Annotated in this window: 57 protein-coding genes, 1 tRNA gene and 1 other annotated feature (1 of these 59 only partly in view); of the genes, 47 read left to right on the top strand and 11 right to left on the bottom strand. The window is 34.7% G+C overall.

What is annotated here, in order from left to right:
- The 4 genes from BCR26_RS11800 to recN all read left to right on the top strand — a co-directional run.
- Positions 1 to 712: the 3' portion of a polyprenyl synthetase family protein gene (locus BCR26_RS11800; RefSeq protein WP_069699192.1), read on the top strand. It extends 179 nt beyond the left edge of the window; the window shows 712 of its 891 coding nt (coding positions 180-891); its start codon lies beyond the left edge, outside the window; its stop codon occupies positions 710 to 712.
- A gap of 13 nt (positions 713 to 725) precedes the next feature.
- Positions 726 to 1547: a TlyA family RNA methyltransferase gene (locus BCR26_RS11795; RefSeq protein WP_069699191.1), complete on the top strand. Its 822-nt coding sequence runs from the start codon at positions 726 to 728 to the stop codon at positions 1545 to 1547.
- Positions 1548 to 1751: 204 nt separating this feature from the next.
- The gene (gene argR, locus BCR26_RS11790; RefSeq protein WP_069699190.1) at positions 1752 to 2201 is read left to right on the top strand and encodes an arginine repressor; all 450 of its coding nucleotides are present in this window, start codon (positions 1752 to 1754) and stop codon (positions 2199 to 2201) included.
- Positions 2202 to 2220: 19 nt separating this feature from the next.
- A complete protein-coding gene (gene recN, locus BCR26_RS11785) occupies positions 2221 to 3912 on the top strand; it encodes a DNA repair protein RecN (RefSeq protein ID WP_069699189.1) in 1692 nt (563 codons plus the stop codon).
- Positions 3913 to 4017: 105 nt separating this feature from the next.
- On the opposite strand, the gene BCR26_RS18075 is transcribed toward recN, so the two are convergent.
- The gene (locus BCR26_RS18075) at positions 4018 to 4131 is read right to left on the bottom strand and encodes a DUF4044 domain-containing protein (protein ID WP_084387118.1); all 114 of its coding nucleotides are present in this window, start codon (positions 4129 to 4131) and stop codon (positions 4018 to 4020) included.
- A 75-nt stretch (positions 4132 to 4206) separates the two neighbouring features.
- A complete protein-coding gene (locus BCR26_RS11780) occupies positions 4207 to 5163 on the bottom strand; it encodes a magnesium transporter CorA family protein (protein WP_069699188.1) in 957 nt (318 codons plus the stop codon).
- Between the two features lie 149 nt (positions 5164 to 5312).
- Here BCR26_RS11780 and BCR26_RS11775 point away from each other — a divergent pair, with 149 nt between their 5' ends.
- The 17 genes from BCR26_RS11775 (at position 5313) to ileS (ending at position 23666) form a co-directional block, all read left to right on the top strand.
- Complete coding sequence (locus tag BCR26_RS11775; protein ID WP_209591804.1) at positions 5313 to 5702, top strand: DUF3397 domain-containing protein; 390 nt, start codon at positions 5313 to 5315, stop codon at positions 5700 to 5702.
- 281 nt (positions 5703 to 5983) lie between these two features.
- A complete protein-coding gene (gene mraZ / locus BCR26_RS11770; protein ID WP_069699186.1) occupies positions 5984 to 6415 on the top strand; it encodes a division/cell wall cluster transcriptional repressor MraZ in 432 nt (143 codons plus the stop codon).
- A gap of 14 nt (positions 6416 to 6429) precedes the next feature.
- The gene (rsmH, locus tag BCR26_RS11765; RefSeq protein WP_069699185.1) at positions 6430 to 7386 is read left to right on the top strand and encodes a 16S rRNA (cytosine(1402)-N(4))-methyltransferase RsmH; all 957 of its coding nucleotides are present in this window, start codon (positions 6430 to 6432) and stop codon (positions 7384 to 7386) included.
- 18 nt (positions 7387 to 7404) lie between these two features.
- The gene (ftsL, locus tag BCR26_RS11760; RefSeq protein ID WP_069699184.1) at positions 7405 to 7815 is read left to right on the top strand and encodes a cell division protein FtsL; all 411 of its coding nucleotides are present in this window, start codon (positions 7405 to 7407) and stop codon (positions 7813 to 7815) included.
- Positions 7815 to 10058, top strand: coding sequence for a penicillin-binding protein (locus tag BCR26_RS11755; protein ID WP_069699183.1), 2244 nt, complete (start codon positions 7815 to 7817; stop codon positions 10056 to 10058). Before ftsL ends, BCR26_RS11755 begins: the two co-directional genes overlap by 1 nt.
- A 24-nt stretch (positions 10059 to 10082) precedes the next feature.
- Positions 10083 to 11048, top strand: coding sequence for a phospho-N-acetylmuramoyl-pentapeptide-transferase (gene mraY / locus BCR26_RS11750; RefSeq protein ID WP_069699182.1), 966 nt, complete (start codon positions 10083 to 10085; stop codon positions 11046 to 11048).
- A gap of 20 nt (positions 11049 to 11068) precedes the next feature.
- Positions 11069 to 12439, top strand: coding sequence for a UDP-N-acetylmuramoyl-L-alanine--D-glutamate ligase (gene murD, locus BCR26_RS11745; RefSeq protein ID WP_069699181.1), 1371 nt, complete (start codon positions 11069 to 11071; stop codon positions 12437 to 12439).
- An 8-nt stretch (positions 12440 to 12447) separates the two neighbouring features.
- Entirely contained in the window at positions 12448 to 13545 is a 1098-nt protein-coding gene (murG, locus tag BCR26_RS11740; protein ID WP_069699180.1) for an undecaprenyldiphospho-muramoylpentapeptide beta-N-acetylglucosaminyltransferase, read from the top strand.
- A 3-nt stretch (positions 13546 to 13548) separates the two neighbouring features.
- Complete coding sequence (locus BCR26_RS11735) at positions 13549 to 14613, top strand: cell division protein FtsQ/DivIB (RefSeq protein ID WP_245676970.1); 1065 nt, start codon at positions 13549 to 13551, stop codon at positions 14611 to 14613.
- Positions 14614 to 14763: 150 nt separating this feature from the next.
- Positions 14764 to 16086: a cell division protein FtsA gene (gene ftsA, locus BCR26_RS11730; RefSeq protein WP_069699179.1), complete on the top strand. Its 1323-nt coding sequence runs from the start codon at positions 14764 to 14766 to the stop codon at positions 16084 to 16086.
- Between the two features lie 27 nt (positions 16087 to 16113).
- Positions 16114 to 17361: a cell division protein FtsZ gene (ftsZ, locus tag BCR26_RS11725; protein WP_069699178.1), complete on the top strand. Its 1248-nt coding sequence runs from the start codon at positions 16114 to 16116 to the stop codon at positions 17359 to 17361.
- 17 nt (positions 17362 to 17378) lie between these two features.
- Positions 17379 to 18056 (top strand): YggS family pyridoxal phosphate-dependent enzyme, encoded by a 678-nt coding sequence (locus tag BCR26_RS11720; RefSeq protein WP_069699177.1) that lies wholly within the window; start codon positions 17379 to 17381, stop codon positions 18054 to 18056.
- 13 nt (positions 18057 to 18069) lie between these two features.
- Entirely contained in the window at positions 18070 to 18675 is a 606-nt protein-coding gene (locus tag BCR26_RS11715) for a cell division protein SepF (protein ID WP_069699176.1), read from the top strand.
- Between the two features lie 36 nt (positions 18676 to 18711).
- Positions 18712 to 18978, top strand: a complete 267-nt coding sequence (locus BCR26_RS18070) for a YggT family protein (protein ID WP_084387124.1) — start codon at positions 18712 to 18714, stop codon at positions 18976 to 18978.
- Between the two features lie 23 nt (positions 18979 to 19001).
- The gene (locus BCR26_RS11710) at positions 19002 to 19784 is read left to right on the top strand and encodes a YlmH family RNA-binding protein (RefSeq protein ID WP_069699175.1); all 783 of its coding nucleotides are present in this window, start codon (positions 19002 to 19004) and stop codon (positions 19782 to 19784) included.
- A 19-nt stretch (positions 19785 to 19803) separates the two neighbouring features.
- Positions 19804 to 20511, top strand: coding sequence for a DivIVA domain-containing protein (locus BCR26_RS11705; RefSeq protein ID WP_069699174.1), 708 nt, complete (start codon positions 19804 to 19806; stop codon positions 20509 to 20511).
- 365 nt (positions 20512 to 20876) lie between these two features.
- A complete protein-coding gene (ileS, locus tag BCR26_RS11700; protein WP_069699173.1) occupies positions 20877 to 23666 on the top strand; it encodes an isoleucine--tRNA ligase in 2790 nt (929 codons plus the stop codon).
- A 250-nt stretch (positions 23667 to 23916) separates the two neighbouring features.
- Here the strand turns inward: ileS and zwf are convergent, their stop codons facing one another.
- Together zwf and efaR are read right to left on the bottom strand one after the other, a co-directional pair.
- The gene (gene zwf, locus BCR26_RS11695; protein WP_069699172.1) at positions 23917 to 25437 is read right to left on the bottom strand and encodes a glucose-6-phosphate dehydrogenase; all 1521 of its coding nucleotides are present in this window, start codon (positions 25435 to 25437) and stop codon (positions 23917 to 23919) included.
- A 1-nt stretch (position 25438) separates the two neighbouring features.
- Entirely contained in the window at positions 25439 to 26101 is a 663-nt protein-coding gene (gene efaR, locus BCR26_RS11690; protein WP_069699171.1) for a transcriptional regulator EfaR, read from the bottom strand.
- 398 nt (positions 26102 to 26499) lie between these two features.
- Here efaR and glpK point away from each other — a divergent pair, with 398 nt between their 5' ends.
- Positions 26500 to 28005 (top strand): glycerol kinase GlpK, encoded by a 1506-nt coding sequence (gene glpK / locus BCR26_RS11685; protein WP_069699170.1) that lies wholly within the window; start codon positions 26500 to 26502, stop codon positions 28003 to 28005.
- A 555-nt stretch (positions 28006 to 28560) separates the two neighbouring features.
- On the opposite strand, the gene BCR26_RS11680 is transcribed toward glpK, so the two are convergent.
- Positions 28561 to 29871: a helix-turn-helix domain-containing protein gene (locus BCR26_RS11680; RefSeq protein WP_069699169.1), complete on the bottom strand. Its 1311-nt coding sequence runs from the start codon at positions 29869 to 29871 to the stop codon at positions 28561 to 28563.
- Between the two features lie 183 nt (positions 29872 to 30054).
- Positions 30055 to 30326: a binding site (T-box leader), on the top strand.
- A 55-nt stretch (positions 30327 to 30381) separates the two neighbouring features.
- Here BCR26_RS11680 and hisZ point away from each other — a divergent pair.
- From hisZ to hisE, 9 genes are read left to right on the top strand one after another with little or no spacing between them, the layout of a single operon-like run.
- Positions 30382 to 31581 carry an ATP phosphoribosyltransferase regulatory subunit gene (gene hisZ, locus BCR26_RS11675; RefSeq protein WP_069699168.1) on the top strand — a complete coding sequence of 400 codons (1200 nt, stop codon included), beginning with the start codon at positions 30382 to 30384 and terminating at the stop codon, positions 31579 to 31581.
- The gene (gene hisG / locus BCR26_RS11670; protein ID WP_069699167.1) at positions 31569 to 32210 is read left to right on the top strand and encodes an ATP phosphoribosyltransferase; all 642 of its coding nucleotides are present in this window, start codon (positions 31569 to 31571) and stop codon (positions 32208 to 32210) included. Before hisZ ends, hisG begins: the two co-directional genes overlap by 13 nt.
- Positions 32207 to 33499, top strand: coding sequence for a histidinol dehydrogenase (gene hisD, locus BCR26_RS11665; protein ID WP_069699166.1), 1293 nt, complete (start codon positions 32207 to 32209; stop codon positions 33497 to 33499). Before hisG ends, hisD begins: the two co-directional genes overlap by 4 nt.
- Positions 33496 to 34080: an imidazoleglycerol-phosphate dehydratase HisB gene (gene hisB / locus BCR26_RS11660; RefSeq protein ID WP_069699165.1), complete on the top strand. Its 585-nt coding sequence runs from the start codon at positions 33496 to 33498 to the stop codon at positions 34078 to 34080. The genes hisD and hisB overlap by 4 nt, the downstream gene beginning before the upstream one ends.
- The gene (gene hisH, locus BCR26_RS11655) at positions 34081 to 34707 is read left to right on the top strand and encodes an imidazole glycerol phosphate synthase subunit HisH (protein ID WP_069699164.1); all 627 of its coding nucleotides are present in this window, start codon (positions 34081 to 34083) and stop codon (positions 34705 to 34707) included.
- On the top strand, positions 34685 to 35410 hold the full coding sequence (gene hisA / locus BCR26_RS11650; RefSeq protein WP_069699163.1) for a 1-(5-phosphoribosyl)-5-[(5-phosphoribosylamino)methylideneamino]imidazole-4-carboxamide isomerase: 726 nt from the start codon (positions 34685 to 34687) through the stop codon (positions 35408 to 35410). Before hisH ends, hisA begins: the two co-directional genes overlap by 23 nt.
- Positions 35400 to 36155 (top strand): imidazole glycerol phosphate synthase subunit HisF, encoded by a 756-nt coding sequence (gene hisF / locus BCR26_RS11645; protein ID WP_069699162.1) that lies wholly within the window; start codon positions 35400 to 35402, stop codon positions 36153 to 36155. The genes hisA and hisF overlap by 11 nt, the downstream gene beginning before the upstream one ends.
- Positions 36152 to 36475, top strand: coding sequence for a phosphoribosyl-AMP cyclohydrolase (hisI, locus tag BCR26_RS11640; protein WP_069699161.1), 324 nt, complete (start codon positions 36152 to 36154; stop codon positions 36473 to 36475). Before hisF ends, hisI begins: the two co-directional genes overlap by 4 nt.
- Positions 36468 to 36782, top strand: coding sequence for a phosphoribosyl-ATP diphosphatase (gene hisE / locus BCR26_RS11635; RefSeq protein WP_069699160.1), 315 nt, complete (start codon positions 36468 to 36470; stop codon positions 36780 to 36782). The genes hisI and hisE overlap by 8 nt, the downstream gene beginning before the upstream one ends.
- Before the next feature lie 50 nt (positions 36783 to 36832).
- On the opposite strand, the gene BCR26_RS11630 is transcribed toward hisE, so the two are convergent.
- Positions 36833 to 37231: a DUF4828 domain-containing protein gene (locus BCR26_RS11630; protein ID WP_069699159.1), complete on the bottom strand. Its 399-nt coding sequence runs from the start codon at positions 37229 to 37231 to the stop codon at positions 36833 to 36835.
- Between the two features lie 278 nt (positions 37232 to 37509).
- On the opposite strand from BCR26_RS11630, the gene sfsA reads away from it, so the two are divergent.
- The 11 genes from sfsA (at position 37510) to BCR26_RS11575 (ending at position 48615) form a co-directional block, all read left to right on the top strand.
- Positions 37510 to 38241 (top strand): DNA/RNA nuclease SfsA, encoded by a 732-nt coding sequence (sfsA, locus tag BCR26_RS11625; protein WP_209591807.1) that lies wholly within the window; start codon positions 37510 to 37512, stop codon positions 38239 to 38241.
- A gap of 69 nt (positions 38242 to 38310) precedes the next feature.
- A complete protein-coding gene (locus BCR26_RS11620) occupies positions 38311 to 39309 on the top strand; it encodes a Gfo/Idh/MocA family protein (protein ID WP_069699157.1) in 999 nt (332 codons plus the stop codon).
- A gap of 353 nt (positions 39310 to 39662) precedes the next feature.
- Positions 39663 to 40964, top strand: coding sequence for a DEAD/DEAH box helicase (locus tag BCR26_RS11615; RefSeq protein WP_069699156.1), 1302 nt, complete (start codon positions 39663 to 39665; stop codon positions 40962 to 40964).
- A gap of 38 nt (positions 40965 to 41002) precedes the next feature.
- Positions 41003 to 43714, top strand: coding sequence for a sigma-54-dependent transcriptional regulator (locus BCR26_RS11610; RefSeq protein ID WP_069699155.1), 2712 nt, complete (start codon positions 41003 to 41005; stop codon positions 43712 to 43714).
- Positions 43715 to 43864: 150 nt separating this feature from the next.
- Positions 43865 to 44185, top strand: a complete 321-nt coding sequence (locus BCR26_RS11605; RefSeq protein ID WP_069699154.1) for a PTS sugar transporter subunit IIB — start codon at positions 43865 to 43867, stop codon at positions 44183 to 44185.
- A 36-nt stretch (positions 44186 to 44221) separates the two neighbouring features.
- Positions 44222 to 44542 (top strand): PTS lactose/cellobiose transporter subunit IIA, encoded by a 321-nt coding sequence (locus tag BCR26_RS11600; protein ID WP_275950757.1) that lies wholly within the window; start codon positions 44222 to 44224, stop codon positions 44540 to 44542.
- A gap of 125 nt (positions 44543 to 44667) precedes the next feature.
- On the top strand, positions 44668 to 46131 hold the full coding sequence (locus tag BCR26_RS11595) for a PTS sugar transporter subunit IIC (protein ID WP_069699153.1): 1464 nt from the start codon (positions 44668 to 44670) through the stop codon (positions 46129 to 46131).
- Positions 46132 to 46218: 87 nt separating this feature from the next.
- Positions 46219 to 46437 carry a hypothetical protein gene (locus BCR26_RS11590; protein WP_069699152.1) on the top strand — a complete coding sequence of 73 codons (219 nt, stop codon included), beginning with the start codon at positions 46219 to 46221 and terminating at the stop codon, positions 46435 to 46437.
- Between the two features lie 24 nt (positions 46438 to 46461).
- The gene (locus BCR26_RS11585) at positions 46462 to 46656 is read left to right on the top strand and encodes a DUF3188 domain-containing protein (RefSeq protein ID WP_069699151.1); all 195 of its coding nucleotides are present in this window, start codon (positions 46462 to 46464) and stop codon (positions 46654 to 46656) included.
- Positions 46656 to 47069 carry a DUF3284 domain-containing protein gene (locus BCR26_RS11580; RefSeq protein WP_069699150.1) on the top strand — a complete coding sequence of 138 codons (414 nt, stop codon included), beginning with the start codon at positions 46656 to 46658 and terminating at the stop codon, positions 47067 to 47069. Before BCR26_RS11585 ends, BCR26_RS11580 begins: the two co-directional genes overlap by 1 nt.
- A gap of 343 nt (positions 47070 to 47412) precedes the next feature.
- Complete coding sequence (locus BCR26_RS11575; RefSeq protein WP_069699149.1) at positions 47413 to 48615, top strand: GNAT family N-acetyltransferase; 1203 nt, start codon at positions 47413 to 47415, stop codon at positions 48613 to 48615.
- Between the two features lie 68 nt (positions 48616 to 48683).
- Here the strand turns inward: BCR26_RS11575 and BCR26_RS18555 are convergent, their stop codons facing one another.
- Positions 48684 to 48824 carry a hypothetical protein gene (locus BCR26_RS18555; RefSeq protein ID WP_169818887.1) on the bottom strand — a complete coding sequence of 47 codons (141 nt, stop codon included), beginning with the start codon at positions 48822 to 48824 and terminating at the stop codon, positions 48684 to 48686.
- A 254-nt stretch (positions 48825 to 49078) separates the two neighbouring features.
- Here BCR26_RS18555 and BCR26_RS11570 point away from each other — a divergent pair.
- A tRNA-Arg gene (locus BCR26_RS11570) sits at positions 49079 to 49153 on the top strand.
- Between the two features lie 93 nt (positions 49154 to 49246).
- On the opposite strand, the gene BCR26_RS11565 is transcribed toward BCR26_RS11570, so the two are convergent.
- On the bottom strand, positions 49247 to 50188 hold the full coding sequence (locus BCR26_RS11565) for an alpha/beta fold hydrolase (protein WP_245341836.1): 942 nt from the start codon (positions 50186 to 50188) through the stop codon (positions 49247 to 49249).
- 136 nt (positions 50189 to 50324) lie between these two features.
- Here BCR26_RS11565 and BCR26_RS11560 point away from each other — a divergent pair, with 136 nt between their 5' ends.
- Positions 50325 to 50852 (top strand): TetR/AcrR family transcriptional regulator, encoded by a 528-nt coding sequence (locus BCR26_RS11560; RefSeq protein ID WP_069699148.1) that lies wholly within the window; start codon positions 50325 to 50327, stop codon positions 50850 to 50852.
- A 192-nt stretch (positions 50853 to 51044) separates the two neighbouring features.
- Here BCR26_RS11560 and BCR26_RS11555 read toward each other — a convergent pair whose 3' ends face one another.
- On the bottom strand, positions 51045 to 52277 hold the full coding sequence (locus BCR26_RS11555; protein WP_245676968.1) for an aminopeptidase: 1233 nt from the start codon (positions 52275 to 52277) through the stop codon (positions 51045 to 51047).
- A 230-nt stretch (positions 52278 to 52507) separates the two neighbouring features.
- Between BCR26_RS11555 and BCR26_RS11550 the strand changes: the two genes are divergently transcribed.
- Positions 52508 to 53086: a TetR/AcrR family transcriptional regulator gene (locus BCR26_RS11550; RefSeq protein WP_069699146.1), complete on the top strand. Its 579-nt coding sequence runs from the start codon at positions 52508 to 52510 to the stop codon at positions 53084 to 53086.
- A gap of 41 nt (positions 53087 to 53127) precedes the next feature.
- Here the strand turns inward: BCR26_RS11550 and BCR26_RS11545 are convergent, their stop codons facing one another.
- Both BCR26_RS11545 and BCR26_RS11540 read right to left on the bottom strand, forming a co-directional pair.
- Positions 53128 to 53571: a flavodoxin gene (locus tag BCR26_RS11545; protein ID WP_069699145.1), complete on the bottom strand. Its 444-nt coding sequence runs from the start codon at positions 53569 to 53571 to the stop codon at positions 53128 to 53130.
- A gap of 79 nt (positions 53572 to 53650) precedes the next feature.
- Positions 53651 to 55624 (bottom strand): LTA synthase family protein, encoded by a 1974-nt coding sequence (locus BCR26_RS11540; protein ID WP_139124938.1) that lies wholly within the window; start codon positions 55622 to 55624, stop codon positions 53651 to 53653.
- Positions 55625 to 55838: 214 nt separating this feature from the next.
- On the opposite strand from BCR26_RS11540, the gene map reads away from it, so the two are divergent.
- Positions 55839 to 56603, top strand: coding sequence for a type I methionyl aminopeptidase (map, locus tag BCR26_RS11535; RefSeq protein WP_069699143.1), 765 nt, complete (start codon positions 55839 to 55841; stop codon positions 56601 to 56603).
- A 25-nt stretch (positions 56604 to 56628) separates the two neighbouring features.
- The gene (locus BCR26_RS11530) at positions 56629 to 57525 is read left to right on the top strand and encodes a YihY/virulence factor BrkB family protein (protein ID WP_069699142.1); all 897 of its coding nucleotides are present in this window, start codon (positions 56629 to 56631) and stop codon (positions 57523 to 57525) included.
- Positions 57526 to 57671: the final 146 nt, after the last annotated feature.

The raw sequence follows: 57671 nt of genomic DNA, 5'->3' as shown, positions 1-57671 counted from the left end.
TAAGGCTCTTGAAATTGGCTGTTACCAGATTGCTTCAGCTTTAGAGATGATCCATACGTATTCTTTGATTCACGATGATTTACCTGCAATGGACGATGATGATTTACGTCGAGGCAAGCCAACAAATCATAAAGTTTATGGTGAAGCACACGCTATCTTAGCGGGAGACGGTCTTTTGACAGCTGCTTTTCAACAAGTTGCACTAAGTAGAATCGATTCAAACGAAAAAATTCTTTTAATGCAGTTGCTAAGTAAAGCTTCTGGAACAGAAGGAATGGTTTCCGGACAAGCAGGAGATTTACAAGGCGAAGAAAAGAAACTTTCTTTAGAGGAATTAGCAAGTGTTCATGAACAAAAAACAGGTGCTTTAATTGAGTTTGCATTGTTAGCAGGAGGGATTTTAGCTAATCAACCTTCAGAAGTAATCACTTTGTTAGGGAATTATGCTTATCATTTAGGTCTTGCTTTTCAGATTCGTGATGATTTACTGGATGTAACTAGCTCGCAAGCAGAACTAGGCAAAAATGTGGGAAGAGATGAGGCTCTGAATAAAAGCACTTATCCAGGCATTTTAGGAGTTGAGGGAGCAAAAGAAGCGCTCGCTAAACAACTGACTTTAGGGAATAAAGTATTGGAAGAAATTGTTGAGAATACGACTGATTTTCAACCGCATTTATTAAATGATATATTAGCGCAGCTGCGCTTATCATAGAAAGAAGGCACTTATGAAAAAAGAGCGCGTGGATGTAATTGCGTTTAATCAAGGACTATTTGAAACAAGAGAAAAAGCGAAAAGAGCTGTCATGGCTGGTTTAGTTTATGATGATAAAAATGAACGTTTTGACAAGCCAGGTGAAAAAATTCCTTTAGAAACAGTATTACAGGTGAAAGGACAGTCGTTAGCCTACGTTTCCAGAGGTGGACTAAAGTTGGAAAAAGCTTTAAGCGTTTTTTCGGTAAACGTCGAAGGGAAAACAATGCTAGATATTGGCGCATCAACTGGGGGATTTACAGATGTAGCATTGCAAAATGGGGCTCGTTTAAGCTATGCACTAGATGTTGGTTACAATCAACTCGCTTGGAAAATTCGCCAAGATGAGCGAGTGGTTGTGATGGAACGGGAGAATTTTCGCTATAGTAAACCAGAAGACTTTAAAGAAGGAATACCTGATATTGCAACGATTGATGTCTCTTTCATTTCGTTGAAACTAATCTTACCGACGCTGCATACTATCCTGAAATCTTCTGGTGAGGTGGTTGCGTTAATCAAGCCACAATTTGAAGCGGGAAAAGAATTTGTTGGAAAGAAAGGAATTATTCGTGATCCTGAAATCCACAAAATGGTTTTAGACGATGTTTTAGCTTTTGCTACTGCTCAAGGTTATGATGTTAAAGGATTAGATTATTCACCGATTACTGGTGGTGAAGGAAACATTGAATTTTTAGCTTATTTGGTTTCTACAGATGGATTAGGAAAGATCAAATCAACGATAGACACAAGTCAAGTGGTGGGAAGTGCTCATCAAAAATTAATTTCTCAAAAATAATCCATGTTTAAAACAAAAGATAGAGATAACGACTATGCACTTTAATGTAAGATAAGTGCATGTCGTCTTTACTCTATAAAAAAAGGCTTCTATACTTAAAAGGCTGACAAAGACGTTTTGTCTCAGCCTTATTTTTTGCTTTAAAAATGTATAAAAATACGCTATGATGAATTGAAGATGAATTCTATGAAGGAGAAGAGAAATATGCGAAAAAAAGATCGCCATCGATTAATTACTCGATTGCTTGCAGATAAAAATATTCAAAAGCAAGAAGATTTTGTCCTTTTTTTAGAGGAGAAAGGTGTAACTGTGACTCAGGCTACGATTTCTCGTGATATTAAAGAAATGAAGTTGATAAAAGTACCTTCTACTGATGGGGGATATCGGTACAGTGTTCCAGCAGAAACTAAAGAAAATACTAACGCAAAGTTAGAGAAATTATTAAAAGATGCTTTTGTTTCCGTAGACCAAATGGAAAAGTATGTTATTTTGCGTACTATACCAGGGAATGCTGCTGCTTCAGCAAACTTAATAGAGAAGAAATATAAAGATGCTTTATTTGCGACCATTAATGATGATGATAGTATTTTAATGATTGCACGCACTGAAAAAGATGCAGAGCTGTTGGAAAAAGAGTTCTATAAATACCTATAGAGATTGAGGTGAATAAAACATGCTGCAAGAACTTTCAGTAGAAAATTTTGCGATTATATCCTCTTTACATTTAGAATTCCATTTAGGAATGACCGTATTAACAGGTGAAACAGGTGCAGGTAAGTCCATTATAATTGATGCGATGGGATTGTTGACAGGTGGAAGAGGATCCAGTGATTATATTCGACAAGGTGCTTCAAAATGTACACTTGAGGGACTTTTTACAATGCCGAAAAATAAAGAGTTAAGCACACTTCTAGCAGAACTCGGTATTGAACTAGATGATGAATCACTAATTATTCAAAGAGATATTTCAGTTTCTGGAAAAAATGTTTGTCGAGTAAATGGGCGAATTGTTAATATAGCCAATTTGAGGAAAATCGGAGAGTATTTAGTAGATATTCATGGACAAAATGAACATCAAGAACTAATGCAGAGTGAAAAACATTTAGGAATGTTAGATGATTTTGGCGGAAAAGAATTGTCTAGAGTAAAAAAGCAATATGAGGTTTTGTATAAAGAGTATCGCTTGTTAGAAAAAAAAGTTAGGGATCGACAAAAAAATGAAAAAGAATTTGCTCAGCGAATGGATATGTTACAATTTCAACAAGATGAGATTTCCTCGGCGAAATTAGTGCCGAATGAAGAAAAAATATTACTAGAAGAACGTAATAAACTTAGTAATTACCAGAAAATAGCTGATGCACTGACAACAAGTTATGAGGCCATAAATGGCGAATCAGATAATAGTTTAGACAAAATCGGTTATGCAATGAATGAATTGTTATCAATAGAGTCTTTAGATGCTGAATACAAAGCAATCTCTGAAACTGTTCAAAACAGTTATTATCTTTTGCAAGAAGCAAGTGGGGACTTGTCAAGACACATTGATAGTTTGGAATTGGATGAAAATCGTTTAAATGAAGTGGAAAGTCGCCTAGAAATAATTCGTCAAATGAAGCGTAAATACGGGGAATCTATCGAAAGTATTCTTGAATATTATGAAGAAATAACCCGTGAACTGGCAGATGCAGACTTTTTAGAAGGAAAATCAGGGAAGCTAGAGTTTTTATTAAAAGAAAAAAAAGCCCAGCTGATTCAGCAAGGATTGAAATTAAGAAATAGTAGAAAAGCTGTCGCCAAAAAGCTTGAAAAAAATATTTTGAAAGAACTCAAAGAGCTATACATGGAACGGACTGAGTTCGAAGTTCATTTTACTGAAAATTTAGAAGAACAAATGACTGAATTTGGTTTAGACCAAGTAGAGTTTTACATCACAACGAATCCTGGTGAACCATTGAAGCCGTTAGTTAAAGTTGCTTCTGGTGGGGAGCTATCTCGAGTTATGTTAGCTTTAAAAACAATTTTTTCAAAATCACAAGGGATTACCAGTATTGTTTTTGATGAAGTAGACACGGGTGTGAGTGGGCGTGTAGCACAAGCCATCGCAGACAAGATTTATCAAATTTCTGAAGACTCTCAAGTATTGTGTATCACTCATTTACCTCAGGTTGCAGCTGTTGCGGATTATCAATATTTTATTGAAAAGGAAGTAGTGGGGAATAGAACCGAAACCTCTGTAAGAATTCTTGATCGGAAAGAAAGAGTGAATGAAATTGCACGGATGCTAGCTGGAAGTGAAATTACTAAATTAACAATCCAGCATGCTGAGGAATTATTAAATATGGCAATCGGAAATGAGGATAAATGACATTTGTATTGCTGCTATTTTTGATAAAACTATAAGCTAAAAAGGCAAATTAATAGAGTGAAGCAGAATCCTGGGTTAGGTGCTTCACTCTTTATTTGTCTAGGTTTATCTGAAAACACTTAGAACTGTCAGTAATGCCGAACCTACGATGGCAACTAGCATGATCCAGATAACAACTTTTGTAACTTTTGAAAAAGTACTTTTTTTCTTTTTTTCCATAGTGTTCCACGTCCTCTTTTTTTACTATCTAATAGTTTACCTCCTTTTGCAAAATTCATCAACCTAAAAATAAGTTTAAAGTAGATTTCGTTTTTTTAATCTGCGTATCACAAAAATACAAAGAGACGTTGTCAAAATGAAAATCCAAAAAAAGGCGTCCTCTCGGTTAGCAAAGGGAAGTTTTACGTTCATTCCAAAGATTCCTCCCATAATAGTTGGAATAGTTAAGACTATCGTTAAAGAGGTTAAAATTTTCATAACATTATTTAAGTTGTTAGATACAATTGCTGAAAAAGTATCACTAATTTTATCCACTAGTTTTAGTTGGATTTCTGTAGATGTCAGCCCTTGCTTAGTTTCCACTAAAACATCGTGCAAATGGGGAAGGTGAATTTCAGGACTTTGGAATAACTCCGCTTTATAAAGTGTATTTAAAACCTCCAAATTAGCCGTTAAAGCAGACTCGAAATAAACAAGACTTTTTTGAATATCCATCATTTGATAGAGCTGTTTGTTTTCAGTAGAAACCTTGAGTTCACCTTCTAATTGATTTGTTTGCTTGATTAAATCTTTTAAAAAAGTATTATAAGAGATAGCGATTTTCCAAGCGATATGTAAAAGCATAGATTCTTGAATAGGTTCCTGAATTTCAGAAGCTGTATCTAGCAGAAAATTATCAAGAAATTCAACAGGCTCATTAGTAATCGTAATAATTTTGCCATCAGTCGTTAAAACTAAAGCGAAAGGAAAGGTGTTAATTTGATTATATCCACTAGGGCTCACGCTAGATCGTGGATACTGTAGTAACATTAGGGCAGGTTCTTCTAATTTTTTTTGATGAATCCCTTCAAAACGAGAGTTTTCTTCATCGTCTAAAATCCCTGTTACAAAATCTGCAGGTAAATTATATGTATCGACTAATTGATTTACTTCTTCTTTGGTTGGTTTTTCTACAATCAACCATTTAGTCTCTTTTGTGTCACTTGGAACCGATGTAAATTGGTTGTTTCTAATTTCTAAATATTTAATCAAAAATTCCACCTCATTTAACAAGTAGTTGCTTTTATTCATTATATCATTAGTGGAGAAAATCGCATGGAATTTGACGTATTTAGGCATCAATTTTTAAAAGAACTGAAACATCAGTGTAACGAAAATAAAGTATAGTATATGTAAGTGTTATGAAAGGAATTGTTAAAATGGTCTCTTTTTCAGCTATTATGCTGTTTTGGTATGTATTTCCGATAGTGGTATTATTTGCGTGTAACTTCATTATTTCAACGTTTTCTTTAACAGAACGTTACAAAGTGAAGTCGCCCGACATAGCTATCCCATTTTTACTTTTGGGACTGAACGAATTATCTAAAAATACTTATGAGCAATCAATCGTCCCGTATTTGATTATTTCAATATTGTTGTTGGGAATAGGGGTCGCTGTTTTTCAAGCGTATTACTATGGGGAAATTATTTATGGTCGCTATTTTAAGATGTTTTGGCGTTTAGTGTTTCTAATTTCAATGATCTTGTATGTTGTTTTAATTTTGTTGAATATTTTTCATTATATCGCTTAATTAATTTTAAGTGAGAGATATGAGGGCTTGGAAAAAATCCCCCACAATTCCCCACTAAAATGATGAGAAAATAGTTATTTCTAATTTTTAGGGAATATTTCTCTAAAATAATTAATCTGTCGGCATTGATACCGCTTTAGTAATAGATAGTCTATCTCCTGAATATTACAAACTTTTTAAATAACAATAAAATTATGTAAGTTTTCTATGTTTTTTGTGGTAGAAAGTGGTGGGATGTGGTAGACTATTTCTATCAAGTGGAAAAGTGGGGATAATTGGCTATGTTTATGGGTGAATTTCAACATAATATTGATGCCAAAGGCCGACTGATTGTACCAGCAAAATTTCGTGAACAATTAGGCGAGAAGTTTGTTGTGACAAGAGGAATGGATGGCTGTTTATTTGGTTATCCAATGCCCGAGTGGGAACTACTTGAAGCTAAAATGAAAGAAATGCCTTTAGCTAAGAAGGATTCTCGTACTTTTGTTCGCTTTTTTTATTCTGCGGCCACTGAATGTGAAATTGATAAGCAAGGTCGGATTAATATTCCAGCAACATTAAGAACACACGCCCAACTAGAAAAAGGTTGTGTTGTGATTGGTGTTTCGAATCGTATTGAAATTTGGGATGAATCACGATGGAATGAGTTTTCAGCTGAAGCAGAGGAAAACTTTGATGAAATTGCCGAAACAATGATTGATTTTGGCTTTTAGAAATGAGGAGCATTATGACAAACGAGTTTCAGCATTATACTGTACTTTTAAAAGAGACCGTTGATGGATTGAATATAAAAGAAAACGGGATTTATGTAGATTGTACATTAGGTGGTGCAGGTCATAGTGAGTATCTGCTTTCTAAATTAAGTGAAAAGGGTCATTTATATGTTTTTGATCAAGACCAAAAAGCGTTAGATTTCGCTAAAACCAGATTAAAAAAATATGTTGATTTAGGCATGGTTACGTTCATCAAATCCAATTTCCGTTATTTAAAAGAAAAATTGAGCGAACTAGATGTTTTGCATGTTGATGGCATTATTTATGATTTAGGTGTCTCTTCTCCACAATTGGACGAAGCTGAGCGTGGATTCAGTTACCACCAAGAAGCCTCATTAGACATGCGGATGGATCAAGAAGCGTCTTTAACAGCGTATCAAGTGGTAAATGAATATAGCTACAATGAATTAGTAAAAATATTCTTTCGTTATGGCGAAGAAAAATTTTCTAAACAAGTAGCGAGAGAAATTGAACGTGTTCGAATCGAGCGTCATATAAATACAACTAGTGAATTAGTTGACATTATAAAAACGGCAATACCTGCACCTGCTAGACGAAAAGGTGGACATCCAGCTAAACGTATTTTTCAAGCAATTCGTATAGCAGTAAATGATGAGCTGGGAGCAATCGAAGAATCTTTGGAGCAAGCTATTGACCTTCTAAATAAAGAAGGGCGAGTATCCGTGATCACCTTCCATTCATTGGAAGATCGAATTGTAAAAACAATGTTTAAAGAATTTAGTACAATACAAGATTTACCACCAGGGATACCGATGATTCCTGATGAATTTCAATCAGAATTAAAAGTGATTACAAGAAAACCGATTTTACCTAGTGAGCTAGAGCTTGCTGAGAACAATCGTTCAAGAAGTGCAAAACTTCGAATTGCTGAAAAAATAAGAATGATATAAAGAAAGGGGGATAAATACATGGCTGAGCTTAAAAAAGTAGAGGATTTCATTTATGACACTCAAATAATGGAAGAATCAACGCCAGTCGTGGACCCTCAAAATGAAGAAAAAAAAGTTCTAAAAAAAGGTGAATTGCCTCAATCGCCAAAAAAACATTTAAAAAATATTTCTCGTTTAGAAAAAGTTCTTGGATTTTTACTTATCAGTGCTATTATTGGAATTGCAATTCTTACAGTTCAAGTGCGGACAGCAATTACTCAAGCGAGTAACGAGATTACTGCTGCAAAAGCAACTATAGAACAAAAAGAAGAGAAAGCTTTAAAATTGGAACAGGAAAAAACAGAGCTTTCAAAAGCTGATCGCATTAGAGAAGTAGCAAAAAATAAAGGACTTTCAGAAATTGATGGGAATTTAAGGAATGTGAAATAATGACTATTAAAGATAAAATTAAAAAAAACATAAAAAAGAAGAACTTAAATCCGATGAACAATCGTAAAAAAGTAGGTATTATTTTGTTCGCTACGAGTATTGGGTTGTTCTTTTTATTTGCATTTCGTTTAACATACATAGTTGCGACAGGAGAAGTGGCTGGAACGAAATTAAAAGAGAAGACCGCTGAATTATATGAAGGAAATCGTTTAGTAAAAGCAAAACGTGGAGCGATTTTAGACCGTAATGGCAATCCTATCGCAGAAGATGCAACATCTTTTTCTGTCTTTGCAGTCTTATCTGATACATATGTGGATGGTAAAGGAAAAAAACTATACGCGCAACAAAAAGATTTTTCAACAATTGCTACTGTGTTGGAAAAATACATTGGACTTCCTAAAGCAGAAGGGTTAACTTTTTTGAACAATGGGATCAATGAGGATGGCTCAACGAAGTATCAAGTAGAATTTGGTTCAAAGGGAAAGAATATTACTTTAGAAGCAAAACAAAATATTGAAAAAGAACTGAAAGAAAACAAAATAGAAGGAATTAAGTTTGACGATCATCCTGCTAGAATTTACCCTAATGGAGTCTTTTCTTCCCACTTTATTGGTTATACAGAAGCAACAAATAAAGATAATAAAAATACTGAAGACCAGAAATTAGTTGGAAAAATGGGCTTAGAAGAAGTTTATAACAAAACCTTAGCTGGCCAAGATGGACGCATTTATTATGAAAAAGATAGCTACGGAAATCCTTTGCCAGGAACAGTCGCAGAGGAACAGAAGGCCGTTGATGGTCAAGATATTTATACAACGCTTGATAATCGTTTACAAAGTAAGATGGAGTCTGGAATGGATGCCATCGTTGAACAATATAAGCCTGAAAATTTAGGTGCTATGTTAATGAATGCTAAAACAGGGGAAATTTTGGCGATGGGGCAACGACCATCATTTAATCCAGAAACCAAAGCTGGCTTAGCAGATGTTAAACCACCAGAAGAACCGTTATGGCGTAATATTCTGGTTGAAGATAAGTTTGAACCAGGATCTACAATGAAGATTTTTACAGCTGCTGCAGCGATGCAGGAAGGCATGTTCGATCCAAATGCAACCTTTGTTTCTGGAAGAATTAAAATTGCTGACCGCTGGGTTAAGGACCATGACGAAGGGGCGAAGGGGATACTAACTTATCGCCAAGCCTTATCTTGGTCAAGTAACGTTGGGATGGTACATTTGGAACAACGGATGGGCGATGCTAAATGGAATGATTATTTAAAAAAATTCAAGTTTGGAGAATCGACTAACTCAGGTTTATTGAATGAATCTGCCGGAAGTCTTCCAACGGAAAATATAGTCGATCGTGCCATGTCAGCGTTTGGACAAGCTGTCTCAGTCACTCATTTTCAAATGATGCAGGCATACACTGCAGTTGCCAATAACGGTACGATGGTTAAGCCACAATTTATCAATAAAATAGTTGATAAAAATACTGGAGCAGAAAAAATAACGCAGCCAGAAGTTGTTGGTAATCCAATTAGTCCAGAGGTGGCAAGCACACTACGTTCTTATTTGGTCGATACAATAGAAGATGAAAACTACGGAATTGCTCATGGAGTCTATGAAGTTCCAGGTTATCATATCGCGGCGAAAACAGGAACAGCAGAAATCACAGGAACTAGTGGATATATGGAAGGGGCAACAGACTATACTTACTCAGTCGTTGAAATGATTCCAGCTGAAGATCCAGAATATATTCTTTATGTGACTTTGAAAAAACCAGAGCAGTATGACCGAAATGCGATTGCAGTATTGGCAAATCCACTTCTAAAATTAGCTATGGATATAAAAGATACGGATACGGGGCAAGCCCAAGTAGAACCAGTAGCTGAAAACATTACAGTTGCAGATTATAGAAATCTTGAAGTTGAAGCTGCAAAAGCGGCTATACAAGAGGCGAACCTTGAACCAATCGTAATTGGACAAGGACAAGTAGTCAAAAAACAATCAACAAAAGCTGGAGAAGTATTATTAGCTAAACAAAAACTTCTTTTATTAACAGATGGGGAAAAAATCATGCCTGATGTTACAGGATGGTCTAAAAGTGATTTGCTTAAATTAGGCAAATTTTTAAATGTTAATACAGAATTTACTGGCGAAGGTTACGTAACAGCTCAAAGTATAGCACCAGGTGAAAAAATTACAGGGAAAACAATTACCTTTACGTTAGCAGGAGCAGAGTAAAGTTGGAAAATTAGGAGAGATATGATGGAGTGGACACAAATTTTTATTCCAATAGCATTTAGTTTTGCTATTACGGTAGCAACGATGCCTTTGTTTATTGGTTATTTTAGAATGAAAAAGCAAGGACAAACAACAAGAGGAGAGGGTCCTACTTGGCATAATGTGAAAACTGGAACGCCTACAATGGGAGGAACTGTTTTCCTGATTGCAAGTTTTATTACAGCACTTGTTGTTGGATTTTGGCTACAGCAACTAACTCCATCGCTTCTAATTATTCTGTTTATTTTAGTTTTGTATGGAATATTGGGATTTCTAGATGATTTTATTAAAGTTTTTAAGAAACGCAATATGGGGTTGAATTCTAAACAAAAACTAATTGGTCAAATTGCAGGAGGAATAATTTTCTATGTTGTTTATAGGATGAATGGATTACCAGAAACGCTTGATCTATTTGGAATTATTACGATTCCTCTAGGGATTTTTTATGGAATATTTATTATTTTTTGGCTAGTTGGTTTTTCCAATGCAGTAAATCTAGCTGATGGTATTGATGGCTTAGTAGCAGGATTAGGAACCATCTCTTTTGGGACATATGCAATCATCGCTTGGAAACAACAACAGTTTGATGTTGTGATTGTTTGCTTAAGCGTGATAGGAGGCTTACTAGGCTTCTTTCCATATAACAGAAAGCCAGCCAAAATTTTTATGGGAGATGTAGGCTCCCTAGCTTTAGGTGGCTTACTGGCAGCAATTTCAATTATCTTGCGCCAAGAATGGACACTACTTTTAATTGGACTAGTTTATGTTTGCGAGACAGCCAGTGTCATTTTACAAGTTATGTCATTTAAATTATTTGGTAAACGTATTTTCAAGATGTCACCGATTCATCATCATTTTGAGATGTGCGGATGGTCAGAATGGAAAATTGATATTGTATTTTGGTTCGTCGCTCTATCTTGTTCAGGCTTAACATTATGGATTCTGTTCTAAAAAGCAAAGGGGAAAAGATGATGAAAAAAGTTACAGACTACGAAAATAAAAAAGTTTTAGTATTAGGACTTGCTAAAAGTGGTGTCAGTGCTGCGAAACTATTGCACGAGCTAGGTGCTTTAGTGACTGTAAATGATTTTAAACAATTTGATCAAAACCCCGAAGCCCAAGATTTATTAACCTTGGGTATTCGTGTTGTTACAGGAGGACATCCAATTGAACTTCTAGATGAAGATTTTGCTTTCGTTGTTAAAAATCCAGGAATCCCATATAGCAATCCTTTAGTAGAAAAAGCTCTTGACAGAAAAATTCCTGTTTTAACAGAAGTTGAACTGGCCTATCAAATTTCGGAATGTCCGATTATTGGTATTACTGGGACAAACGGTAAGACAACAACGACTACTATGATTGGATTGTTGCTAAATGCAGATAGAAAAGAAGGCACTGCAAGGTTAGCTGGGAATATAGGTTATCCTGCAAGTACAGTTGCGGAAGAAGCAATTGCAACTGATGATATTGTGATGGAATTATCCAGTTTTCAATTAATGGGAATACAATCATTTCAACCACAAATTGCGGTTATAACAAATATTTATGAAGCCCATCTAGATTATCATGGCAATAGAGAAGAATATGTAAAAGCTAAATGGCGTATTCAAGAAAATATGACCGAAAAAGAATGTTTAGTTCTAAATTGGAACCAAAAAGAATTAAGAGAATTAAGTGAAACGTCAAAAGCAACGATTGTTCCTTTTTCTACAGAAGAAAAAGTTGAGGGTGCGTATACTATTGGAGATAAGATCTACTTTAAAGATGAACTAGTTATGCATACAACTGAACTAGGTGTTCCGGGAAGCCACAATATAGAAAATGCATTAGCTGCTATTACAGTAGCTAAATTAAAGGATGTTGAAACGGCAGTGATTAAAGAGACGCTACAAACGTTCACTGGTGTTCCGCATAGAACCCAATACATTGGTAAGTTCAATGACAGAAATTTTTACAATGATTCAAAAGCTACGAATATTTTAGCGACTGAAATGGCATTAAGTGGATTCAAACCAGAGAAACTTATTCTATTAGCTGGTGGATTAGATCGTGGCAATAGCTTTGAAGAGCTAGTTCCTTCTTTGAAAAAGATAAAAGCAGTCATTGTGTTTGGAGAAACAAAGTATAAATTAGCAGAAGCTGCAGAAGCTGCAGGAGTATCATTCATTAAATTAACAGAAAATGTTGAAACAGCAGTCATAGAAGCCTATGATTATTCCGAAAAAGATGATACTATTCTATTGTCTCCTTCATGTGCTAGTTGGGATCAATATCCTAATTTTGAATTACGTGGAGAAGCATTTATCCAAGCAGTAAATCGTTTAAAAGAAATTGAAAAGTGAGAAAGAGTATGAAAATATTGATTACAGGCGGCGGAACAGGTGGACATATCTATCCAGCTGTGGCATTTGTTAATTATTTAAAAGCGATAGATCCTACTACTGAATTTATGTACGTGGGAACGGAAAAAGGATTGGAGAGTAAGATTGTTCCAACATACCAAATTCCATTTAAAACGATTGAAATACAAGGGTTTCGTCGTTCTCTGAGCCCACAAAACATTAAAACGATATATCTCTTCTTAGCGAGTATCAGAAAAGCTAAGAAAATACTTAGAGACTTTCGTCCAGACATAGTAATCGGCACTGGCGGATATGTTTCAGGTTCAATTGTTTTTGCAGCCAAACAGCTGAAAATTCCTACTATTATACATGAACAAAACAGTGTTCCAGGAGTAACCAATAAATTTTTAAGTAAATTTGCTGATAAAGTTGCGATATGTTTTCCAGATGCGGCTGATTATTTTCCAAGCAATAAAGTTGTATTAACAGGGAATCCAAGAGCACAAGAAGTTTTAAATACTAAAAAATCTAAGATATTGGCTGACTATAGTTTAGAACCTTCTAAAAAGACCGTGGTTATTTTTGGAGGAAGCCGAGGAGCTTTAAAAATTAATCAAGCTTTTATTGAAGCCTTACCCTACTTTGAAAATAAAAATTATCAAGTGCTGTATGCTTCGGGAGAAATATATTATGGAGAACTTCAAGAAAAAGTAAAACTTTCTCAAAACAAATTGACAAATATAAGTATTCAGGCGTATATTGATAAAATGGCCGAAGTGATGGTAAATGCAGATTTAATTGTTGGACGTGCAGGAGCAACTTCCATAGCAGAATTTACTGCATTAGGTTTACCAGCCGTGCTTATTCCAAGTCCGTATGTAACGAACGATCATCAAACTAAAAATGCACAAAGTCTAGTAAATGCTGGTGCTGTCAAAATGATACCTGATAGTGAACTAACTGGGGCTAAATTAGTTCAAGTAATCGACAGTATTATATTAGATGATAAGACATGTCAAAATATGGCTGAGGCATCTAAAAAAGAAGGAATCCCAGATGCATGTGACAGGCTATATGAGCTAGTTCAACAGCTTATTGAAAGATAGGAGGTGGCAAAGATTAGTAAGGATATAAACGAGCCAGAAGAAAAAAAATCTGATGAAATAGAAATTGATCAAGAGAATTTGACTCCTTGGCAAAAAGAAAACCTTGAGTATATGAAAAAGCAAGGAGACGATCCTGTTTGGCACCCCTCTCTTTTACGAAGAAAACCGACAGAAGAAACGGAACAAGAAGAAGATAACAATCAAGGTGAAGCACTTGAGGAAGAAGATGCAGGCCAGTCTATTGAGATTGACCAAGAAGCAGACAAAAAGAAACCTTCTTACGAATCTTTTGCAGATAGGCTACCTAATATCAAGAAGGAAAGAAATCTACGTTTGTATCGCAGACTGACATTAATTGTGTCTGTTCTTTTGATAGCAGTACTCATTTCCTTGTACTTTGTTTCACCACTTAGTAAATTAGGTAGTATAAATGTGGTTGGAAATAATAATATTGACAGTGAAATACTTATTAAGCAGTCAGGCTTAGAAAAAGGAAAAGGATTATGGGAACAATTATGGGATCGCGGTGTTTATGAGAAGAAGATTCGAAGAGCACTTCCAAGAGTTCGTAATGCTAGCATTTCTTTAAGTGGGATTAACTCTTTTAAGATTAAGGTAAACGAGTACAAAGTTGTTGCTCTGGAATCTGAAGGAGAAGAATACCATCCTATTTTAGAAAATGGGAAAATTTTAAATGAGACACTACATGTAGCTGAAAGTGGCAAACCTATTTTTGAAAACTTTCAAGATGAATCTTTAATAAAAGAATTAATGATTTCTTATGCAGATCTTTCTACTGAAATTAAACATGGTATATCGGAAATCAAATATGCACCCTCTGTGACCAATAAAGATCTTGTCAGTTTATATATGAATGACGGGAACCGTGTACTTGTTAATATTCCTCAATTAAGTGAGAAAATGGCTTACTATCCACAAGTTGCTAAACAAATGGACGAAGCAGGAATCATTGATATGGAAGTTGGTATCTTCTCTTATCCTTATGGAAATGAGAGTACAATTGAATCAACCAATGAGAATTCTCAGTCTTCAGATGAAAATTACTAAAATAGATAGAAAAATAATCGAATCTTGTTTCTAAAAACCTAAATTTTATGGTAAAATTGGAAGAAGTGAGTATTCAAAAAAAATATATATTTAAACAAGCATAAATTGTTCATTTAAATATTGGAATTAATAGGAGGAGGAACCCCATTCATGGCAAAGACAGGAATGTATGTAGGTCTTGATATTGGAACAACATCAGTTAAAGTTGTCGTCGCTGAATTTATTGAAGGTCAAATGAATATTATTGGCGTAGGAAATGCTAAATCTGATGGACTAAATAGAGGCATCATTGTAGATATTGATAAAACAGTAAGCTCAATTCAAAGAGCAGTAAGACAAGCAGAAGAAAAAGCGGGAATTCAAATTAGAAGTGTGAATGTAGGGTTGCCAGCAAATTTATTAGAAGTTGAAAATTGTCAAGGAATGATTGCTGTTAACAGTGAATCAAAAGAAATCACTGATGAAGACGTACAAAATGTTGCGTCTGCAGCGTTGGTTCGTTCAACACCTCCTGAACGTCAAATTGTCGCAATTCTTCCACAAGAATTTACTGTCGATGGATTTGAAGGAATTAAAGATCCAAGAGGTATGATTGGCGTTCGTTTAGAAATGTTTGGTGTCGTATTTACCGGGCCTAAAACAATAATTCATAATACTAAAAAGTGTGTTGAAAAAGCTGGTTTAACTGTTAATGAGTTAGTGATTTCTCCATTAGCATTGACTGAAACAGTTCTATCAGATGGCGAAAAAGATTTTGGAACAATTGTCATTGATATGGGCGGTGGCCAAACAACAACTTCAGTTATGCATGATAAGCAATTAAAATTCACGCATGTAAATCAAGAAGGTGGAGAATTTGTTACAAAAGATATTTCAATCGTATTGAATACATCTTTTAACAATGCTGAAGCTTTAAAAATTAACTATGGAGATGCATTCCCCGAAAGAACCTCTGTCAGTGAAGAATTTCCTGTGGACGTGATTGGGAAATCAGAACCAATTAAAGTAGATGAGCGCTACCTTTCAGAAGTGATTGAAGCGAGAGTTGAACAAATATTTAAAAAGTCTAAAGAAGTTTTAGACGAAATTGATGCACTTGAATTGCCTGGAGGAGTTATTTTAACAGGTGGAGGTGCTAGTCTTCCTGGTGTTGTTGACTTAGCTCAAGATATTTTTGATGTAAATGTCAAATTGTATGTACCTAACCATATGGGCTTACGTAACCCAGTCTTTACAAATGTTATCAGTATTGTTGAATATTCAGCACAATTGAACGATATTTATCATATTGCTAAAGGAGCTATTCCAGGAAGCAAAGCAAAGGCACCTCAAGCGGCAGCTATTCAACAAGAAGTTCAGTATGAAACCTACACTGAACATTCGCAAGAAGAGTATGATGATTTGAAAGAAAATGAATCTGGCGAAAAAGTAACAGGCAAGATCAAAGATTTCTTCTCAAACATTTTTGACTAATTAAATAAAACAGGAGGAAGCGATACTATGGAATTTTCTTTAGATAATAATATTAACAACGGCGCAGTCATTAAAGTAATCGGTGTCGGCGGTGGTGGTGGCAATGCAGTAAATCGTATGATCGAAGAAAACGTTAAGGGCGTTGAATTTATTGCAGCAAACACTGATGTTCAGGCATTAAAAAATTCAAAAGCAGAGACAGTTATCCAACTTGGACCAAAATATACAAGAGGATTAGGAGCTGGCTCTCAACCGGAAGTAGGACAAAAGGCTGCTGAAGAAAGCGAGCAAGTAATTGCAGACTCTTTACAAGGCGCAGATATGATTTTTATTACTGCTGGAATGGGTGGAGGAACAGGAACAGGTGCAGCACCTGTTGTTGCTAAAATAGCAAGAGAACTTGGTGCATTGACTGTTGGTGTTGTAACAAGACCTTTTAGCTTTGAAGGACCAAAACGTGGCAGATTTGCTGCAGAAGGTATTGCTTTACTAAAAGAAAATGTCGATACTTTACTAATTATTTCAAATAACCGTTTATTAGAAGTAGTTGATAAGAAGACACCGATGCTGGAAGCATTTAGAGAGGCTGACAATGTGCTACGTCAAGGAGTCCAAGGGATTTCAGATTTAATTACGGCTCCTGGTTACGTTAACCTAGACTTCGCTGATGTGAAAACTGTAATGGAAAACCAAGGAACTGCTTTAATGGGAATTGGTGTTGCCAGTGGTGAAGATCGTGTGATCGAAGCAACTAAAAAAGCAATCTCATCGCCATTATTAGAAACATCAATTGATGGAGCGGAACAAGTATTGCTAAACATTACTGGTGGTTTAGATATGACATTATTTGAAGCACAAGATGCTTCTGACATTGTAACGAATGCTGCGACTGGTGATGTAAACATTATTTTAGGAACATCAATCAATGAAGAATTAGGAGATGAAATTCGTGTAACAGTTATTGCTACAGGAATTGATCCTTCAAAAAAAGACAAAAAACCTCACCGTTCTTCAAATAGACAAAGTCAGATACAACCTGTTCAACAAACACCAGTTTTAGACATGGATCAGGCGAAAGTGCCTCAACAGCAACCAGAAGACAATAGTGCTTTTGGTGATTGGGATATTCGCCGCGAACAGAATATTAGGCCTAAAGTTGAAGATACGACATTTGAAAATGTTGAGAAAAAAGACTTTGAAACATTTCATCGTGAAGAACCATCTCAAAATGACGATGAATTAAATACACCACCATTTTTCCGTAGAAAAAGATAAGGAGTTGAACAAGCCATATGCTAGCTGATAATTTAAAACAAATCTGTGAAGAAATCCAGTTAGCATGTGACCATGTTCAACGCCCAATTGAAGATGTAACAATGATTGCAGTTACAAAATCTGTGGAAAGCTACCAAGCAGAAGAGCTTATAAAGCTTGGAGTGGAAGATTTAGCTGAAAACCGAGTAGATAAACTATTAGAAAAAAAAGCAGTATTAAAAGAATTTTCTAATGTTAAGTGGCATTTGATTGGTAATTTGCAGCGTAGAAAGGTAAAATTGATAATAAATGAGGTAGACTATTTCCATGCTTTAGATAGTTTAAAGTTGGCTGAAGAAATTCAGAAAAGATCTCAAAAAATCTTACCTTGTTTTGTTGAAGTAAACGTTTCTGGTGAAGAAAGTAAACATGGTTTTAAACCAGATGAAGTACTTTCTTTTATACAGGATATAGCTGTTTTTAATAAGATTAAAGTGATTGGCTTAATGTGCATGGCGCCCTTAAATGCGTCAGACTCAGAAGTACATATGATTTTTAGTCAATTGAAAAAATTACAGCTAAACGTGAGCGAACAAAGGCTGCCACATGCACCATGTACTGAACTTAGCATGGGAATGAGTAATGATTTTCCTATTGCAATTGAAGAAGGTGCAACATTTGTACGAATCGGAACAGCAATATTCAGAGGTGCGTAAAGGAGGGGAATCTATGTCAATTTTTAGTAAAAATGCGTTGTCAAGCTTTTTTGGCTTATCAGGAGAAGAAGAATACGATGACTATTATGATGAACATGAAGAGCAAAAGGTCGTAAATGAACAACCAAGATCTATGATTCAGCCAGTTCAAGGACCAGCCTCAAGACAGGCTCAAGCGCCTAGAGAACCAATGGCAGAAAGACCATCAGCTCGTTATCGCTCAACAGAAGCGCATCAAGATAAGAAAGAAAGCCAAAAAGAATCAGCATTTGATGAGAAAAAGGTTGTCTCTATGCGTAGTTCTAACTATTCAAACTCTAAACGTACAAAAGAGTCAGCAAAATCAAACAAAATTACAATTGTTGAACCAAGAGTATATTCAGAAGCGATGACTATTGCAAAACATATTATTGCAAGTGAAGCTGTATTGGTGAATTTTCATTTAGTTGAAGAAGAACAAGCTAGAAGAATTGTTGATTTTTTGACAGGTACAGTCTATGCCTTAGATGGTGATATTCAACGCGTTGGAGATGAAATTTTTCTTTGTACACCGTCTAGTATGGAAATCGACAGTGCTACAGCTAAAACTTTAGCCAGTAAACAACTTTTTGATTTCTAATAGATTAGATGGGAGGGAATCACTATTATTTTATTGTTGAGGATTTTAAGCTTGTTATTTCGAGCGGTTAACATATATTCAGGTCTTTTGATTATTTATGCTTTATTATCTTGGTTCCCAGGCGCCTATGAATCTAAACTGGGACGTTTATTATCAAGAATATGTGAACCATATTTGAGTTTATTTGACCGATTCAATTTAAATTTTGGTATGGTTAGTTTCAATATTATGTTTGCTATTATAGTACTAAACTTAGCTGCAGGTGGATTAGAAATAATTATCAGATCAATACTTTTTGGCTAAGATAAAGAAAGGATGGGTTATCGATGAACGTGAATGTGTATCAACATTTTCGAAAAGATGAACATCCTTTTATTGACTCCATTGGTGATTGGTTAGAACAAGTAGAAAGTCAGTATGCACCATTTTTAACTGAATTTTTAGACCCAAGACAAGCCTATATTTTAGAAACATTGATTCGCCAAAACAGTGAATTAGGGTTTCAATTCTATGGGGGATACGAACATGCAGAAAGAAAGCGTTGCTTGATTTTTCCAGATTATTATCAGCCAACGTCAGAAGACTTTGAAGTTGTATTATTCGAAGTCGTTTATCCTGCTAAATTTACAACTCTTTCTCATGGGAAAATATTAGGAACTTTAGTGAATACCGGCATCAAAAGAGAGTACTTTGGAGATATTATTTCTGATGGAGACAAGTGGCAAGTGTTTATTGCTGCTGAGATTTCCAATTTTGTTTCTGGACAAATCGAGAAAATTGGTAAAATTGCGGTTCGATTGGAAGAACGTAACTATACAGAAATTATTTTACCCAAAGATGGTTGGACAGAAGAAAGAACAACAGCGACATCATTAAGACTAGATAATTTAGTTTCAACTGTATATAATATATCTAGACAGCGATCAAAACAGATGATTGAGTCAGGAAAAGTTAAAGTTAACTGGACAGAAAATAATCGTCCAGATTTTCTAGTAGATTTGTTAGATATAATCTCTATAAGAGGATTTGGTCGAATTCAAGTACAAGAAATAGAAGGAAAAACGAAAAAGGATAAGTATCGTTTGTTATTGGGGGTTCTAAGAAAATAATCCAAAGAGGTGAAGAAATATGGCATTAACTCCATTAGATATTCAAAATAAAAACTTTTCTACTAAAATGAGAGGTTATAATCAAGATGATGTAGATGATTTCTTAGATCAAGTGACCAAAGATTATGAAGACTCTCTTCAAAAAGTAAGAGAATTAGAAAAGTCATTAAAACATGCAGAAGAAAAGTTACAATATTTTAATGAATTAAAAGATGCATTGAATCAATCAATTATTGTAGCGCAAGATACTGCTGATAAAGTTAAAACAAGTGCAAACCGAGAATCAGAAGTGATTGTTACATCTGCTGAAAACACAGCGAATGAAATGATTTCTGCTGCTGAAAAAAGATCAAGCAATTTAGTAAGTGCTGCAGAAGAAAAGGCGATGAATATTCTTACTGAGGCAACTGAAAGAGCAAGACAATTAGCTGTAGAAACAGATGATTTGAAAAAGAAATCACGTGTTTTTCACCAACGTTTAATTTTAATGTTAGAATCACAGCTAGAGCAAGTAAAGACTGAAGAGTGGAATGACATGTTAAAACCTTTTTCTAGTTATGTTAGCGATAGTCATACAGTTATCAAAGAAGTTCTGTCTAAAGAATTGGATGAGATGGATACAACTACACAACCAACTGAGGTTGTTAATGATGGAGTAGTGGAAGATTACTCAATGGATGGTCTATCAAGAGTAGAATATTCTGATTCAGAAACAATTGAAGAATAAATAATTTAGAAATAGAACAGAAAAATCAATAGTTATTTCTTATAGCGAGTCAGTGAGAGTGAAAGACTGATAGACCCTGGTATTGATAAGATCCTCTATTTAATCTGAGTTTGAAAAAAGTAGAACTTGGCGACTGATCTCGTTAGCGATTATAGAGGGAATTACTTTTAGCTAATAAGTAATTCTAAATTTGGGTGGTAACGCGAGTACTTTCGTCCCTTGGGATGAGAGTGCTTTTTTGTATTATAAAATGATTTACTAACGTAGAAATCAATAGATGGCTAAAGTAGAACAGGATTTTTGTTTAGTTAAATCAGTAAAAAAATCTCTTGCAGTTTAAATAAAGAAAGTTAGGAGCTAATAAAATGAAAATGAAGGAAACATTACAACTTGGAAAAACAGCTTTTCCAATGCGTGGTAATTTACCAAATCGTGAAGTAGAGTGGCAAAAAGAGTGGGATGAAAAGAAAATTTATGAAAAACGTCAAGAATTGAATGAAGGAAAACCAGCTTTTATTCTGCATGATGGACCACCTTATGCAAATGGAAATATTCATTTAGGGCATTCTCTAAACAAAATCAGTAAGGATATCATTGTTCGTTCAAAATCTATGTCAGGCTTTAGAGCGCCTTATGTACCTGGCTGGGATACACATGGTTTACCAATCGAGCAAGTATTGACAAATAAAGGGATTAAGCGTAAAGAAATGACACTAGCGGAATACCGTGAGAAATGTGAAGAATATGCTCGTTCGCAGGTTGATACACAGCGCAATGACTTTAAACGGCTGGGTGTCTCTGGGGATTGGGAACATCCATATGTGACATTAGATCCTTCTTATGAAGCGGCTGAGATTCGTGTCTTTGGTAAAATGGCCGAGAAAGGCTACATTTATAAAGGGTTAAAACCAATTTATTGGTCCCCTTCAAGTGAGTCTTCTTTAGCAGAAGCAGAAATCGAATATAAAGATGTAAAATCTGCATCTATTTATGTAGCGTTCAAAATAGTTGATGGAAAAGGACTTTTGGATACAGATACTTCACTAGTCATTTGGACAACGACTCCTTGGACTTTGCCAGCTAATTTAGGTATTTCGGTAAATCCAGAGTATCAATATGTTGTTGTTGAAGCTTATGGTAAAAAATACGTCGTTGCCAAAGACTTGCTAACTACTGTTAAAGAGGCAATTGGTTGGGATGAAGTCAATATTCTTGAAACAATTGCTGGAAAAGATATGGAATATATGACTGCGCAGCACCCGTTCTACGATCGTACCTCTCTTGTGATGCTAGGGGATCATGTGACTCTTGAAGCAGGAACAGGACTCGTTCATACGGCTCCTGGACACGGGGAAGATGACTATATTGTTGGGAGAAAATATAATTTAGATGTCCTTTCACCCCTAGATAATAGAGGGATTTTTACCGAAGAAGCTCCTGGCTTTGAAGGGGTCTTTTATGATAAAGCGAATCCAATGATTACCGCTTTGTTGGATGAAAAAGATGCGTTATTGAAACTAGATTTCTTTACTCATAGTTATCCGCATGATTGGCGCACGAAGAAACCGGTTATTTTTAGAGCAACACCGCAATGGTTTGCTTCAATTGATAAATTCCGTCAAAATATCTTAGATGAAGTAGAAAAAGTAGATTGGATTATTCCATGGGGCAAAACACGTCTTTATAACATGATTCGTGATCGTGGTGATTGGGTTATTTCTCGTCAACGTGCTTGGGGTGTGCCACTACCAATATTTTATGCTGAAAACGGTGAAGCAATTATCACACCAGAAACGATTGAACATGTAGCAAACTTATTTGCTGAACATGGTTCTAACGTTTGGTTTAAACGTGAAGCAAAAGAGTTGTTACCAGAAGGATTCACTCATCCAGATTCACCAAATGGATTATTCACAAAAGAAACGGATATCATGGATGTATGGTTTGATTCTGGCTCTTCACATGAGGCTGTGTTGCGTCAACGTCCAGAGTTGAGTTTCCCTGCTGATATGTATTTAGAAGGCTCAGATCAATACAGAGGCTGGTTTAATTCAAGTATTACAACAAGTGTTGCGATTAATGGCGTCGCTCCTTATAAAGCGGTTCTTTCACAAGGCTTTGCTTTAGATGGTGAAGGACGTAAAATGAGTAAATCACTTGGGAATACAATCGTACCAGATAAAGTAATCAAGCAAATGGGAGCAGATATTTTGCGACTATGGGTAAGTAGTGTTGATTATGAAGCCGATGTACGTGTTTCGATGGATATTTTATCTCAAGTATCGGAAGTATACCGTAAAATCAGAAATACAATGCGTTTCTTACTGGCAAATACAAGTGATTTTAAGCCGAAAGAGCATACGGTTGCCTATAGTGAATTGCGCTCAGTAGATAAATACATGGTCGTTCGACTAAATCAAGTAATCGAAGAAATTCGTGAAAAAGGTTATGAAAAATACAACTTTATGCAAATTTATCGTTCGGTAATGAATTTCTTAACTGTAGATTTATCTGCTTTCTATTTAGATTTTGCTAAAGATGTGGTTTATATAGAAGCGGAAAATGATTATCAACGTCGTTGTATGCAAACCGTCTTCTACGAGATTGCCGTAGCTTTAACGAAATTATTGACACCAATTATTCCTCATACTTCTGAAGAAATCTGGAGTTATTTAAAAGAAGAGGAAGAATATGTTCAACTTGCAGAATTTCCTAGCTATCAAAAATTTGCTAATCAAGAGGAATTATTAGACATCTGGACAGCTTTCTTAGAGTTTAGAGACAATGTACTGAAAGCTTTGGAAGAAGCTCGGAATACGAAGCTTATTGGTAAATCGTTAGAAGCGAAAATAACTATTTATCCAAGTGAGCAAGTTCGTCAATTATTAACGGCAGTGGATGCTGATATTGCACAATTATTGATTGTTTCTGACTTTGAAGTTGCTAATGAAGATGCAACAATTTCAGAAAATAGTATCAAATTTGATGATATGTCCATTTTAGTTGAAAAAGCAGTGGGAGAAACCTGTGATCGTTGTCGTGCGGTTCGGACAGATGTTGGTTCTGATGAAAAATTGCCACAATTATGTGGTCGTTGTGCAACAATTGTAGAAGAAAACTTCCCTGAAGCAGTTTTGGAAGGCTTTGAAGCATAATAAGTAAAAAAATGACTGGAGAAGAATATTCTCTGGTCATTTTTTATCTAAAGATGGAAGCAAAGAGGTTGAGACAGAAGTCGTTTCGGGGTCAGAAATTGGTCCGAAAAGCGCACCATACGCTTTTATGGATTGAGTGATTTTCGGAAAATTTCAGAAGACCCAGACTTTTGACCACCGTTTATTTGGGGTTAGAGGATGGAACAAAACTGAATTTTAGTTTTGTTCCATCCTCTATGTTTTCCCTAGATTAATCTAATTTTCCACGTTCACGGTACCATGTATCTGGTTGCCATTCCCAGTGAAAACCATCTTGAGCCAAGAGATCAAAAGCTGCTTCTGGTCCCATAGTACCTGCAGCATAATTTGGGAAAGCAACAGGTGTTTTATCCCAAGCTTGGCGGATGATATCAATAATTCGCCAAGACTGAGCAACTTCGTCCCAATGAGAAAAGTTTGTTCCGTCACCATTTAAGCCGTCTAATAACAGCTTTTCATAGGCTTCCGGGCTATTAGCAGTTGTTTCCGCACTATGACGAAAATCAAGCTTAGCTGGACTGGTAGTGAAACCTTGGCCGATTTCTTTTCCGTTTAAAGTGAGTGAAAAACCTTCAGTAGGTTGAATATAAATAGTCAGTACATTGGGTGGTAAGTCTGTTTTTTCTATATTTTCGTCACAGTCACGTCTGAAAACATTGACAGGAACTTGCTTGAACACGATGTTGATACGAGTTCCTTTTTCAGTCATTCGTTTTCCTGTTCGAATGTAGAAGGGAACACCAGACCATCTAAAGTTATCAATTAAGAATTTTCCAGCTACAAATGTTTCGATTTGTGAGTTTTCATGAACATGAGGCTCTGCTCTATAATCAATATATTGATTGTCTTCAATTTTACCAGCACCGTATTGTCCACGAACAAAATTTTGTAAAGCTTCTTCTTCTGAATAAAGGCGAATGGCTTTTAACGCTTTTACTTTTTCGGAACGAATTTCTGCTTCTGAAAAAGCAACAGGTGGTTCCATAGCTAAAAGAGCGACTACTTGTAAAATATGGTTTTGCACCATGTCTTTTAAGGCACCGCTATGGTCATAGTAACCACCACGATCTTCTACACCTAGACATTCAGAAAAAGTAATTTGAACATTATCAATGTAGCGGTTATTCCATTGAGATTCAAAAATATTATTGGCGAACCGAATAGCAGAAATATTTTGAATCATTTCTTTTCCTAGGTAGTGGTCAATTCTAAAAATATCTTTTTCTGGGAAAACTGCTCGAATTTCTTCGTTTAGCTCATTAGCTGAGTTGTAGTCAGCTCCAAATGGTTTTTCAATAATTAGGCGATCGAAACCTTCTTCTGTCAGAATATTTTGGGATTTCAAATGTCGAACGATTGTGCCAAAAAATTGTGGTGCCATTGCCAAGTAATAAATATGATTCCCTTCTAACTGATAACGATTATTTAATTCATCAGATAATGCTTTCAAAGTATCATAGTTTTCAGAGTCGTTTACATTATGAGCTTGATAATAGAAGTGACTTGCGAAAGCAGTGATTTCTTCTTGAGTCCCATTTAAATCCTTTATAGTATCTTGAACAATTTCACGATAGTAATCATCTGTCCACTCTCTACGAGCAGTTCCAATAACAGCAAAATGTTCTTTTAAAAGACCTTTTTGGTAGAGTCGGAATAAAGAAGGATAAAGTTTTCTCTTAGCCAGATCTCCTGTACCACCAAATATAGTAAATAAAGCAATTTTTTCGTCCATATTAGTCCTCGCTTTCTAGTGACTGATCTACAAAGATAGTGCTTGCTGCTTTGTAACTGATCGCTAATTCTTTTTCATTATTTTTGATTGTAACTGGTCCTTCATAAGCAGCTATTTCAGTAATGATATATTCTTCATGTATTTTTAAATCTATTGACATTAAATAATCCAATAAATCTTTTTCATCTAAGACACGAGCTATTCGAATTTTAGTATTTATTGGATAATCAATAAGTGTTTGTCGAGATTTTTCATGAACGGGTTGGTTATCTTCTGGAATTACACCTCCATGGGGACAAAACTGAGGCGAATTTAAATAGTTAGCTAAACGATTCTCTAATGTTTTAGAGGTTACGTGTTCAAGGACTTCTGCATCATCGTGTACTTCATTCCAAGAATAATTCAAATGTTCCACAAGGAAGACTTCCCACAATCGATGTTTACGAATCAGTGTACTTGCTTTTCTTAATCCTCGTTCCGTTAGTTGGACTCCTTGATAGGGTGAGTGTTCTACCAAATCTTCTTTTACTAACTTGGAGATCATTTCACTTACAGAAGCAGCAGATACATTCAAACCAGCAACAATTTGTTTGTTGTTGATTTTTTTTACATCGCCGCCTAATTCAAAAATTAGTTTTAAATAGTCTTCGCGATTTGGTGTCATATTATTCATCCTTTCAAAGAAACTATCAGAATTAGTTTATCAGAAAATTCTTTTTTTGACCATTTAATAAGATGTTAATCTAAAAGTTTTTTTCTGTAATTTTCATTTTATGTAAAAATGAGAGTAATGTACAGTTTTGGTAGCGTTTTCCTTTTTTGTTCAGTTTAAATAGTCAAAATTATTTATATTTTAAGAAAAATGATTAGAATATCATTAGAAGACGTTTTTTGATAGTTAGTAATCAGAATGACCTTATTTTGAAAATGCTTTTTACTAGTTATCCAGAAATTGATATAATGTTTTGAAGAGTAAATTTTCTAGTTTTTTATCAGTGTAAAAAGCTTGAAAAAGGTGGATGTAAGATATATCTTACTAAAAAAATAAGGTGAGGGAAATAAATGGATAAAAAAGAAAAATATATACTATCAATTGACCAGGGAACGACGAGTTCTAGGGCTATTATTTTTGATCGGCAAGGAACAGAAGTTGCGAAGGCACAAAAAGAGTTAACACAGTATTTTCCTAATCCAGGTTGGGTGGAGCATGATGCAAATGAAATCTGGCATTCCGTTCAGTCTGTGATTGCGGATGTATTTATTCAGTCTGGCTTACAACCTTTTCAAATCAAAGCAATTGGAATTACGAATCAACGTGAAACAACGATTGTTTGGGACAAAATTACAGGAGAACCAATTTATCATGCTGTTGTCTGGCAGTCTAAACAAACGAACGAAATTGCGGATGAATTAAAGGATAGTGGCTATCAAGCATTTATCCAAGAAAAAACAGGATTGATTATCGATTCTTATTTTTCGGCAACCAAACTAAAGTGGCTTTTAGAAAATGTCGAAGGAGCAAGAGAGAAGGCTGAGGCTGGAGAATTATTGTTTGGTACTGTTGACACTTGGCTTTTGTGGAAATTAACCGATGGCAAAGCACACAAAACAGACTATACAAATGCAAGTCGCACGATGCTTTTTAATATTCACCATTTAGATTGGGATCAAGAAATTCTTGATATCTTATCAATTCCTAGAAAAATGTTACCAGACGTTTGTTCAAACTCAGAAATTTATGGCGTGACAGAAGATTACCTTTTTCATGGAGAAAATGTTCCTATTGCAGGAATGGCAGGAGATCAACAGGCGGCTCTTTTTGGTCAGGCTGCGTTTGAAAAAGGGATGGTTAAAAATACGTATGGCACAGGAGCCTTTATTGTGATGAATACGGGGGAACAAGCGATTCTATCGACGAAAGGCTTGTTGACGACTATAGGCTATGGAATTGATGGTAAAATCACTTATGCGTTAGAAGGGAGTATCTTTATTGCTGGTTCGGCGATTCAATGGTTAAGAGATGGATTACATTTAGTGGAAAGTGCGGCTGAATCAGAAATTTCGGCGAGTCATGTACCCGACTCAGATGGGGTTTATGTTGTGCCTGCTTTTACAGGATTAGGTGCACCATATTGGGATCAAGAAGCAAAGGGAGCCATTTTTGGGATTACTAGAGGAACTACAAAGGATCACTTGACTCGGGCGACATTAGAATCAATAGGTTATCAAACAGCAGATGTTGTCAAAACGATGGAACAAGAATCGAATATTCCAATTAAGCTTTTACGAGCGGATGGTGGCGCATCAAAAAATGATTTATTAATGCAATTTCAAGCAGATATTATTAATCGTCCGTTAGAAGCTGCTTCTTTTTCAGAAACAACGGCTCTTGGTGTTGCCTACTTAGCTGGTTTAGCGGTGGGCTATTGGAAAGATATCGAAGAGCTACAACAATTTATTCAAAAAGGGAAATGCTTTGAGCCTTTGATGAATGAAGAAACAAGACAAAAAAAATATGATGGTTGGCAACAAGCGGTTCAAGCAACGATGGCTTTTAAACCAGAGTAAGAGAAAAAGACTTCCAAATTAGTTACTATTTATTGATCTCAAAAGGGTAGATTTTCAAGTCTAACTTTATGGGATCGGTATAAAAGCTAATAATTGGAAGTCTTTTTTAGTCAAGTAACTGTCAAAACAAGATTTCCTTTTTTCCTATTGGTGTCAGCATAGCGATGAGCAACAGCAGCCTTTTTCTAAAGGATAAAACTAAACTAATCATTATTTTTGTCTGTTTCTCAAAAAAAGCATATGTATAGAAAAACAGTCAAATATTTTGAAAATGTTGGTTTTGTTATCAGATAATCTAAAAAATTTGATAAGGAGGTTGTAATTAATTAAGAGAGAAAAGGTCTGTTTTTTTTACTAGCATAGAAAAAATAAGTTAATCAATTAAAAGAACATCAAAAAATAGCGAATAGCCTTTTTGATGTTGGGATTGAAGAATGAAAAATTAGTTGGACAGTAATCTTCAGAGATAGCTAGCTTTTACTTAAAATTGAATTGTAAACATAAGGTTCTTATTTGGATATCTACAAGTAAATTTTTTTAACCCCTTTTCTTTTTCTAAACAACTATTTTTGATATTCTTTCTTTATTTTGAACAATAAATTCAAGCATCTGCCGATTTGTTTGTGCTAGGTATTTAAAATTAGGTTCGTCATTCTCAGCAAAGTATGCGACACAAATCATTTGAATTGAACAGATGACATAAAAGATGGCTTGTTTTTCCTCAGGGGAAAGCCTGTTTTCTTTATCATAACCAAGCAAAATGTTTTCTAAAATTTGGAACCATTCATCATACTTTTCTTTTTTTGTTCCACTTAAAATAGCAGTAGCGCAATAACAAGGATCAAAAAGACGAATATTTTTTTCTACTAAATCAAAATCAATAAAACCGTTTACTGAATCATCAAAAAACAAAATATTTTCTGGATTAGGATCTCGATGAATCATTTGTTTAGGTAATGCCTTTTCTAAAACTTTAAATACGCTGAGATAATCGTCAAAGAAAGTTTCTGGAATATTTAATGACCATTGAATTACCTGTTTTTTTACATTAGGTAAAGCCCATTGACTAACTAGAGAAAATAGATTAGATGGATCACATAAAATTTGATCTTCTAGTTCTAAAAAGGCTTGATGAAGTTTAGCTAGAGCATAACCAACAGTAGTGGCAGATTGTTGATTTTTGTAGAAATCAGCTATAGATAACGTGGTGCCTAGTACCCGTTGTTTCAATACAATAAGATAATCATTTTCAAAAAACTCTTGTCTCTCTTTAGTTAAAATAGGAACAGGAGCCTGAAAACCTTGATTTAGCAAAGCTTTGGCAACTGCAATTGATTTCAATTCTTTTGCTCGATTAGGTGATACAGTTAAATAATAGTCCTTGCCAATTTTCCAGCGTTTTTCTGAAATTTTTTCGCCATTCATAATTGATACATCACTTATTTTTACAGATGAATCTAACGGCCAATGTTGTAGTAAGCTTCTAATTTCTTTGTGACTTAGTTTCATAAACATTTCCTCCTTTTGTTTCGCTATTTTTGATTGTAAGCCATAGATAGAGAGGTATTTTTTAGGAGAGCAACCGTATTCTCTAACAAAGGCTTTGTAAAAACCGGCATACGTATTAAAACCATATTCAAGTGCAGCATCTACAGCACTTTTTCCTATAGATATCTCGGAAAGGATATATTTTAATTTTCTTTCTAGGATGTAAGAAGAAAGCGACTTGTTAGTTATAAAAGAAAAAAGGCGATAAAAATAGTAAAGAGAGTAGCCTGCTTGGTTAGCTAATTCTTCATGGGAAAGTTCTGTTTTTAGATGCTCTTCAATATAAGAGGTAGTTTGATAAATGATTCGTTTTGTCATGGGACATTCCTCCAATCGATATGTCTATTATAATAGTTAGCTTCGGAAAAAACATTTCCTGTTCTGCTATCTTTTCAAATTAAATACCCCAAGTAAAAAGTTTTAGAAACTTTTTAGCTAAAAAAACAGTTGACCTTTTTTAGTTTTCATGATAAAGTGTTTAAAAATAAATGAGAATAAAATGAAATTACGATGATCAGAATAGTAAGTGAATAAATCTATTTTAGAGAGTTTCCGGTTGGTGAGAGGAAATAATAGGTCTTCACTGAACAAACCTGTAAGTAGTTTTTCCCAGCTGTCTTTTTGTAGAAGTAGTGGTTCCATTTTTCTACATAGTTAAGAAAAATCGGTTGAGCCCGTTATAACTTGTAGTCTTTTTGACTAACAGAGTCTTTTGCTGTGAAGTAAAAGTAAATCTGAGGTGGGACCACGTGAAAATAATTCTCGTCCTCTTGGCTTATTTGCCAAGAGGACTTTTTGCATTGATTAAAAGAATAAAGGAGTGGCTAGATGAACTGGAATCGAAGTTTACCATCTGGAACGAAAGATAAGCTTTTTCGTGAAGCCAATGGTAGTTATCAAGTAGAAAAACAAGTGAATACTATTTTGACTCAACGAGGATACCAAAGAATTGATACACCAAGTATTGAATTTGAAGCTGTTTTTAAGCAGCAAGAAAAAGATGAAAAAGATTTTTATCGATTTTTTGATAAGCAAGGTCGACTTATGGTATTACGACCCGATATGACAATGCCAATTGGACGAGTGCTTGCGACAACGGGAATTCAACCACCTTTAAAGCTTTCATATAGTGGCAAGGTCTTTCGCTTAAATGATGAAATGTTAGGGGAACAAAATGAATTGACGCAAGCAGGGATTGAATTAATTAGTTATTCTTCGATAAAAGCTGAGATAGAATGTTTATCTTGTGCTGTAGAAATTTTAGAAGAACTAAAAATTCCTAATTTTCATTTTGAGCTAGGTCATGCTCAGATTTTCAGACAAATTGTTGCTTTTTTGAAGTTATCTAAAAAAGAAGCAAAGGAATTGCAATCCTATTTTTACAACAAAAATGTAAGTGATTTACAAAAATTTACGTCTAAATATAGTAGTGAATTGGATTCATTTATTTGTGCAATGCCAAGACTTTTTGGTTCTCCGAGGGAAGTTTTCTCAATTGCTTATGAATTACTTCCACAAGAATCTGAAATATTGCGGACTGTGACAGAGTTGGAAGAGTTGATGATATGTATTCAAGAAGTTTATCCAAAGATTTCACTAACTGTTGATTTAGGGTTAGTTGCTTTGATGGATTACTACACAGGAGTTCTATTTAGTGGCTATGCTGATTTAATTCCTGAAATTTTTTTAAGAGGAGGACGCTACGATTCTTTAGTAGAACAATTTGGAGTGGAGCCAATTCCAGCTGTAGGATTAGGAATTAATTTAGATATTTTAGTAGCATTGCAATACCAGTTAAACACGTTAGCACCTTTGAAACAAACCACAACACTTGTGCATGGAAGCATTGACCAAATAAATAAAATGGAAAAAATAGTCAAAGAAGAACCAACGTATCAACTTTCTTTATTTGATACGTTGGAAGAAGCAGTTACGTATGGAAAAAAATGGCAGTACAAGCAAATACTAGAAGTGACAAAAGCGGGTATAAAAACGATAAAAGTAGGTGAAGAAGAATGGCCTGTTTAACGATTGCTTTAACAAAAGGAAGACTAGAACAACAAACACTTTTTTTGTTTGAAAAGGCTGGAATTAATTGTTCTTTTATGCAAGAAAAACAGCGGAAATTAATCTTCACTAGTCCAGATCAACGATTCAAATTTTTATTGGTAAAAGCTGCTGATGTCACAACTTATGTCCGACATGGAGTGGCAGACATCGGAATTGTGGGAAAAGATGTTTTGGTTGAACATCCTCATGGGTATTACGAGATGCTAGATTTAGGCATTGGAAAATGTAAATTCTCAGTGGCTTCTATTCCAAGCTATGAACCCAACGATCATAAAAGAAAAAGAATTGCTACGAAGTATCCTACAATTGCTTCGGATTATTTTCGCGAAAAAGGAGAAGATGTGGAAATCATTAAAATCGAAGGATCGGTAGAAATTGCTCCTGTTTTGGGTTTGGCCGATGCGATTGTAGATATCGTCGAAACAGGAACAACGTTAAAGGAAAATGGCTTAGAAATTTTTGAAGATATTTGTTTGATTTCAGCTCGATTAATTGTTAATAAAGCAGCACTAAAACGAAAAAGAAGTGAAATTTTTCAATTGTTCGATCAACTAGAACCAGTGATAGAAGGAGGGAATGACAATTGAAGTGGTTAACAGGTAACCTAATAGATATACTAAGTGAACTGAAACAGGCACAGCGAAATACTAACGAAGAAAATCAGCAAATAGAGCAACAAGTTCGAGAGATCATTCAACAAGTGAATGTAAATGGCGATCAAGCCCTCCGCCAGTTTACAGAGAATTTTGATAAGGTTCAATTGGAAAATTTTAAGCTCTCAAAAGAGGAAATTGAGGAAGGTTATCGTCGCGTTGAGCCAGAAGTCATAAGAGCGTTAGAAGTAGCTAAAAAAAATATTCTTAGTTATCATCAAAAACAAAAGCAATATGATTTTATGGACCATGAAAAAAATGGTGTTTTTCGAGGACAACGAGTATTACCTTTAGAAAGAGTAGGGGTTTATGTCCCAGGAGGAACAGCGGCGTATCCTTCGTCTGTTTTAATGAATGTTTTGCCAGCTAAAATTGCTGGAGTAAAAGAAGTAATCATGGTTACACCTCCATCAAAGGCAGGAATTCCAGATGTAATTTTAGCTGCTGCTAAAATTGCAGAAGTTGACGCTGTGTATCAAATTGGTGGGGCCCAAGCAGTTGCGGCCTTAGCTTATGGTACAGAGAGCATTCCTAAAGTAGATAAGATTGTAGGGCCTGGCAACATTTTTGTAGCCACTGCCAAAAAACAAGTTTTTGGTTTAGTTGGAATTGATATGATTGCAGGACCATCTGAAATAGGTATTTTGGCTGATGAACAAGCAAATCCCGTCTTTGTCGCAGCTGATTTATTGTCGCAAGCAGAACATGATAAATTAGCAAGAGCCATTTTAGTCACAACTAGTCATAAATTAGCACTAGAAGTAGAAACAGAAGTCGCAAAACAACTAAAAACATTGCCTAGAAATGAAATCGCCCAAGCAGCGATGGATGCTTTTGGAAAGTTGATTGTTGTTGAAACGCAGCAAGAAATGTTTGATATTATGAATGGACTTGCACCAGAACATTTGGAAGTGCAAATGGAAGATCCTGTCAGTCATTTACACAAAATCAGAAATGCAGGTTCGATTTTCTTAGGTGCCTATGCTTCTGAACCAGTTGGCGATTATTTGTCAGGAACGAATCACGTGTTGCCTACAAGTGGGACTGCTAAATTTTATTCGCCATTAGGTGTATATGATTTTGTGAAATATAGTCAAGTAACATATTATACAAAAGAAGCGTTAAAAGAAGTCAAAGAAGCGATTACTATTTTGGCGAGAAAAGAAGGACTTGAAGCTCATGCCAGAGCAATTGATGTGCGATTTGAGGAGGAAGAAAAATGAGAAAAGCGACGCTAAAACGTGAAACAGCGGAAACAAAGATTGAGCTATCTTTGAATTTAGATCAGCAAGAACCAGTCTGTATTGATACTGGTGTGGGCTTTTTTGATCATATGCTCACTTTATTTGCTAGACATAGCAGAATCTCTTTAGAAGTGAAAGTAGACGGCGATTTAGAGGTTGATAGTCATCACACTGTAGAAGATGTGGGAATTGTTTTAGGACAATGTATTGTGGAAGCTTTAGGAGATAAAAAAGGAATTAATCGTTATGGAACTAGTTTTGTACCGATGGATGAGTCTTTAGGAATGGCTTCTTTAGATCTTAGTGGTCGTTCATTTTTAGTTTTTGATGCAGCGTTTGATAACCCCAAATTAGGTGCTTTCGATACTGAATTAACAGAAGAGTTTTTCCAAGCCTTGGCGTTTAACACTAAAATGAATTTACATTTAAAAATTCTTCATGGGAAAAATACGCATCATAAGATTGAAGCTCTTTTCAAAGCAACAGGACGGGCTTTAAGAGAAGCAATTACAGAAAATCCAGAGATTCAGGGAATCAATTCCACGAAAGGAATCCTATAAATGATTGTAATCATTGACTATGACACAGGAAATACTAGAAATGTACAAAAAGCGTTAAATTTTGTTGGGCTTGAAAATAAAATTTCGGCAAATCATGAAGAGATTAGACAGGCTGATGGTTTGATTTTACCAGGAGTAGGTGCATTTTCAGTTGCGATGGAAGAGCTTCATAAAAGAGACTTGGTACCGTTAATTCAAGAATTAGCCAAAAATGGTAAGCCAATTTTAGGGGTTTGTTTAGGTATGCAACTACTATTAGAAGGAAGTCTTGAGAATGGTTTTACAGAAGGTTTGGGGCTAATTGAAGGGATTTGTGAACCTCTCCCTGTAGATAAAATGTTTCCTGTTCCTCATATGGGGTGGAATGAATTAATTGTGACGCGAGAGACCGCTTTATCAAAAGGTTTAAATGGAAAATATGTCTATTTTGTCCATTCTTATTTTACGGATTGTAGTTGGGAAGCTATTGATGCAATGAGTCAGTATTCCATTAAAATTCCAGCGATGATTTCAAAAAACAATATTTTGGGAACTCAATTTCATCCCGAAAAAAGTAGTGCCGTCGGTTTAGAAATTTTACAAGCATTTAAGGAGGTTGTAAAAAATGCAGATATTACCAGCAATTGATATTCGTGAAGGTAAAGCTGTTCGTTTAGTTCAAGGAGATTTTTTACAAAAAACAATTGTCAATCCCAACCCAATTGCTCAAGCCAAAGAGTTTAAAGATGCTAGGATTCAAATGATTCATGTCGTAGATTTAGATGGTGCGTTGACTGGAAAAACAGAAAATGCTAGTTTAATTGAAAAAATGAAAGCAGCAACGGGCTTGAAAATTGAAGTTGGTGGAGGAATCCGCTCAATGGAACAGATTGAACAATACCTTGAATTGGGCATTGATCGTGTAATCATTGGTTCAGCAGCGTTGAGTAATCCAGAGCTAGTAAAAGAATCTGTTACACGTTATGGAGAAAAAATCGCTGTAGGAATTGATGCGAAAAATGGTAAAGTAGCTGTGAGCGGTTGGTTAGACGTTAGCGAAACAGATTATCTTCAGATGGCAAAAGAAATGGAGACTATTGGAGTAAAAACAATTATTTATACAGATATCGCAAAAGACGGAACGCTGGAAGGTCCTTCTTTTGACCATTACAAAAAGTTGATGGATGTTGTACCTAATGTTCAAATTATTGCCTCAGGCGGTGTTAGCGATAAAGCAGACTTAGTAGAATTAGCAAAAATTGGTGTTCACGGAACGATTGTAGGCAAGGCATTTTATAACGGGGCGATCACATTAGCGGATATGTTGGAGGTTGAAGACTATGTTGACTAAACGAATTATTCCTTGCTTAGATGTAACCAATGGTCGAGTTGTAAAAGGCGTAAATTTTGTTGATTTGAAAGAAGTTGGTGACCCTATAGAAATTGCCAAAGTCTATAATGAACAAGGCGCTGATGAGCTTGTTTTCCTAGATATTACTGCAACTAGTGATGAGAGAGAAACCATGCTAGAGGTAGTTGAACGAACAGCTGCCGTGGTTTTTATTCCTTTGACAGTTGGTGGTGGTATTCGTTCTGTTGCAGATATGAAAAAATTACTGCAAGCAGGCGCGGATAAGATTTCATTAAATTCCGCAGCTATTGTGAATCCACAGCTTATTAAAGAGGGAGCAGAAAAATTTGGATCACAATGTATCGTGGTGGCTATTGATGCTAAAAGAATAGGAGACTCTTGGCATGTTTTTGTCAAAGGAGGTCGGGAAGATACCGGATTGGATGCAGTGGAATGGGCGAAAGAGGCTGTTGCTTTAGGAGCTGGAGAAATTTTGTTGACGAGTATGGATGCTGATGGCACTAAAAAAGGCTATGACGTAGCTTTAAATCAAGCAATTTGTGAGGTTGTCACAGTTCCAGTCATTGCCTCAGGTGGTTGTGGAAATTCAGGAGATATTCTAGAAGTATTTAAAGAGACGGAAGTGACAGGAGCTTTAGCAGCAAGTATTTTCCACTATGGTGAAGTCAAAATTCCTGAACTAAAGCATTTCTTAAAAGAGCAGGACGTGGAGGTTCGTTTATGAAGCCGGATTTTTCTAAAGGATTAGTTCCAACTATTATTGTTGAAGAAGCGACAAAAGAAGTTCTTATGTTAGCTTACATGAATGAAGAAAGCTATGCTAAAACACTAGCCACTAATACCACTTGGTTCTACTCAAGATCTCGTAAAGCTCTTTGGAATAAAGGCGAAAGTAGTGGACACATTCAAAAAGTAAAAGAAATTTTCTTGGATTGTGACCAAGATACACTACTAATTACTGTCGAACAAACTGGACCAGCTTGTCATACAGGAAAGCATAGCTGTTTTTTCAATCTTGTAAAGGGGGTAGAAACAAGTGATTGAGCCATTATATCAAGAAATTCTGGAACGAAAGAAAGAGCCAAGAGAAGGGTCTTATACAAATTATTTATTTGATAAGGGAATAGATAAAATTTTAAAAAAAGTTGGCGAAGAAGCAACAGAAGTTGTTATTGCTGCTAAGAACGAGGATAAACAGGAACTAATTAATGAGACTGCTGATTTGGTCTATCATATGTTAGTACTATTAGTAGAGCAAGAGGTTTCTCTTGATGAGATTAAAGAGGAACTGGCTAATAGAGAAGGAAAATTAAGCAAAACTGAAGACCGAAAAGTAATCGAAGAATTATAAAAACATAGTTCCCAACAAACAATTTTTTAATTGCTGGGAACTATGTTCTTTTATTTTGCTAATTCGTCCACAGAAAGAACGGGTTCTAAAAGGTAAGTACAATCATCGGCTTCGTCATATAGAGAAGTTGGGGTACTATTGCGATTACATTGAACGATTAGATGATAGCCAAATTCATCCTGAGCAACTAATCGTTGGGAATTTAGTTCTATTAACAAGTATTGAAGCTCTTTCCCATCAATGGTAATAGTTAGCTTGTCATCAATTTCTAACGTATGTTGTGTTGCTTTTAGTTTGTTTACAAACCACCATGAGCCACTATAAATTTTATATAAATTGTTCGCTGGTAATTCTGTTTGTTCTATTTCACGCTTCTTTTTTAGAAAAAAAGAACCAGCAAATCCAGTGAGTAATGAAGCACCTAATAAAAATGACCAATGTTTTTTCATCGTATCAACCCCCTACATGTTTTGATAAAATAAGCATAACACGAAAGTAAGGAAAAAAGAGAATTAAATCATTTCCTAAACAAAATTTAATCAACTAGACACTATTTTAATCTATTTGTAGAAAGAAGTTATGGGAATGTAAAGAAAACAATAAATGGATTTTTTTTTTGGCAAGTGAAATAATTCGTTTAGCCTTTTTCTATTTACATTTACGTGAAGATTAGCTATGCTTTTTACGATGAAATGTGGTATTGTTTCATAGAAAGGATGTTACAATGATAATATATCCAGAAGTACATCTAGCAAGGTTTATTAAACGTCCAAATCGCTTTATTGCAGAATGTCAATTGATTGATTCTGGAGAAATAGTCACAGTCCATGTGAAGAATACAGGGCGCTGTAAGGAATTATTATTCCCTGATACAGAAGTTGCATTAAGTTATCAAGCCTCTGAAAAAAGAAAAACAGACTATGATCTAATTGCAGTCAAAAAAGTAGAGGAATGGATTAATATTGATAGCCAAGTTCCTAACCAGCTAGCAAGTGAAGGATTACTAGAAAAGAAGATTTTGTTACCAGGTTTAGCTGGAGAAATTTGTTCTTTAAAGAGAGAACAAAAATTTGGTAATTCCAAATTTGATATTCTAGTTGAAACAGACCAAGGAGAGCAAGCATTCGTTGAAGTAAAAGGAATGACTTTAGAAAATAATGAAATTGGTGCTTTTCCTGATGCACCGACAATCCGTGGCTTGAAGCATGTCGAAGAACTAATCAAAGCTAAAAAAATAGGCTACCAATGCTATGTTCTTTTTATCATTCAATTTGAAAAAGTTAAGACAGCAACAATTCACGAAAAAATGCAGCCATCACTTGCAGAAGCAATTTCTTTAGGACAAAAAGCAGGAGTTCATGTGCTTGCTTATAGTTGCCAAGTATCCCCTGCAACCATTGATATTCAAAAACAAATTCCTTTTGAGTTGAATCAGGAGTTTGAAGATCCAAATAGATAAAAATAATTACGTAGCTTTGTTAATTAGGATTTATCTGAAAAAACAAAAAAGAAAAGTGAGGGATTCAAAATGATTCATTTAGGTGTTATTGGAACAAACTGGATTAGTCATCAATTCGTAGCAGCAGCACTGGAAACAAAAAAATACGATTTAACTGCAGTTTATTCAAGAAAATTAGAGTCAGCACAAGAATTTGGCAGTAAATATGGCGATGTTGAATACGCAATCGATTTAGAAACTTTCTTTGGAATTGAGCATATGGATACCGTTTATATTGCCTCACCTAATTCATTGCATTTTGAACAGGCAAAACAAGCGATTTTAGCTAAGAAAAACGTGATTGTTGAAAAACCAGCTTTTTCGAATCCAGCAGAAATGGATGAAATTATCCAGTTAGCGAACCAACAAAAAGTCTTCTTTTTTGAAGCAGCTCGGAATATTCATGAAACCAGCTTTAAAAAGATTGGAGATTTAATGCCATTAAAAAATCGAATTATCGGTGCGAATTTTTCTTATATGAAGTATTCTTCTAGATATGACCAAGTACTTGATGGACAAGAACCAAATATATTTTCTCCTCATTTTTCAGGCGGCGCTTTAATGGATTTAGGAGTATACTTAATATACGCAACGATTGCTTGGTTTGGGATGCCTAAAGAAAGTCATTATTTTGCGAAAAAAGTGGCAACAGGTGTTGATGGATTAGGAACGGCAATTTTGCGTTATGATGAGTTTGATGTAACATTACAAGCTGGAAAAATTGGTGACTCTTTCTTAGATTCAGAAATTTATTTTGAAAATGGTACCTTAGTTTTAGATGGAATTAATGCTATTTCTAAAGCTGAGTTTCATGATAGAAACCGCAAAGAGACCGATATTATTTCATTAACGGTGGAAGAAAACCCCATGGTTGAAGAAGCATTAGATTTTGCAGAAGTTATTTTAAACCCCACAGATAAAGACTGGGGCTTAAAGTACGAGGAATGGATAGAACTAGCTCGTAATGTGAATAAAGTGGTCACAACACTACGAAAAAGTGCTGGGATTGTTTTTACTGCGGACAAATAAAAGAATTTCTCTGAACTTTAATAGACTGAAATAATAGAAAGTGGGATGTAACTAAACCTCCTCTTTCTATTTGTATGTGTCTGAAACCGACAGCCGAAATATAGAAAAAGGCAGTTTATGTAATCTATAAGATAAACTTGTTCAGGGTAAAATACTGTTTAGTCTCTCTTGTTTATACAACAATAGTGAACAAATCCTTTATCATAGATATATGGCTTATGATAAGAGCTCTTTTGAGTAAATATTGCTTATTTGTTTATTTTAGTATATTTGCTAAACTACTCGTCGCTGAAGGTTTTAGATATGTTTTATTTTAAGAGGCATTCTTTATTTTCAATAAGAAAGGATTACTTATGACATTTATTGAACAATTACCTGAAATATGGCAAAAACATTGGCGTTCATCGGGCTTTGATGAACCCTCACTGATTCAAGAAAAGAGTTTTACCTTATTAAAAAATCAGGAGAATGTATTAGGAATTTCTCCAACTGGTTCAGGGAAGACTTTAGCATATTTATTACCATTACTATTAAATGTAGAAAAAGAAACTGGTAGTCAATTATTGATCTTAGCATCTTCGCAAGAGTTAGCGATGCAGATTAGTAAGGTGACACAAGAATGGGGCTCTCTTATCCAATTAAGAACACAAAGTTTAATTGGCGGAGCTAATGTTAGTCGTCAAATTGATAAATTAAAAAAGAAACCAGAAGTACTAGTTGGGACACCTGGTAGAGTCTTAGAGCTAATAAAGGCTAAAAAAATAAAAAGTCATTTACTAAAAACAATTGTAATGGATGAGGTCGATCAACTGTTTCATGAATCTGAATTAAATTTAACGAAACAAATTTTAGATAGTTCCTCTACGAAATATCAAGTTGTATTTTATTCAGCAACTGCAGATCGAGTGATTGAGGAAGCTGAAAAATTAGCTGATAAATTATCTGTTGTCGATGTTTCGACAGAAGATCGCTCAGCAGGACAAGTTCACCATTACTTTATGCGTTTGTCACCTAGAAAAAAAATCGACTATTTAAGAAGCTTGTCTTACACTACTAACTTTAGAAGCATGGTCTTTTTTAACCAAGTATCAGAGCTAGGTGCAGCTGAAGAGAAAATGATATACCAACAAATTCCTGTTGTAGGATTGGCATCGGATCAAAATAAGAGTCTAAGAAAACTAGCTATTGACCAATTTTCGACTAAAAGAGTGAATGTATTATTAACAACAGATATTGGGGCTAGAGGGTTAGATTTTAAAGAAGTTCCTTATGTAGTAAATGTTGAAGTTCCTTTATCAGAAGAAAGTTATATTCACCGCGCAGGTAGAGTTGGGCGGATGGGAGCCGACGGAGTAGTCCTGACTTTTATTAATGATGCAACTAAACGTGATTATCAACGATTAATGAAAAAAATTTGTTATGAGACCAAAGAAGTTTTTCTTTATGATGGTGAATTGCATTTAGAGCGCAAAGAAAAATCAGAAGCTTCACAAGTTGAAACTACACCTAAAAAAGCAATCAGCAAACAACCTAAAAAGACGATAGAAACTCCAGAAAAGCAAGAGAAACCAATTGAAGTAATCAAAGAAAAAGCACCAAAAAAGAAAAAAAGAACAAAAAAAAGCAAAAATAAAGGCGCTAGACGTAAAGGTTAATAAAAATAACCGGAATCAATAAACAGAGGGAGGATTCCATGAAATCTAGGAAAGAAGAAATTTTAGCTGTCTTAGAATCCAAAACTGAAGGAATGACTGCTGGAGATGTGGCAGAAGAATTAGCCATTGATCGAAGCAATGCTAGCCGCTATTTAAGTGAGCTATTTAAAGAACGTAAGATTGCTAAGAGTGATGGGCGGCCGGTTGTTTATTCAATTAGGGGAGAAGAAGATAAAGTTCATGTAGATAGTTCAAGTGAAGTCACCTTTGAAAACTTAGTTGGAGTAAATGATTCGCTAAAAATTAGCATTCAGCAAGCTAAAGCAGCGATTCTTTACCCACCCAGAGGCTTACATACCATTATTTTCGGTGAAACAGGAACAGGTAAATCATTATTTGCTGAATGTATGTATCATTTTGCAATAGATTCCAAAACATTACCAGAAGAAGCACCATTTGTTTCCTTTAACTGTGCAGATTACGCTCAAAATCCACAATTACTTTTTGGTCATATTTTTGGGATAAAAAAAGGAGCTTATACAGGCGCCAGTGAAGATAGTCCAGGTTTAATGTCGGAAGCCGATGGAGGTATTTTATTTCTGGATGAGATTCATCGCTTACCACCAGAGGGACAAGAGATGCTATTTACTTTCATTGATAAAGGTGTCTATCGACCTTTAGGAGAAAGTAGTCGAACATATGAAGCCTCCGTTCAAATTATTGGGGCAACAACTGAATCTTCGGAAAGTTTTTTAACAACGTTTAACCGACGAATTCCAATGGCAATAACTTTACCTTCACTGTATGCTCGTTCGTTTGATGAACGCTATGAAATTATTTCTTTATTTATTAAACAAGAAGCCAATCGCTTACAGCAACGAATTGATATTGAGCGTGAAGCAATTTTAGCTTTTATGCTTTATGATGCAGAAGGAAATATCGGACAAGTCAAAAGAGATTTGAAATTGGTTTGTGCAAAATCGTTCTTACATTATCGAACCCATAATGAATCTAGCTTAGTGATTCGGAAACGAGATTTACCACTACAGGTACAGAAAGGCTTGCTAAAAGTAAAGGAAATGGCTGATCATATTGATCGATTTGTTGATAGCAAGCGAAATTACCTTTCTTTCGAATCAGGATCAAATGAAGTTGTATGGTCGCAAGATCCAGCTAGAGATATGAAAGTTTACAACGAAATAGAAGAAAAAATGGCAATCTTATCAGCCAACGAACTTGAAAATGTTGATTTAGAGGAGTTAATTTCTCGAGACATGGATGCTTATTTCCAGACGTATGTAGAGGAGCTAACACAGAATCCAGTTCATAAAGAATTGTTACCAGAGTCCATTTGGAAATTAACGAATCGTCTTTATGATATCGCTGAAAAAAAATTAGAACGAACCTACAGTGAAAAGGCTCGATTCGCTTTTGCACTACACTTACAAAGTACCATTGATCGAGTTAGAGAAGGTCATGTTATTGTCCATCCAGATTTAAATACAGTTAGAAAGCAGCTAAAAAAAGAGTTTCAAGTAGCTATTGATTTGTCCTCTATTATTGAAGAAGAAAATGATATTGAGATTCCTTTTGACGAAATTGGATTTATCAGCATGTTTCTTTCCATCAATGTTGGCGATAAAGAAAAAATTTATGCTAACAATGTTGGGGTTGTTGTATTAATGCATGGAGACTCAACGGCTTCAAGCATGTTGAAAACAGCACAGGAATTGTTAGGAACTGAAACAGGCGTGGCGATGAATATGCCCTTAACGATGGAAGTTCAAACGATGTATGAAAAATTAAGGAGTTATGTTAGCCAAAATAAGGAAAGCTTATCAAATGGTATGCTCCTTTTGACAGATATGGGGTCGCTTAATTCTTTTGGACATATGATTTTTGAAGAAACTGGAGTTAGAACAAAAGCAATTACAATGACTAGTACGATGATTGTCTTAGAAGCCATTCGGATGGCAAGTGTTGGTCGCAGCTTAGAAGATATCTATCAAAATATTCAAATGTCTTTTGAAAGTATTATTCGTGAACAATTCCGAACGAGTCTACAAAGCCGAGAGGAAATAAAAAAAGCGGTAGTAGTCACTTGTTTTACAGGAGAAGGGGTTGCCGCAAGGTTATATCAACGAATTTTTCCTGTTATTGATGAGAAAAAAGTTGAAATTATTCAAATGCAGTTTTTGGAACGTGAGGCATTTAAGAAGCACATAGATAGCTTGATGGAAGAATATGAAATTAAGGCAATAGCAGGAACAGTAGATGTTGAATATCAGAATATTCCATTTTTCTCGGCCTATGATATTTTTGATGATGAGAAATTGAATGTCTTGAAACGCATTGCTGGGGATGAAGTCCCGATAGAAAAAATCGTTAAATCATTGCAAGAAACTATTACAACAGTTGATTCATTACAAAAGCTGATTGTTATGCTACAAAAAACGGTTCACCAGATTCAAGCAGATATGCATATTATTGTAGAACCTGGAGTAGATGCAGGTATCGTGATTCACCTAGCTTTTTTAGTGGATGCCATTTTAAAAGGAGAAAAATCTAGAGGCTTTGAAGATCTCCAAGAGTTCCTTAAAAAGAATCGTTTAGAGACAGATGTCGTTCGAACGAATTTAATGATTATTGAAAAAGCCTATCGTTTATCGATTTCAGAAGCGGAAATCGCTCACCTTACAAAGATGTTTATCGAAAATAAAATAAAGAGAAATACCGAAGATACACACTGATTTTAGTGTGTATCTTCTTTTTTAGACAGTGTGTAGATAAAATGTATAGACCAAAGCTGCAACCAAGCATGTTTGGTCTATACATGTTTTGGCACGATTCTTGCTCTATAATAAAGTGTAAGTAAAAATGAAAATGGAGGAATTAAAGACATGAGTAAAAAGACAATTATGTTGGTTTGTTCTGCAGGAATGAGTACTAGTCTATTAGTAACCAAAATGCAAAAAGCGGCTGAAGAACGTGGTATGGAAGCAGATATTTTTGCGGTATCAGCATCTGATGCTGATAATAACTTAGAAGCGAAAGATGTGAACGTTTTACTTTTAGGCCCTCAAGTTCGCTTTATGAAAGCGCAATTTGAACAAAAATTAGAACCTAAAGGGATTCCTTTGGATGTAATTAATATGTCTGATTACGGACTGATGAATGGCGAAAAAGTATTAGATCAAGCTATTGCTTTAATGGACAAATAGTCCTTAAAAATAAAAAATGAGAAAAGAGCTGAAATATTGGAAGAACAACAAAACCTAGAAGCAATTATGGGGTTAATTATGTACGGTGGAAATGCTAAAAGTGATGCCATGGAAGCTATTGCAGCCGCTAAAGCAGGGAATTTTGAACTGGCAGACCAAAAAATTGCCGATGCTGAGGCGTCATTAGTAGAAGCTCATCATGCGCAAACTGGAATGTTGACACAAGAAGCACAAGGAAATCACATTCAAGTAACGTTATTAACTGTGCACAGTCAGGATCATTTAATGACAGCAATCGCTTTTAAAGATTTGGCAATTGAAATTATTGAGTTACATCGTAGGTTAGAAGCAAACTAGAGGATTTATTTTCTTTTCTGAAGGTAGGAAGATACCTGATTAGAAAACGGTCTAAGTCAAAATCTTTGAACGGGATTCTGACAAAAGCTGATTTTAAGAACAACTATTTATAGGAGGAATTAAAAATGGATGGATTAACAGCGTGGATGGAAAGACATATCTTACCAGTAGCTGCTAAAATTGGGGCTCAAAAACATTTAGTGGCTTTACGTGATGCATTTATTGGAACTATGCCAGCAACAATGGCAGGTTCAGTAGCTGTAATGATTAACGCAATTATTCGTGATTTACCGAAACAATTTTTTGCTGATTATGCCGACAACCTAGTTGCTGACAAAGGCATTTTCGCAGTTATAAATGTTATTATTGGAATTAATGGATTTGTTTGGAACGGTACGTTGGCAATTGCAGGACTAATTTTTGCCTTTTCATGGGGCTATAATTTAGCAAGAGCCTATGGAGTAAATGATTTAGCTGGTGGTATTGTCGGTTTGGCTACTTTAGTTCAAGGGATTGCTTTTTCTTATTCTAATACGCTTGAAACTGCTGTACCTAAAGCTTTAGTAAAAACAATCAATGCAACTAGTGCTGATACTGGTTGGACAGCAACTGCTGATGGTTTAACTGCCGGTGGTTGGGGATGGTTGAATTTAAATCATTTAAATGGGAATGCATATTTTACAGTAATGATTTTAGGAGCTATTTCTGTTATTATTTTCTGTAAGTTAATGTTGGCAAATATCACAATCAAAATGCCGGATTCGGTTCCGCCAGCAGTATCAAAAGCATTTGCTGCAATTTTGCCAGCAACGATTGCATTGTATATTATTGCTATTCTTAATTTCGTTGTTGGAAAATTAACAGAAGGCCAATTGATTATTGATTTGGTTCAAAAATATATTGCAGAACCATTCTTAGGATTATCTCAAGGTCTTGGAGCAGTTATTATTGTAACAATCTTTACACAAATTTTCTGGTTCTTTGGTATTCACGGAATGAACGTATTAGCTCCTGTTTATGAAGGAATTTGGGGACAAGCTCAATTAATCAACGTTAATATCTTTGAAAAAGGTTATAACGGATTAACAGGTACTCCAGGTGTATTAGAAGCTATCAAAGATGGAAAAGCTTATATGTGGGTACGTGGTTCATTTGATGCCTTTGCTATGTTTGGTGGTTCAGGTGGAACGATTGTTTTAATCTTAGCCATTATCCTATTTTCTAAACGTGCAGACTATCTAACTGTCGGAAAATTATCATTAGGCCCTGGTATCTTTAACATTAATGAACCAATCATGTTCGGTTTACCAGTAGTATTAAATGCTATTATGTTTATTCCATTTATTATTGCGCCAGTAGTGGCAGTATCTATCGGCTGGTTAGCAACTTATTTTGGACTTGTCGCTCCAGTTTCTCAACAAGTTACTTGGGTTGTTCCGCCAATGTTATTATCATTCTTAGCAACAGGGGCAGACTGGCGTGCACCAATTGTTACATTAGTATGTATGGTCGCAACCTTCTTAATCTGGACACCGTTTGTTCTTGCAGCTAACAAAATGGATCCAAATTTAGGTGAAGTGGAAGAGTAGAACCTTTTACAGTTGCTTTCACATGAAGTGAAAGCAACTGTTTTTGAAAATATGTTAAAATAGAATAGAAAGGAGCAAGATACAAAAATGCTTTCAATTATTAGTCCTATGCAACAAGATGCAATCAAACAATTATTGCAGGATTATAAAGAAGAGGATGTCCAATTTACATTTAAGGAAAAACAAGGAATAAAAATGCTCTTTGAAGCGTCAGTTGAAAATGAAGCAGTAGTTAAAAAGGTCAAAGAATTAATTAAAACTCAGCCTTGGGGTAGTGTATTAATGGTACAAGTAACCATCGTTTGAGCGTAAGAACAGGATGGAAGAATAATGATAAAAAATGGCTTATTTTTATGTAGTATAGGGCTAATCATCATTTTGTATGCTCTAAATCCAACATCGATGAAATATGATTTGTTAAGTATGACTACAGGAATTTTTCTAGTTGTTGTCGGCGGATATTTCTTTTTCAAAGGCAAGAAAAAGGAAGAGAATCAAAAAAAGAATAATGAGGTGAAAAAATAATGGAAATCACTGAGAAATTAAATATTCCAGCTCCATTTTTTTACAGAAAAATTATTGATTCAGTTCTATTTGATATTCGTAAACATACTGGAAAAAGCTTAACGAAAAATCAATTGGATCAATTCGAGTACGTAAAAAACTTTTCAAAAAATAGCCGTGCTAAAATAAAAGTTGAAAAAATTGTCGAAAATTCATCCTACCATTTCCGTACATCAACAACTAAAAATGATTTTAAGGTGCAATATGATATTATTCCGATTGATGATCAATCTTGTGAGATTCGTTATCAGGAAAAAATGGAGTCATTTGGTATTCTACAAAAATTAAATGATGCTGTTTTAGGAATCATTTTGGGTTATTTTAAAAAGCGTCAATTCAAACAGATGCTAAAAAACATAGAAAAATCTTATTAAATGCTTTTTACATGTGAAACTTAATGCTTAAAGGCGAAACTTGTCTCACTGTGTTGTTCACTTCCCCAGTGCTATCTGTGATACCCTTTATTAGTCACAGTAATTCGAACATAAGAGACAGGTCTTCGTTTAAAAAGCTTCAATGTGGAGTGTGAAGCTTTCTTGCTAAACTATTATTTAGCATGATAGGACATTTTATTAAGAGCAAATTCAACGATGTACTAATATAAGAGCACAAGAGTGCTCTTTTTTTGTCATTAATTTTTTTTAGAAAGTAACGTTTTTTCTTTAGTTGTAGTAGAATATAGGAAATAAAGTCTATTAGAAAAATTGAGGTGAAGAGATGGACAAAGATGTAAGACAGATAGGTCTAGATAGAGTGAATGAAATGTTTGCATTGGCTTCATATGCCTTTAATGTTGAAGCAACAGAAAAAAGAAAGCACCGTTTTGAAGAGATTATTCAACACTCAATGAGTTATGGTTGTTTTAAGAATGACGAATTAGTAAGTCAGTTGATTTCTACGTCATTTAAAATAAATTTTCATGGTGTAAAATATAAAATGGCTGGCATTGGCTGTGTCTCTTCTTACCCTGAGTACAGAGGAGATGGTTGCGTCTCTTCAATCATGAAAGTACTATTAAAAGATTTAGCAGAACAAGAGGTTTCATTAGCTTATTTAGCGCCATTTTCTTATCCTTTTTACAGAAAATATGGTTTTGAACAAACCTTTGAAAGGATAAAGTACACGATTCAAGCAGAAAATTGGCCAGCAGCCACTTCAGTATCTGGAACTGTTCGACGGGTATCGTGGGAAAAAGCAAAGGAAACCATACAAGTTATTTATCCAAAACTCAATAAATATCAACGTGGAGCACTTATTAGAGAGGTGTGGTGGCTAGATTATGCTTTTTCTTTAACAGATATCTCTTACCAGTTTGCTATTTACGAGAATGCAAAAAGTGAAGTAGAAGGTTATCTTATCTACCAGTCTAGTGCTGAGTTATTCACGATTAAGGAGTGGGCATATTTAACTAAAAACGCTTTTCAAGCATTTTCAAAATTTGTTGGTTCACATGTTAGTTCTTCAAGTAAGTTCTATTATGAAACCGGTTTTGATGGAAAAAATTTAAGTTATTTATTCCCTGCGCCAACAATTAAAATGGAGATAAAGCCTGACATGATGGCGAGAATCATTGATTTTTCGATCTTTCTAAAAAGTTATCCATTTTTAAAAGGAAAGCAGGAAGTTTATTATTTAGAAATAAAGGATGACTATGGTTTTTGGAATGATGGCAAGTGGGAAGTTAATATAGATGAGGCCGGTCAAGCGAGTGTCAAGAAAATAACTACAGAAGCAAACATCTCAAGCTACAATAAAAACATAGTAAGTGGGTCAATCCAAAGCTGGACTCAATTATTTATGGGCTATCAATCGACTAACGAACTCTATTTTCAAGATAAGCTTTTAGGAATAGAAGAATTGGTCTACTCTTTTGGAGGAAGAATTCCTAAAGGAAAGCCTATCTTAGAAGATCACTTTTAGAATGACAAGTCAAAAAAAGCTAAATGAGTTTTTACTAATGACTCATTTAGCTCTTTTAAAAATGATTGCTATTCTTCTTCATCCAGCTCAGTTTCTCCTGTGTTTTCATCAGATCTTTGAGCTAAAGCTTCTCTAAAAATTTGTTCTTTTTCCTGTTTGTAATAGTCTTGTCTCTCAGCAAAAATTTTTTCTTTGGTCTTATTTTCCATGAAAACTAGCTCCTTAATGATTTATTTACCAAAATGGTATAGCTAAATAGTATCATGAGGAATTGAACATTACTAATTATCTGCTTTGACTTGATAAGAAGGTTAGTTTGGCTAGATGAGCTTCTTTTCTCATTTATCATTGACATCGGAAACAAAGACTTTTAGAATGTAATAGTATGTGCTAGAAAACTAATCGAGTGAGTGTCGATTTTTTTCTGTAGAATTATCCATCAGTATTGATAAGAATATAAGATGCCCTCGTAGTTAAATGGATATAACAAGCCCCTCCTAAGGGCTAGTTATCAGTTCGATTCTGGTCGGGGGTGCCATAGAAATTCAGCTATAAACCCTTATTCTTAAGTGTTTATGGCTTTTTATATTGTATATATTTTTATCACGAGATGAAATTAATATGCATTCTCTTAGATACTCCCTTCTTTTAGAGAGCGAACAATCTTGTTAAACTGTTTTGGCTTTGACCATTGTGGAAAATGAGCTGTATTCTCAATGGTGTACCAGTCTTTTTTACTAGTTATTGTTTTGTAGTAATCAAAAGCTAATTTTGAAGAACAATGATAGTCATATTCTCCTTCAATGAATACAATTGGCACATTAAAAGATGTAAAGGATTCAAGATTTGTTTGACACACTTCTTGCCAAAGATAGTCGATTGACTGCTGAGATCCTTTTAATCGATAGAAACAATCTTTTAAACTATAATCTTTAGAAAAAACGAAATATGGGTATAGAGAAATGTAACTGGATTTATTGTAAAGAGACCCTTGATATTTAATAACGTATTTCATTAAGTACATTAACTCTTGGTGCCAATTATTTTGGGAGAAGTTGGTATTTATAGGAGCAACTTTTTTTATTATCTTTTCGTTAGTTGAATAGTCTATAACAAAGTCTTTAGCCGCTTCAAACATATTACTGGGATTCGTAATTTGCCCGCATCCAATATATTTATAGACCAGTTCTGGGAATTCCAGAATAAATTTTGTTCCAATTAATGTTCCCCAAGAATGACCTAAAAGATAGACTTTTTCTTTATTGAATTTTATAAGTAAATAGTCAATTAGTGATTTTAAGTCTTTGATAAATACATCAATAGTAATAGGCTTTTTTCTTTTTTTGAAGGGAGAATAAGACTTTCCAGCTCCCCTTTGTTCCCAAATAATTAGAGTATAGTCAATACTCAATTCATAATTAAATTTTTTTACTAGGGGTAATGCTGCATCCCCAGGACCGCCATGCAAATAAATAAGAATTGGGTTTTCTGGGTTTTTAGATAAGACATGAATATATTGAGTATCGTTATTTAATTTAATGTACTCACCAAAATCTATAGTTTTTTTTAGCAAAAGGAAATCGACCTACTTTCTTTTTCGTATGTGTATCATTAATAGATAGTATCAGTTGATTTCTTTCTTAGTCAATGAAATAGTAGAGAATGAAACAGATTACTAAAAAGTGTGTCGTGAGAAAGGAGCAAGATGGATGGATATGAAGGATAGAATCTATGAAGGGCTATTATCTGTAATGAAAATAGATGACTATAGTTTAATCACTGTAACCCAAATTTCTCAAGAGGCAGCGATTGGAAGAAAAACATTTTATCGTTATTTCAAGAGTAAAGAGGAAGTGCTAAAAAAATATATTGAGAAACTTATGACAGAATATAAGGCACTAGTAAGGAACTATTTTTCGATAGATATGGGAGAACTTATCGAGAATTATTTTGCTTTTTGGATGAGGCATCGCTCTTTTTTAGAGTTAATGTATCGTCATAAATTAATGTTTTATATGTATGAACAGTATGAAGAATTTGTTCCGTTAATTAATGAGCAATATATCGAATTAAAAAAATTGGACAGTATTACTTCTAAATATGTAAATGCATATGTTGCGGGGACTTTTTGGTCAATTTTATATGCTTGGATTAAAGGAGGCGGCAAGGAAACACCGAGGGAATTAGCAGCTATTTGTCTTAATATGACAGGTTTAACAATGGGTCCAGAAAACTGATGGTTTTATTAGATACCGCTTTTGGGTTTTTTAATAGTTCTAAAATGTTAATAAAAGTATCCTAAAGTCTGATTTTACATATAAAATAATCAATTCAAGTTTTTTTATAAAAAAGTTCAGTGACAGAAAAAATCATATTTTGATTTTTCTGTCACTGAACGTAATCAATTCTATTATGAATACTAGGAAAAACTAAACCCAGTCACCATTTCTAAATAGAGGGACAATAGAGCCATCTTCTTTGATACCATCAATAGCCATTTTATCTGAGCCAATCATAAAATCAACATGCGTTTGGCTTCTATTTAGTCCAGCATTCTCCAATTCTTCCTCACTCATTTCAATTCCATCTTTGAGATTAAAAGCATAAGCAGAACCTAAAGCTAAATGATTCGAAGCATTTTCATCAAATAAAGTATTATAAAAAGTAATACCTGACTGGGAAATAGGGGAAGGGTCTGGAACTAAAGCAACTTCACCAATGTGTCTTGCTCCTTCGTCTGTATCAAGAAGGTTTGCTAAAACCTCTTCTCCTTGTTCTGCAGAAAAATCAATTACTCTACCATTTTTGAAAGTGAAAGTCATTCCAGAAATAGTTGTTCCAGCGTAACTTAATGGTTTTGTACTAGAAACATGGCCGTTTACATTTCGTGCATCTGGTGCAGTAAATATTTCTTCAGTAGGCATGTTAGCGATAAACCTTTCTCCTCGAGCATTAATGCTTCCTGGTCCTTCCCAGATATGATTTTTTGGAAGGCCTACAATTAAATCAGTCCCAGGAGCTGTGTAGTGAAGAGCAGTAAACTGTTCTTGGTTAAGTTCCGCTGCTTTATTCGTTAATTTAAAATCATGCGCTTTCCAAGTTTCCACAGGCTGTTCATCGTAAACTCTACTGGCTTTAAAAATTTGATCCCATAATGCAGCCACTTGTTCTTCCTCTGTTTGTAAGCTTGGAAAAACTTTGGCAGCCCATTCTTTTCCGGCAGCTGCAGCGACTAGCCAACTTATTTTATTTGCCTGCGTTACTTTTCTTAAATTCATCATGGCTTTTCCATTAGCCGACTGGAAAGTAGCGACTCTTTTTGCATCTACTCCAGACAGAGCATCAGGGTTAGATGAAACAATACTGATGCGACTCGCCTCTTTCTTTATCCAGTCGTCTGTTTGATCAATTTTATACTGAGGAATATTTTCTAATCGATCGTTTGCAGCAAAAGTCAAAAAATCTTTTTGGACAATGTCATCTCCCCATTGAATAAGAACTTCTGCAGCACCCATTTTATAAGCTTCTTTTGTAATCAAACGGGCTAATGGTGCTTGGTCAACATTAATTTGTAAGACGACCGTTTGCCCTTTTTGGACATTAATTCCAATTTCAACAATCAATTTTGCGTATTTTTGTAAATTTTCTTCAAAGTTATTCACAGAAAAGCCTCCTATTTTACATGATAATCATTCATATCATAACACTTCATGGTATTGAACTCAAACAATTAAAGATTGCAGGGAGTGGAAGAATAGGTAGTAAATACAATGAATAAATATTAAGAATAATAACAGAAAAGAGAGAAGTATTTTGCAGAACTTATAAATCGTGTTACAATAATTGTAGGTATGGAAGCGTTGTAAAGGATAGGTAAAGGGGATTGAGAAGTATGGCCAGAAAAAAAACGATTACTAAAGAGCAGATTTTAAATGCTGCTTACGAAGTAGTAGCCACAGAGGGATTTTCTAAATTTACTGCACGCAACATTGCTACCAAGATGAAATGTTCCACGCAACCCATTTATTTAGAGTTTAAGAATATGGATGATCTAAAAGAAGAGTTATTTGAAAAAATACACAGTTATTTAGCAACAGATGTGTTTCCAGTAAAACATACAGGGAATACAATTATTGATTTGGCATTAAACTATATTCATTTTGCTAAAAATGAGAATAAACTTTATCGAGCATTATACTTAGAAGAGTATGGTGGCGGAAAAAGAATGCAAAGTTTTTCTTATGACTATTTTTCCAATGCGGTAAAAGGAGATAACGAGTATTCTGAGTTAAGTGAAGTTGAAATTGCTTCCTTGCACATGGGAACTTGGATTGTTGCGACAGGAGTTGCAGCTTTGATGACGTCGGGAATTATTTGTCCGACAGATGAGCAGATTATTCGTTTAATGGAAGAAAGCATTGAAACTATATTAGAACGTGAAGACCCAATTGAAATAAGTAATTGGATGTAAAAATAAAAAAAGCTGACACTCATTTTTGAGCGTCAGTTTTTTTATTTTGCAGCTTCCGCTAGTTTTTTTGCAAAAGCTTCTAATTTTTGAATGTCTTCTTCTTCAGCTGCTAAATCAACTTTGACAGAATCAGCACCTTTTGTTGCACCGATTTTAGTAAACACTGATTCAAAATCATCAACTGACTGACAAAAATCATCGTAAAATGTATCCCCAGAGCCACAAACTCCAAAAACTTTACCAGTCAAATCAATTTCTTCTAATTCTTCATGGAAATCAACAATTTCATCTGGTAGTTCTCCATCGCCGTAAGTATAAGTTGCTACAACGCATATATCTGCATCATTAAAGTCTTCGGCTTCAACTTGCGTACATTCATTGATTTCAACTTCGATATCTAAGTTTTCTAATGCTTCGGCAACAATATCTGCAATTTCCTCTGTATTTCCTGTCATACTTGCATAAACAATTTTAGCTAAGGTCATTTTAGTTCCTCCTTTTAAAATCCTACAAGATTGATTATATCAGAAGTCAGTTCTTAATGTAAATTAGAAAAATTCTACTCTACTGTTCAAATTCAGGTATTTCCTCTTCGTTACCTATGCTTACCCCGCCTATTGAAGAAGATTGAGGCAGTTCAACTGAGTGAGATTCAGAAAATGAACTAGAGGAATTCTGGGATTCTGTTGTTGCTGGAGCAGTACTTTCACTGGTATTCTTTTTATTTGTATAAGTTACACCCTTTTCTTTTGGTTTCAAAATAGTATCCGTATAGAATTTTGATTGCTTGGCTAATTCTTCTCTAACTGCTTCTACCGAATATTTTTCAATGACAGTTTTCTTACTAGAAAACAAATTTGTACCTATCCCTAAACGATTATCTTTAATTTCAACACCTAAGCTAGCTAGTGTGGTTGGGAAAAGATCAATTGTAGCAAATTGTCTATTTTTGCTATTTACAGGTTTGATGGGTGCGTTTATAAATAAATTGAAAACAGTTCGCTCGTAATCTTCAGGTAAACTAGAGACGAATTTCTGATCCATTGTTAAATGATCACCGGATATTACAATTGTTGTATTCTCATAGAATGGCTGTTTCTTGCACCAATTGACAAAATCAGCAATTTGTTTGCTTGAATGTGCAATTACATTTGAGTATTGATCGTCATAAATGTTTGGAGTTTCACTGTCAAGGTATCCATCAGGAAAATGGGTATCTGCGGTTAATAATGATAAATTAAAGGGTTTGTTTTCACTGGATAGCAAGCTTGCTTGCTCTTTTGCTATAGAAAAAAGTTTTTTATCCTCAAATCCCCACCAAGTAATATAATCTTTTGGAAAATAGTTTCGATCTCTTGCTTCATAATAATCAATAATTTCATAATTACCATGTTGTGATAGGTAGGCACGTCTGCCGCCAAATGTAGCATCTGATCCCATAATAAATGTTTGTTTGTAGTCATTCTTTTGAAGAATGTCTCCAAGGGTTGTCAAACCCGGCAGAAAAGCTGATTTTCCAGTATTAAAGGATTCATCCATCCCAAAACTGTTAGCGCCTAGATCCGTTTGATCAGCTAACTGCTGAGGTGCTTTTAAAGGCATACCAGAAGTTTGGGCTACAATACCAGCTGCTGTATATTCTGTTCCGGGAATTTGTAATGCGCCCCCAATTTTATCATTATTTGAAAAATTGATTGCATCATCCCCAATTAGGCTTGTCAATTCTTTTAAAAGGTTATTTTTTTGAGCACCACCAGAATTTTTGTCTACATAGCTTGTTTCAAGGGATTCAACAAAAATGTAAATTAAGTTGCGTTTTGTATCTTTAAAAGTTAAGTTAGATGAATCCGAGCTAACATACTCATTTTTAATTAACTCAGAAGAAGTAAAATAAAGTTTTATTTGGGCAAAACCAACTTGATTTATACTTAGAAATAAAGAACAGAAAAAAATAACGATACTGAAAATAGGTAAAAGGAATTTGTTTATCTGATTTGCTTTACTTTTATTCTTTAAAAAAGTAAATTTTACGTTGTTATAATTTAAGAAAAAAAATATTTTTATAGAAAGATAAGTAATAAAAGCTGAAGTAATCAAAGGTCCATTTATATAGTCGAAAACTTGTTGAGAGCTGGACCCATTAAGTGTTTGGATGCTAAATAGTAACTGATCAATAGTAACCTTACCAAAAGTGTTAACCAACCATACAGAACTGGTATAAGTTAATAAAGAAATAAAAAGTATCGAACTAAAAATTATGAAAGACACAAGTATTCTTCTTGCAAATTGTCTCTTTCTCCTACTAATCAGTACATGTTTCTTTAAATAACCAGAGTGCAAGTAGCCACTAAACAACAGAAAGAAGATACAAAAAAAGATATTTACTAAAATATATGTAGAGCGTGTTAGTGAGCTTATGAACTCAACACTTTTGTTTAGAATAAAAGTGTATACAAATAGCGAAAACATCATTGAAAAAAGAGTAGTGCTCAGAGTATCTATTATTAAGCTTTTAGTATTGTCATAAATAAATGACAAGTTTCTAAAAAGTAAAGTAATTGTGAAAATTAATATGAAAGTACAAAATAATGTGAATATCAATATTGGATTCCCCCTTAAACATGACTAACATTGTAACATAAATTGATGGTTTTTTCATGGATAATAAATTACAAATACTTTACAATATTTTTTTTGTAAAATATGTTAGAATGAACTTTGTATATAAAGACTTTTAGGAGACGATAAATTAATGATTACATTGAAATCACCAAGAGAAATAGAAATGATGGATGAATCCGGCGAATTATTAGCAGATGTTCATAGACATTTGCGTTCTTTTATTAAACCAGGAATTACTAGCTGGGATGTTGAAGAATTTGTTAGAAATTTTATAGAGAGTCATGGTGGAATAGCAGCACAAGTAGGTTTTGAAGGGTATAAGTATGCTACTTGTTGTAGCGTGAATGACGAAATTTGTCACGGGTTTCCAAGGAAGACAGTATTAAAAGATGGAGATTTGATTAAAGTTGATATGTGCATTGATTTAAAAGGTGCGGTTTCAGATTCTTGTTGGGCATACGTCGTTGGAAAATCAACCCCAGAAATTGATTACTTAATGGCAGTTACAAAAAAAGCCTTGTATTTAGGGATTGAACAAGCGCAAGTTGGCAATAGAATTGGCGATATAGGTCATGCGATTCAAACGTATGTTGAAGGGGAAGGACTTTCTGTAGTAAGAGATTTTGTTGGCCATGGGATTGGTCCAACAATTCACGAAAGTCCAGCGATTCCTCATTATGGTGAGGCTGGAAAAGGCCTTCGTTTAAAAGAAGGCATGGTTATTACTATTGAACCGATGGTTAACACAGGAACATGGCGTATGAAAATGGATCCTAATGGTTGGACAGCCTACACATTAGATGGTGGATTAAGCTGTCAATTTGAACACACATTGGCTATTACTAAAGAAGGTCCGAAAATTTTAACTTCTCAAGGAGAAGAGTTGACTTATTAGACCAACAAACAAGGGGAATTTTTTAATGAAGTTATTTGACAAGGTAAAAGAGAATGGGAAACTGATGCGTTTTATTAATACAACACAGGCTAGAATGATTGATTCCGAAATAGGGAATACGTCTGTTGTTGTGGCCTATTACTTACTTTTGTCCTTATTTCCTTTACTCATAGCAGTCGGCAATATTTTACCTTATTTAAATATTAATCCGGACGATGTACTACCTTACATTGCTGAAATTATCCCCAAAGCAATTTTTAATGATTTGGAACCCGCTATAAAATCAGTGCTGACTCAAAAGTCAAGTGGTTTACTTTCAATTTCTGCTTTAGCTGCTTTGTGGAGTGCTAGCCAAAGTATTAATGCAATGCAGACTGCCATGAATAAAGCTTTTGGAGTGGAGCAACGAAAGAATTTTATTGTTGTAAGAATTGTGTCGTTAATTGTTATTGTTCTGTTTTTACTAGCAATTGTTGGAGTAATTGCGATTCTAGGTTTAGGTCAAAACATCGTAGAATTTTTACAGCCGATTTTTCATTTTAACCTTAATTTTGTAGATACTTTCCAAACACTGAAGTGGCCGGTCACTTCTATTGGTTTATTCGTAATTATGAGTGTAATCTTTTTAGTTGTCCCAAATGCTAAGTTGTCAATACGATCTATTTTGCCAGGAGCAATTTTTACTACAGCTGGGTGGATGTTGCTATCGCAAGTTTTTGGACTATATTTAAGGTTTTTTAGCTCTAAATTGGCCAGTTATCAAATTATAGGGAGCTTTATTGTTTTAATGTTATGGTTGAACTTTGCGGCAACGATTATGATTTTAGGTGGCATTATCAATGCTGTGTTAGAAGAGTATTTTTCTGAGTCTAAGATTCAAAAGCGACAGGAAATGTTAACAAAATGGAGAAGAAACAAGTAATGATTTGTAATCAGTTATTTAAACTGTTGCGCCCATATTAAAGACGTAAGCCATTTTTTAGCGATTTTTGGTAGCAACATTAGTATATAAACTTGTATTTCTACTTTGTTTAGGTATAATGTACGATGTATATTAAGAAAGTGGGT

The organism is Enterococcus rivorum, assembly GCF_001742285.1.
Lineage (GTDB): Bacteria > Bacillota > Bacilli > Lactobacillales > Enterococcaceae > Enterococcus_L > Enterococcus_L rivorum.
Note: the sequence above shows the minus strand (reverse complement) of the source record. Positions and strands in the feature narration are given on the sequence as shown.

Bases quoted from the DNA above. Each gene is read 5' to 3' on its own strand.
- zwf (WP_069699172.1), bottom strand. From the start codon at position 25,437: ATGGACGAAAAAATTGCTTTATTTACTATATTTGGTGGTACAGGAGAT.
- BCR26_RS11680 (WP_069699169.1), bottom strand. From the start codon at position 29,871: ATGACAAAACGAATCATTTATCAAACTACCTCTTATATTGAAGAGCAT.
- BCR26_RS11550 (WP_069699146.1), top strand. From the start codon at position 52,508: ATGGCCAGAAAAAAAACGATTACTAAAGAGCAGATTTTAAATGCTGCT.
- BCR26_RS11560 (WP_069699148.1), top strand. From the start codon at position 50,325: ATGGATATGAAGGATAGAATCTATGAAGGGCTATTATCTGTAATGAAA.
- murD (WP_069699181.1), top strand. From the start codon at position 11,069: ATGAAAAAAGTTACAGACTACGAAAATAAAAAAGTTTTAGTATTAGGA.
- BCR26_RS18075 (WP_084387118.1), bottom strand. From the start codon at position 4,131: ATGGAAAAAAAGAAAAAAAGTACTTTTTCAAAAGTTACAAAAGTTGTT.
- BCR26_RS11545 (WP_069699145.1), bottom strand. From the start codon at position 53,571: ATGACCTTAGCTAAAATTGTTTATGCAAGTATGACAGGAAATACAGAG.
- hisH (WP_069699164.1), top strand. From the start codon at position 34,081: ATGATTGTAATCATTGACTATGACACAGGAAATACTAGAAATGTACAA.
- hisG (WP_069699167.1), top strand. From the start codon at position 31,569: ATGGCCTGTTTAACGATTGCTTTAACAAAAGGAAGACTAGAACAACAA.
- BCR26_RS11620 (WP_069699157.1), top strand. From the start codon at position 38,311: ATGATTCATTTAGGTGTTATTGGAACAAACTGGATTAGTCATCAATTC.
- ftsA (WP_069699179.1), top strand. From the start codon at position 14,764: ATGGCAAAGACAGGAATGTATGTAGGTCTTGATATTGGAACAACATCA.
- hisZ (WP_069699168.1), top strand. From the start codon at position 30,382: ATGAACTGGAATCGAAGTTTACCATCTGGAACGAAAGATAAGCTTTTT.
- BCR26_RS11580 (WP_069699150.1), top strand. From the start codon at position 46,656: ATGGAAATCACTGAGAAATTAAATATTCCAGCTCCATTTTTTTACAGA.
- BCR26_RS11630 (WP_069699159.1), bottom strand. From the start codon at position 37,231: ATGAAAAAACATTGGTCATTTTTATTAGGTGCTTCATTACTCACTGGA.
- glpK (WP_069699170.1), top strand. From the start codon at position 26,500: ATGGATAAAAAAGAAAAATATATACTATCAATTGACCAGGGAACGACG.
- BCR26_RS11610 (WP_069699155.1), top strand. From the start codon at position 41,003: ATGAAATCTAGGAAAGAAGAAATTTTAGCTGTCTTAGAATCCAAAACT.
- BCR26_RS11530 (WP_069699142.1), top strand. From the start codon at position 56,629: ATGAAGTTATTTGACAAGGTAAAAGAGAATGGGAAACTGATGCGTTTT.
- hisF (WP_069699162.1), top strand. From the start codon at position 35,400: ATGTTGACTAAACGAATTATTCCTTGCTTAGATGTAACCAATGGTCGA.
- hisI (WP_069699161.1), top strand. From the start codon at position 36,152: ATGAAGCCGGATTTTTCTAAAGGATTAGTTCCAACTATTATTGTTGAA.
- BCR26_RS11705 (WP_069699174.1), top strand. From the start codon at position 19,804: ATGGCATTAACTCCATTAGATATTCAAAATAAAAACTTTTCTACTAAA.
- efaR (WP_069699171.1), bottom strand. From the start codon at position 26,101: ATGACACCAAATCGCGAAGACTATTTAAAACTAATTTTTGAATTAGGC.
- mraY (WP_069699182.1), top strand. From the start codon at position 10,083: ATGGAGTGGACACAAATTTTTATTCCAATAGCATTTAGTTTTGCTATT.
- BCR26_RS11615 (WP_069699156.1), top strand. From the start codon at position 39,663: ATGACATTTATTGAACAATTACCTGAAATATGGCAAAAACATTGGCGT.
- BCR26_RS11710 (WP_069699175.1), top strand. From the start codon at position 19,002: ATGAACGTGAATGTGTATCAACATTTTCGAAAAGATGAACATCCTTTT.
- map (WP_069699143.1), top strand. From the start codon at position 55,839: ATGATTACATTGAAATCACCAAGAGAAATAGAAATGATGGATGAATCC.
- murG (WP_069699180.1), top strand. From the start codon at position 12,448: ATGAAAATATTGATTACAGGCGGCGGAACAGGTGGACATATCTATCCA.
- BCR26_RS11585 (WP_069699151.1), top strand. From the start codon at position 46,462: ATGATAAAAAATGGCTTATTTTTATGTAGTATAGGGCTAATCATCATT.
- recN (WP_069699189.1), top strand. From the start codon at position 2,221: ATGCTGCAAGAACTTTCAGTAGAAAATTTTGCGATTATATCCTCTTTA.
- ftsZ (WP_069699178.1), top strand. From the start codon at position 16,114: ATGGAATTTTCTTTAGATAATAATATTAACAACGGCGCAGTCATTAAA.
- BCR26_RS11720 (WP_069699177.1), top strand. From the start codon at position 17,379: ATGCTAGCTGATAATTTAAAACAAATCTGTGAAGAAATCCAGTTAGCA.
- BCR26_RS11755 (WP_069699183.1), top strand. From the start codon at position 7,815: ATGACTATTAAAGATAAAATTAAAAAAAACATAAAAAAGAAGAACTTA.
- rsmH (WP_069699185.1), top strand. From the start codon at position 6,430: ATGACAAACGAGTTTCAGCATTATACTGTACTTTTAAAAGAGACCGTT.
- BCR26_RS11590 (WP_069699152.1), top strand. From the start codon at position 46,219: ATGCTTTCAATTATTAGTCCTATGCAACAAGATGCAATCAAACAATTA.
- argR (WP_069699190.1), top strand. From the start codon at position 1,752: ATGCGAAAAAAAGATCGCCATCGATTAATTACTCGATTGCTTGCAGAT.
- hisB (WP_069699165.1), top strand. From the start codon at position 33,496: ATGAGAAAAGCGACGCTAAAACGTGAAACAGCGGAAACAAAGATTGAG.
- BCR26_RS11575 (WP_069699149.1), top strand. From the start codon at position 47,413: ATGGACAAAGATGTAAGACAGATAGGTCTAGATAGAGTGAATGAAATG.
- mraZ (WP_069699186.1), top strand. From the start codon at position 5,984: ATGTTTATGGGTGAATTTCAACATAATATTGATGCCAAAGGCCGACTG.
- BCR26_RS18555 (WP_169818887.1), bottom strand. From the start codon at position 48,824: ATGGAAAATAAGACCAAAGAAAAAATTTTTGCTGAGAGACAAGACTAT.
- BCR26_RS11715 (WP_069699176.1), top strand. From the start codon at position 18,070: ATGTCAATTTTTAGTAAAAATGCGTTGTCAAGCTTTTTTGGCTTATCA.
- hisA (WP_069699163.1), top strand. From the start codon at position 34,685: ATGCAGATATTACCAGCAATTGATATTCGTGAAGGTAAAGCTGTTCGT.
- BCR26_RS11595 (WP_069699153.1), top strand. From the start codon at position 44,668: ATGGATGGATTAACAGCGTGGATGGAAAGACATATCTTACCAGTAGCT.
- ileS (WP_069699173.1), top strand. From the start codon at position 20,877: ATGAAAATGAAGGAAACATTACAACTTGGAAAAACAGCTTTTCCAATG.
- BCR26_RS11775 (WP_209591804.1), top strand. From the start codon at position 5,313: ATGAAAGGAATTGTTAAAATGGTCTCTTTTTCAGCTATTATGCTGTTT.
- ftsL (WP_069699184.1), top strand. From the start codon at position 7,405: ATGGCTGAGCTTAAAAAAGTAGAGGATTTCATTTATGACACTCAAATA.
- BCR26_RS11605 (WP_069699154.1), top strand. From the start codon at position 43,865: ATGAGTAAAAAGACAATTATGTTGGTTTGTTCTGCAGGAATGAGTACT.
- BCR26_RS11795 (WP_069699191.1), top strand. From the start codon at position 726: ATGAAAAAAGAGCGCGTGGATGTAATTGCGTTTAATCAAGGACTATTT.